This is a genomic window from Aliivibrio logei (assembly GCF_001691055.1).
GTDB classification, from domain to species: Bacteria; Pseudomonadota; Gammaproteobacteria; order Enterobacterales; family Vibrionaceae; genus Aliivibrio; species Aliivibrio salmonicida.
The window spans coordinates 113,784-171,454 of sequence record NZ_MAJU01000015.1; the positions used below are offsets into that span (position 1 = coordinate 113,784).

Below are 57,671 nucleotides of genomic sequence, written 5' to 3' on the forward strand. Positions count from 1 at the left end.
AAACGCGGTGAGAAATTAAGTTCAGAAGATCGTCAAAAATCATTCAATGATATGATGACAGTGGCACTAGAAACCGCCATTAAACTGTAGTCCTATCCTCAACGCCAGAACATTCTGGCGTTTTAAAAACATAAGGGGTGTCTAGTGCCAACTGAAAAACTGCCGTTGGCTGCTAAAGGGTTACAACTCAATTTTTGTAAAACATTGGCGTGTGACAATTTTGGTGATAGCGATGAACAACATTATTTAGTTCAACGCACGAACCCGAAGCGACCTGCATTAGTTTGTCGGAAATGTGGTGCTTTTCCTCCCTTAATCAATAACAATGAAGTATTGAACGAACTTGCACGTCAGCAAAAAGTGCAATGCCATTCTTTACCTGCTTGTAATAATTCCCATTGCTCTCATTTCGGTTTAGATGTTCTTACTCATCGTGAGCTTTATCATGCCTTCGGTTATAGTGGTGATCGTCAACGTTATCGTTGTAAATCTTGCGCTTCTACCTTTGTCGATAAATGGTCTGGTGAAAACCAAAAAAGCCCTATTCAACAAAAGATTTTAGGTTTTTTATTTACTGGGTACTCTGTACGCGAGATTTGCCGTCGTTTACATATAAATCCTAAAACCTTTTATGACCATATTAACCAAATAGCCAGTCGTTGCCGACGTCATATGTCTTTGTTTGATGTCCGTTTACAGCATGACAGAACCCAAATTCAATTAGCATCAAATGCCACCCCACTGCAGCCTCTAAGTAATAATGGGGTTTTCTGGTACTGTACCGCAGAAATGAGTTCAGGTTATCTCATCGCTCAACATATTAACTATTCAGAAAATGACCAACCTGGTAATCAGTTGGATCACGACCCGTTCTTACCCGAAGCACAATATTTATCGAATACCTTTATTGGTGAAGCCAATTCTCAATCAGCTATCGCCACAAACAGTATATTCAGCCGCGTAGACAGCAAATATCAAGAGATATTAGCCCGTGCAAATGTTGAAGATCCTTTAGGTAATTACGTCTCTTTAAATTACCCATCGAAAGGGGCGTTAATACGACCTCCTTATACGTCTTATGCTCATTATTTAGAAATCCAAGACGCTTTTTCACATTGTGATTCTATTGAGATTTATATGCCTCAAGAGCCTATGCTTCGATCGGCAGCAATGTCTGTTTTTCTTGAACGCATTAAAAACAACAATATTGATTTACTGTACGTCACTCAAGACGATGCTTTTCCTATTGAGCAAAGCGGCGAGAAAGTAGATATTCATCTTGTGGGTTGGTGGCGAGATCGCTGGGCTTTTACCGAAGTCTCAGGGCTACATAAAGGGATTTGCCATCTTAATGGCGCAGAGAACAATGAACAATATTGGTTAAAGCGTGCTTCTGCCACTTCAGCCGCTGATTATCAGCAACGTTTTTATAATCAATTTACAAGTTTAGTGAATGAACCGAGACGAAAACTTCGTCCGGCTAGCCTACTTCCTTTATTAGATATCTTTAGAGCATGGCATAATCTGTGTCATCAAGATAAACTAGGTACAACACCAGCACAAAAGTTAGGGTTAATTTCAAAACCCATTACACTTGCTGAATTATTAAGTTAGGAATAACAATGAGCTCGTCACCTTCTCAAGATCACACTGAAAACACCGATATGTTGACAGAAATCGCCATCCTTTATTATCAAGAAGGAGCGACTCAAGAAGAGATCTCGAAAAAATTTGGCTTATCTCGCGCTAAAGTCGGACGCATGCTTAGAAAAGCACGAGAAGAAGGTATTGTCGAAATTACCGTAAAATTTCATCCCGTTTATAGCGCACAGCTAGAACAAAAGTTGGTTGAAAAATTCAACTTAAAACGCGCATTGATTTCATTAGATCAACCCAATACCAGTGAACAACGCAAGCAAGTTGCCGCTCTCGTTAGCTCTTATTTAAACAATAACTTGCAAGATGATATGGCGGTTGCCGTTGGTCAAGGTCAAAACGTTGCTGCTGTCGCTGATCACGCTGGGATTGTCTCCCATCGTAATGCTCGATTCGTATCCGCTATCGGTGGTACACACCGCAGTGGTGATATTATTAACGCTGACCATATTTGTCGACGTTTAGCAAAAAAATACGGCGGAAGCAGTGAAACGCTTTACGCACCTGCGTATGTGAATGACCCGAGCCTTCGTTCTGCTTTTATGGAGCACGCAACAATTAAGGAAACACTGAACCAAGCCAGAAAAGCAGAGTTTGCATTGGTTGGGATCGGTGATATGGATGAAAACAGCCACATGGTTAAACTTGGCTTTTTTACGCCTAAAGAATTTGTAGAAGCGCGTTTAAATGATGGCATTGTGGGTGATATTGGCGGATTTGATTTCTTTAAATTAGATGGCAGTGATGCGGATACGTTAATGCGAGGAAGAGTTATTGGCTTAGAAATGGAAGATCTTCGTCAAATTCCTAACGTAGTCGCAATGGCAAGTGAAAGTCGCAAAGCATTGTCAATCATGGGGGCATTAAGAACAGGTGTTATTGATGTTCTTGCCACAAGCGTTAGTTGCGCGATGGCCCTGCTTAATCTCGCAGAAAATGAACGCTAACTTATACAATATTCTATATGACAAGAGCACCTTAACAACAGTTTATACTTGACTCGCATATCCTTAATATACTTCGTGACATCAATGTAACGAGAGTATTATATTGGTAGTACCAATAAGGAAGGATATTTGTGATTAACTCTAAAGATAAGATAATTACACGGCTTACTGCATTAGAGTTGACCGTAGAAAATGAATCAGAAGCGGCAAAATCAGAAGCTGAACAATTATTAACACTTTGCGAAGACATCAACTTCAAGTACGGCATCGCCTACTCTAAACTCATAATTTCAAATACTTACTGGCATTTAGTCCTTTATTCACAAGGACTAAAAATTGCTAAAGAAGTCCTACAGCTTCATCAAGAATTAGAAGATGATGACCTATTGCCCTCAATATTACACACACTCGCTTTGCATTCTTGGGGAGAAGCCAAACTCTATACAGCTCAGAACTATTGGATTCAAGCGTTAGAGCAAGCCTCTTTATTAGGAAACTATCAAATTGAAATTGAGGCATTAATTGGTCTTGGCAACGTTTGGCGTATGACAAACAATTTAGCACAAGCAAACTCTACCCATTATATTGCTGCTCAACGGGCTAATTTTTATCGTATTCCTCATCTAGAGGCAAAAGCTTATATATTACAGGCATGGGATAACTACTTACTTCACCACCATCAAGAAATGCTGCCCATTCTTCTAAAAGCGGAAGAATTATTAAAAGACAATACGAATCTAACATGGAAAGCGGAAATCTATGACTTTAGAGGGCTGGCATTTTTAGGCCTCAATGATCTAACCTCAGCTCAGCAATGCTGTCTCTATTCAAACCAGCTGGCTAAGCAACATAATTTAATATGGATGAAGGCACATTCAGCAATCTGTTTAGCTCGAATAGAAACGGCAAAAGGTAACTTTACGACGGCGTATGAATTATTAACCAAAGCCGAAATATTATCAGAACAATTCGATAAAGGTGAGTTACGCTCGCAAATATGCCTTGAGCAGTCACGCGTTGCTGAGTTAACCAATGACGATGAGCAAGCACTCTATTCTTATAAACGCTATCGCCAATATGAAATAACACTTTTACAAGAACAATCCAATAATCTCGGACGTGATAAATCCAATACCTCTAAAAAACAGTTAGACATCCGAGCCATAAGATTAATCAATCGAATTAAAGACCAACTTGAATATAATAGTCTTTCTTCACTCACCTACCTAATTCCTGTAGATAAATGGCACCAGAGGCTTCATGACATTAATTCATCACTAATGAGCACTCAATATCATGTTGTTGTGATTACTGATCCATCAAAAGAAAAAATAAGGAATATCACGTTATTAAGTCATCATTATTGTAAATATGGCGATGTTCTAACACGTTTAAATGACACCGAAATTGGGTTATTACTTCACGCAGAAACCAACGTGTGTTTAGAAATAATCCATTCTTTATCTATCAGTTTATCAACCTATCCATGGCATCGATATTCAAACAGCACTTCGGTCCCCGAAGTGAGCTATTTTAATATTATCGAGTATTTATCAGAATCGATGGCACAAGAAGTATTATAATTAAGGGTTCGTATGGATACATTCTTAGATCGTATACAAGAGCAAGGAATTGATCTTTCTGTGCTCTCCCATTCTCAATCATTGGTTCTTTGGTATCACATACTAGAACACATGGCAGAGAGCAATGAGGAAAAAGCCTACGCATTATTTATGTGTTCAGAATATGAAGTAAAAGCGGATCTTACAGAAAAAAGTATCTGCCATTTACAACGAGCATTAACATTATTAGTTCTACCTACTCATATTGATCTTATTTTACAAATTTACTCTTCATTGAGCTATCGTCACATTGATTTTGGTAACTATCAAAACGCCTTATCGACTTTAGATAACCTCTCTAAAATTGCTGTTGAGCATGGGAAAAGCGAATTTTACATCCAATCAATTCTGGGGATTGGTAATCTTTGCTCCATTTACGGCGACCACTTAAAAGCGCTCCGTTACTACCAAAAACTAGAATCTCTCAGTCACATAATAGAAAGCCATAATTTAGCTTTGCGTTATCGCTTATACATGATTGCTTGTCTCCTTGAACTCAACCGACTCTCCAAAGCGAATAAACTGCTTAAAGAGTGCCTCGTCATACAATACCTCGTTGATGATCCTCAATTAGCCCCTCAAGTGGCTTTATATTCAGCAAAATTATTGCGCCTAAAAAATAAGCCTCAACTCGCTTTAGATCAGCTAATCTCTTTTAAAAAAGAATGCAAGTACGCCAAAATCTCTTTTCCTTGGCTAAATAAATTGTTTGCTATCGAAGCCGCTAACTGCCTTATCCAGCTGCAACGAGGGGAAATGGCAGAAGTGATTATCAATCATCAAATTCGAAGAACATCAAAATATTCTAATGGTTATTACATTCGCCAATTGTTAGATATAAAAAGTAACGCCTTGGCTTCATACGGCAATTTTTCTGATGCACTCGCGTGTGAAAAAAAAGCGCAAAAATTAGCCGTCGATATTATTCACTCTTTTCCGATCAATAAACTTGGAGGACATGCTCTCAGACGTTTATTTCATTTAGAATTGCAGCTACGTCTTAGTATTTCAGAATCAGAAAACATTGAATTGAAAAAAGTGTCTGTTCAACAAAAAAATAAGGTCGAGAAATTACAAAAAGACGTACAGCACGATAGCCTCACAAAACTCTATAATCGTCGCTGGTTTGAATCTACGTTTATAAAAAAAATCATTCCGACAATCAAAAATTATCAACTGCTTATTATTGATATTGATGACTTTAAATCCATCAATGATGAATACTCACACCTAACCGGGGATGTCGTATTAAAAAGATTGGGGCGAGTTTTACAGAAAAACTTAGATAATTCACATTATGCTCTTCGATACGGTGGTGAAGAGTTTCTATTGATTATCCCATCAAATGACCTAGAGGTAGGCCGACACATTGCAGAGCAGTGTAGAGAGCTTATCGCCAACGTTAATTGGAAACATATTCTCAATGATAGAAGTATTACGGTAAGTATTGGCCTTGCTATAAATACAAATAGCGAACCTTGTAAATCTACGTTTCTGCGTGCAGATAAGGCATTGTACAAAGCAAAACGTTCAGGTAAAAACAAGGTATGTATTTACTAAAGTAACGACACTCTTTTGCTAATGTAAAAAAACCAGCTCATGGCTGGTTTTTTCTAATAGAGCATTTATTAAAAAGAAACTAACGGCGTAAGCCCATGTCTCTCTGTAAATGCTCAGATAATTCTGATGTATAATGCACTGATGTTACTTGGCCTTTACCAAATAATACATCAATACAATGAGCAATCAGTCCTTTGAAACTTACTGAATAGGCCTTCTTTTCCAAAGAAGAAGTAGCGATGTTATTAACGTTCATTGCTGCTTGTGCCATGATTGCCTCACTTAAAAATAAAAGTCATTTAAATTTTGATGTGGCAATAATAGAACTATATTCTTTGCTCAAAAAATGACATTTTCTTCAAAGTAATATTAGTTTTACTAATGCAAACATTACATTAATACCTATTCACATTAAACGCTTAAAATAAGAACTAAAATCAAATAAAGTGAATAAAAATCAAAATAAAAGCCAATTTAAGACTCCGTTTATTCAAAAATTAATTTACCGACATAGTTTGGTTTAAAAGAGTTAAATAAGTAAAATTAATGTTAACAAAAAGCCTTCTACAGAATAGAAGGCTTTTTTATTGTTACTTACCAACCAGAAAATGGCACAAAGTAAACCAGTACTGACCACGCAACAACCCAACCGACTACTAGTAATCTATCAGACCAATTACTATCCATAATATTCCTTTGCTTAAATCTATGAATTAATTCCATATTTATAAAAGCAAATTTTATGCCATTACATCATCGCTTTGTCATTTCTATGGTATTTATTTAAATATTCTTTTGGTTTAGTCAAACTTGAGTAATGTTGCAAATAATCAATAAAACAATCAGCCATAGAATGTTCGGTAATATGCACACCCTTTTCTTTATTTAATAAAGGTTCGTACCCCTCTTTACCCTTTATGGTGTAAGCGGTTGACGTGCCAAAATAAATTTGTTCATCCAATACTGGTTGCCATCCATTCACTTCATGATAAATACTCAATTCAGTAATACGCTTTCCACTAGGCTTACTTGCGTTATAACTGTACTTTAGCTGTGAAACGTAAGGATAACTCCCAGAGCCCGTACCAATAACCCCGTTATCCGTAGCATTATCAATTGCACCCTCAATTGCCGCTTTCAAGTACTTTCCTTTCACACTGTAAATGGCAATCGGTATGGCAAAAGGCAATACATTTCCGGCGATATCCGCGTAAGTAATTGCCCCTTGGTTAAGACCGGCACGAACTCCCCCAGCATTATGCATTGCAAATTGAACTCGGTGATCCACTTGATGCGCTTTAGAGTAGAAAGATTCGACCACCCATGGTGCTATATCACTTTGACCTAGTTCATTAGGTACACGACGGTGAGTTAAATCATCTAGACACTGCCCTATCACTTGGCTAGAAAGACGCTCAACTTCTCCACGATATTTTTCAATTAACAGTGATTCAATACTTTCATCTTTTTGACAAAATTGAGCATGTGAGAAACCTGACAGTGATTGCTTTACATCAGTTAACGCTCTTAACGGTAAGGGGGTCTCGCACGCTTTATCTTGATAGGCGACATCATCTAATAACAGTAGATTATTACCATTGAAATGGATCAATTCCCCACAGTTAGAATACTCAAGGTCACAATAGCCCAACGCTAACGCATGACACCCAGCTTGAACAATATACGTACCATTCACTTTCTCACCATATTGATCTCGAGTCTCGAGCCCAATACTTTCATAGTCACCTTGTAATACATGACTGTGTCCACCAATAATGAGATCAATACCGGATATTATCTCCGCCAATGCTTTATCGGCTTCATACCCTAAGTGACTCACTATCACCACGTTAGTTATGTTCTTACTTGCCAAATAATCAATCGTATTTTTAGCGACTTCCACAGCATTAACAAACGGAGTGTCTGGATCTGGACTAGCAAGCAGAGACATACGATCTATCGTTAAACCAAAGATGGCAATTGACGTTAAACCCACATGTTTTATCATGTATTCTGCGATTTTTAGTTCCGGATTATATTTTAATATACGCTCACAATACTTTACTCCATGCCCTTTGGTCTCATCTTCTTGGCTAAGATCCCAGTTCCCCATCAGAATAGGGAAATCAGTGTTCGCAATAAATTCACTGACGGGCTGGTTGCCGAGATCAAACTCGTGATTACCTAAAACCATTCCATCAAGCGGTAATTGATTTAATAAATCGGCATTGGCTACCCCTTTATATAAAGAGAAATATAAAGTGCCTTGAAAGCAATCACCAGCATGAAAGAAAGCCGTAGCTGCGCCACATTCTGTTGCTTCTTTTATCAAATGCGATGCTTGATATGATATCCGAGAGAAACCACCACATTTAATATAATACTTTCCATGGTCGGCTGAATTTAATGCAATGACAGACTCATCAAAATAGGAGTGAGTATCATTAATATGCAGTATTCTGATTGTTTGATTGTTTATTGCGCACATTAACTTGATTCCCTAATAATAACGATGTGTTTCAAAAGCATGATACCCCTTAGGCTCTAAACAATTCAATAAGTGTGACTGTCATAGTGCTTTGTTTTTATTACTTGCTATATAGTTATTTATGACAACTCTCTTTAATGAGGAAGGTTATATGCTTTTAGAACGTATTGAAGTTTCAGGATTTCGTGGCATAAAACGCCTATCTCTTTCTTTTGAACAACTCACCACTCTGATAGGTGAAAATACATGGGGCAAATCATCATTACTTGATGCCCTATCTATCGCTCTGCCTATTTCAGGAGAGCTGCATCAATTTTCATTAACTGACTTCCATCAAGACCATTCCATCTCTTACACTCAAGATCAGCACATTCAAATCATCATTACTTTTCAGACCACAGAAAAAAATGAGTACAGAGCTGGCCGCTATAGAAAACTCGCTTCATTATGGCAACCAGATGAAAACAGCCACGCACAACGTATTTATTACCGTATTAGTGCAACAAATAATGACGGAAAAATAACGGCATCCCATTCTTTTTTAGATAATAAAGGCCGTATTCTTCGTTATCATAAAATTCATATGCTTGTGTATGAGCTTATTCGCTTACACCCTGTCATTCGTATACGCGACGCCAGACGGCTTCACCCAGATGGAGACACGGCGCCTTTACCTGATGATCGCATTGAGCGACGTATCAATAATACCTGCCGCCGTCTACTTACCTCTCCTGGTCAAGTTAGCAGTGGTGAAATAAAAAGTGCTCTCCATTCAATGCAAGCGTTAGTCGAGCACTACTTTGCATTTAAAAATCATAATCGACATACACAACATCGAATTCATGATGATCTCTTCTTTGGCCAAAAAACCGAAGGTATCTCATTAACCCAATTTATTAATCAAAACAAAAGCAAACAAACCAAACTATTACTGCTTGGTTTACTTAATACGTATTTAAGAGCAAAAGGACCGAATGTCCTCAAACCATCAGCTCGACCTCTAATGATAGTGGAAGATCCCGAGGGGCGATTACACCCAACCCAACTAATACAAGCATGGACATTGCTTAATCATATTCCCATGCAAAAAATATTAACAACAAACAGCAGCGAGCTACTGAGTACCGTTCCCCTTTGTTCGATACGTCGTTTGGTTCGAGAATCTGACTCCACCTCTTGCTATTCAGTCTCTCCGACCTGTCTTTCTAAAGACGATTTACGTCGAATTACTTTCCATGTCCGATTCCAACGATCAAATGCCTTATTCGCTCGTTGTTGGTTACTGGTTGAAGGGGAAACTGAAGTTTGGTTGTTTAATGAAATGGCACGAATTTTAGGTTATAACTTGGCAGCAGAAGGCATTCAAATCATCGAATTTGCACAATCAGGATTAAAATCACTCATAAAAATCGCAAAAACCTTACACATTGAATGGCATGTAGTGACCGATGGTGATCCCGCAGGGAAAAAATACGCGTTTGCGGTAAAAAGTCAGTTAGATAATGAACACCAACGCCACCGTTTAACGGAGCTTCCACATAAAGACATTGAGCATTATTTATATCACCATGGTTTTGAGCCCTTATTTAGAGAGCTTTCAAATACATCGGTAGATCAACCTGTACCGCCTAAAAAAATCATTATAAAAACACTAAAAAAATACGCTAAGCCTGATTTAGCCTTAGCGATAGTGCAATACTGTGAAGATAATGGACCCGAAAGTATTCCACTTCTTCTACGTTGGACACTAAAACGAACATTAACCATGGCAAAAGGCCAAGGCTAATGTCCGTTTTATAAGAAACAAATAAACGCCAACAACTTCTCAGTTATTGGCGTTTATTTATTGATAAGATGTCGTGTTATTTATTACGACGAGCAGTGACTGCATTCGCAAGTTGATGAAGAACTGTTTCCGTATCATCCCAACCAATACAAGCATCAGTAATAGATTGGCCGTAAGTTGCAACTTTGCCATTAACAAGATCTTGACGACCTTCCACTAGGTGACTTTCAATCATCACACCAAAAACAGCGTCTTCACCGCCAGAGATTTGGCCACAAACATCATCCGAAACAATCATCTGACGCTTAAAGTCTTTTGAGCTATTAGCATGACTGAAATCAATCATCACTTTCTCAGGTAAACCAGATGCCGCAAGTTGCTCTTTAACTGGTTTTACATGTGCAGCGCTGTAATTTGGCTCTTTACCACCACGTAAGATGATATGGCAATCAGGGTTACCCGCGGTTTCAATAATCGCAGAATGACCGTATTTAGTTACTGATAAGAAATGGTGAGAAGACCCAGCAGAGCGAATCGCATCTGTTGCTATCTTGATATTACCATCAGTGCCATTTTTAAAACCAACAGGGCAAGACAGGCCAGAAGACAATTCACGGTGAACTTGTGATTCTGTTGTACGAGCACCAATCGCTCCCCAACTGATTAAATCAGCCATGTACTGTGGAGTGATCATATCAAGAAACTCACCCGCGGTTGGCAGTCCCATATCAGTAAGATCGAGTAAGAGCTTACGTCCCATACGAAGGCCATCATTCAGTTTAAATGAATCATCCATGTATGGGTCGTTAATTAGACCTTTCCAACCAACGGTTGTACGAGGTTTTTCAAAATAAACACGCATAACAATTTCAAGGCGATCGCCTAATTCATCACGCAATGTTTTTAACTTAGCGCCATATTCTAGTGCGGCTTCAGTATCATGAATTGAACACGGACCAATAATAACAAGTAGACGGTCATCGTCACCTTGTAGAATATTATGAATTGATTGACGAGATTCAAACACCGTCTTAGCAGCCGTATCTGTCGCAGGAAATTTTTCTAAAATCGCAACAGGGGGTAAAAGTTCTTTTACTTTGTTAATTCGTACATCATCAGTTTGATACATTATTATGCTTCCGTCTATTTATGCAGCATATACTCTGTATACTGCATGTTTATTCTCCATCCTGTTAACGTAACGTGTCTTCTTCTGTTGTGCAATGGTTAATTTAATATAAATAAGTCTCTCAGTTAAGATTTAACCTCAAGTGTACATAACACCCAATATTGTTTAAAATTCATCCACCAAAAAAGATTCACTTCTTTAGCCTTATGAATATGTTAGAGTAAGTTTAAGAACTAAGAAAAAGGATGTATTGTGAGCCGTCAAAATACACAGACTAACTCCGTGATTACTTTTAAACACGTAGAAAAGTATTATGATCAATTCCATGCTTTAAAAAACATTAACCTCTCTATCGCTCAAGGTGAAAAAGTGGTTATATGCGGCCCCTCTGGTTCTGGTAAATCCACTCTGATCCGCTGTATTAATACGCTAGAATCCATTGAATCTGGAGAGTTATCTGTTTTTGGTCAACCCGTGTCAACAAAGCAGCAGTCTAAAGGTCAAATTGGCATGGTGTTTCAACATTTCAATTTATTCCCACATTTAACGGTATTAGAAAATCTGACACTAGCACCCATCAAAACCTTAAAACTCTCTAAAGCTGAAGCCAATAAACGTGCCTTGCATTATTTAGAGCGCGTTAACATTGCAGAGCAGGCGAATAAATTCCCCTCTCAGCTCTCGGGTGGTCAGCAGCAACGTGTCGCCATTGCTCGCTCATTGTGCATGGAACCGAAAATTCTGTTATTTGATGAACCAACTTCCGCGTTAGATCCTGAAATGATCAGTGAAGTCTTGGATGTTATGTCAAATCTAGCAAAAGACGGCATGACCATGGTCTGCGTTACTCATGAAATGGGATTTGCTAAAAAAGTGGCTGATCGTGTTGTTTTTATGGATGAAGGTGAGATTATTGAAATCGCCGAACCAAATGAATTTTTTGAACACCCAAAACATCATCGTACTCAAACTTTTTTAAACCAAATCTTGAGCTACTAATATGCGCAACTTTCTCAACATATTGCAGCCCGTATTTTCCGCTTTACTCCAAATCGCCTTTATTACTCTTGGATTATTCTGGGTATTAAATAGCGGAGCTGAAGCCATGAATTATCAGTGGCAATGGGACCGAGTACCTGATTTCCTCTTTTTTTACGAAGACGGTGAATGGTTTCCAGCTGAATTAATCGAAGGCTTATTGGTTACGTTACAAATCTCAGGGTTAAGCGCAATAGCAACCTTCGTGATTGCCCTTATTACGGCCTTATTACGCTTATCTGATTCTGTCGTTGGCCGCTCATTGGCCAAAGGTTATATTGAGTTAATTCGAAATACGCCCTTATTGGTGCAAATCTATTTACTTTATTTTGTATTTGGCCCTTATTTAGGATTAGAACGATTCTCTACGGCTATCCTTGCTTTAGCTCTATTTCAAGGGGCTTATACCGCAGAGATTTTACGCTCAGGTTTGGTCAATTTACCTAAAGGGCAATTTGAAGCCTGCCGCTCGCTTGGTTTATCTTCTTTTAATAGCTATCGATACATTATTCTTCCTCAAGTAATTCAAAAAACCTTACCTTCACTCACTAATGAATTAGTTTCTTTAGTAAAAAACTCTTCTATAGTCAGTGTGATGGCGATTTTTGATTTAACAACGGAAGGACGAAACATTGTCGCAGATACCGCAATGCCATTCGAAATTTGGTTCAGTGTCGCCGCTATCTATTTATTAGTTACACTCAGTCTCTCAGGGTTATCTGCCTGGTTAGAGCATAAAATGCATAATTCACATTAATGGAGAACACACAGCATGAAGCGAATATTATTATCTTTTGTTAGCCTATGCCTACTTTTTAGTAGCTCGGCCTTTTCAGAATCAATGACACCCAATGTAGATAAGATAAAAGAACGTGGCACACTTAAAGTAGGTCTCAGTACTTTTGTCCCTTGGGCTATGCGTGATACGCAGGGTAATTTGATCGGTTTTGAAGTCGATGTTGCGAAACGCCTTGCTAAAGACTCTGGCTTAGATATTGTTTTCATACCTACAGCATGGGATGGCATTATTCCTTCTCTGATCTCAGGGAAATTCGATGTGATCATTGGTGGATTAACCATTACTGATGAACGAGCAAAAAGTGTTTTATTTACGACCCCTTATTCACACTCTGGTGTACAAGTTGCTGCAAATAAAAAATTAACGGAAGGCTTTACTCGTGAGCAATTCAATTCTCGCCGTGTAAAAATTGCCGTTCGTCGTGGTGCCGTTACCGTTGCCGCCGTTAGAGAAAGCTTCCCTAAAGCAAAAGTTCTTCAATTTGATGATGATGCTCAAGCGTTTCAAGAAGTATTAAATGGCAATGCTCATGCGGTTGCAGCTTCAACACCAAAACCAGAGTTTGATGCTATCAAATATTCTGATGTGCTTTACCTTCCTTTCAAAGAGCGCCTTTCTGAAGGAAATGAAGCTTTTGCTGTACGTTTAGGCGAAGATGATAAAAAAGCATTTTTTGACCAATGGATTAAAGACCGAACTGAAGATGGTTGGTTAAAAGAACGCTACGATTATTGGTTTACTAGCCTAGATTGGCAGTCACAAATAGCGAACTAATGCCAATGCAGCAAAGTAAACATTTTTCACTAAATCGATTAGATTGGATACTACTGGCCATTGTTGCTGGTAGTATCTCATGGTTATTTCTCAAAGACAGTGGATCATTGACCTACCATTGGCAATGGTCCAAAGCCATCTCTTTACTCTTTACCAGTAAATCTGATGGCTCTCTGCCTTATTTTTTTGATGGGATAATTTCTACATTACGTTTAACGTTTTGGGGAATGATCTTTGCTGTGTTGTTTGGTACTTTATTGGGATTGGGCCGTCGCTCTAACATCACATTTATTCGTGCTCTTTCGAACAGTTATATACAACTGATTCGAAATATTCCTCCCCTTGTTTTTATTTTCATCTTTTACTTTTTTATTGCTAATCAACTTGTGCCTTTATTTGGTTTAGAGCATCTATTACGAGAGCACAGTGGCAATATTAACCCACTTCAGTCCATTCTATTCGGCCCTGCATCTTTATGGGAAAATCTAATCTCAGGGGTACTTTGTATTGGAATGATCTCTGCTGCTTATATCGGCGAAGTGGTTCGTTCAGGATTAGACGCAATACCAAAAGGACAGCATGAGGCAGCAAGAAGTTTAGGCTTATCAACGTGGCATCGTTATCGCTATATTATTGCACCCCAAGTGTTTAAAGTGATCATCCCTCCTCTTGCAGGTCAGTGTATTTCGTTAGTGAAAGACTCTTCTATTATATCCCTAATATCGATACAAGAATTAACCTTTGTTGGTACTGAAATTGCAAACTCAAGCGGAATGATCTTTGAAATTTGGATCGTGGTTGCTCTCTGTTATTTCATTCTTTGCTTTAGCTTATCTCGCCTGTTCTCGTATTGGGAATCAACAACAGAAAAAGCTCAGGGCTAACCTGAGCTTTTATCTACACCATAATCAACATTTATTGTTATACCGTAAATTTATCCATGATTTTTTCTTGCCTGTTTACAAGTTCTACCTGTTCATTAATCGCTGTTCCTGCGTTTTTAGAAGCGTCATGCACAACAATAGAGAGATCTTTAATGTTCACCGTTTTACCATTAATCTCTTCTGCAACATGGCTTTGCTCTTCTGCTGCGGATGCGATGTGAATATTCATGTCATTGATCAGTTGTATTGTTTCTCTGATCTTTCCTAATGCATTTGCTGTCTGCTTCGCAGTTTCAACAGTTGACTCTGCACTATCTTGACTGCTCGACATCGCAGAAGACACTCTAGACGCCCCTGATTGTAATTGTTCAATCATTGTCGCTATTTCAGTGGTTGATTGCTGTGTGCGCTTTGCAAGCGTTCTGACTTCATCTGCCACAACCGCAAAACCACGCCCTGCCTCACCCGCTCGTGCTGATTCTATCGCCGCATTCAATGCTAATAGATTGGTTTGTTCCGCAATATCATTAATCACTCGTAAGATAGTACCAATGCTATCCGTTGCTTTCTCTAAGCTCTCAACCTCAACTACCGCTTGATTGATATTCGTTGATAGCCCATGAATGGCTTCAGTAGTTTGTCCAACGACACTCATGCCATGCTCTGTCGCGATATCAGCCTGTTTAGCAAATTCGGCAGCACTCTGTACATTATTGGCGACATCAACCGACGTTGCCGCCATTTCATTCATTGCCGTAGCCAGTTGCTCAAGCTCCATCATCTGTGTATTCATCGCATTAGACGACTCTTGCGCCCCTGCTGAAATTTGCTCTGTACTTCGCATTAACTGATGGCTTAATTGTTTTGTTTCTGTCACCTGAGTTTGTAAATTAATAACAAATTGATTAAACCCTTCCGCTAAAGGCGCAAATTCTGCATCTATCTTTGTATCAAGACGCTGAGTCAAATCCGCGTCACCTGAACTGACATTTTCAATCGCTTTATTTAAATCCTGAATAGGACGAATCAATTTGGTTATAAATACAAGCATCAACATAATAGATAAAATAATCGCAATCACAGAGTAAATCACCGAACTATTTCGTAATTCATTCACGTATTCAAATACTTTATTTTGGTTCAGAACAACACCAACAGACCAATTTTGCCCTTGAATTGGCGTAAAATCGATGTTGTAAGGAATTCCCTCTATTTCTATTTTTTGTATTCCTTCACGAAGACTCACTTTTGGTAAGAACGATGACATGCCTTTGCCATTAAATTTACGGTTAGGATGCGCAATGACCGTTCCATCGTTATCAACAATAAATAAATAACCAGCATCAAACAAGGTCACCTGATTAACTAACTCAGCTAACGAACCTAAACTTAAATCAAAGAATATTGCACCAGAAAAAACGCCATTTTCTTTCACTGGCGTTCCAACTGAAACCAATATTTGCCCCGTTGCCGCGTCTTCATAAGGAGCCGTGATAATAGTTTTTCCTTGCTGCTTTGCCGCTTTATACCAACTACGCGTCTTAGGATCATAATTCACAGGTTTCCACGATGGATCATTACTCATAAAGTCACGGCCATCTTCAAATCCAATTCCTGCTAAAATAAACGCTTGTTTCATTTGCGGCTGATTTAATACCTTCTCAATACCTGTCTCACTCGAATCACTCTCTATCATACGAGTGGCATACTCTGCTAGTAATGTCTTACCTGAAAGTTCAGAACTAACCGTATTGCGCACCCCATTTACAATTTCTAAAATACTTGATTCAACCTGACTCTCTACTTCTTGTTTCATATTGATGTATTGAACGGTACTTAAAACAGCGAGGGTTCCTGTCATTATTAGCGAAAATGCCGCGATTATTTTATGTCTAAACTTCATTAATATTTCCTATATACAGCAATTAAATAGTAGGTATAAAAAATATCATCGCATTACCTTATTTATGCGGTCAAAGTTACATTAACAATTTTGCAACAGCTGTCTCACTATTTAAAACACATAAAAAAACAGCCACTCGATTAAAGTGACTGTTTTAAATGGTTCTTTATTGACATTACTATTTATTATTCAATGGCTTGGATTTCATCGAGTTTCTTTGTATTAACAGTAAATACTCTAAAGATAAAAATAGTATTCATCATTGATAAGACGACTTCACATACAGAAAAAACGAAAGAGAGCGCTGTCGATTTCAAACCAATTAATGCAAAACCATATTCAACCGCCCACATTAAGCCTGTTGTAAAACCAAAGATAATCACCAACCCTTTAAACAGAATCCAATAGTTGTCTTTTGTCTCATGCCAACCGAGCTTAATCGAATCGATGGCCGTTTCTTTATACAATACACAATAAATTTCAGTGAATGAAAAACGTGCCATTAAATACAGTCCAGGCAAGATTAATGCGATAAAGCCCATTAATACTGCAGCGCCTAAAATCATATTCATGAGAACAAAAGAGAACCATGTTTTCGCTGGTATCTGATACAACTGTGAGAACGGTACTCGACGACCATCAAACGAATACGCAATATAAGCCAATATTGCCCCTTTATAGAAAGGATAAATAGTCAGAATAAATAGCATATAAAGTAAAAATTTACCTGATCCATCGTCTTCATTAAAACTTAAAGCGATGCCATTCGTCAGTAATGCAAAAGGCAAAACGAGAATACAAAAGGCAACAAAATGCGTTTTGAAGTAGTTAAAGCTATCCATCAATAAAACTGATAACGCTGGCATCTCTTTCTATCCCTAAATATATGTGTAAATAATAATGGTTTATTACATGAGGATAGCAAATAAAAAACAAACTAAGAAGTCGATTTTAGCTAATCACCGCTAACCTACCGCATTATGATTATTAATAGTTCGAATACACTCCCAATAAAGAATCCGACTTACTGGATTTTGAGGTGTCCTCATAGGAAAAGTAAGAGGTAATATGAGGTCTATACTTAAGTCATCGACGATATCGTTTATTCATAACGAAGAAGAGTAAACCATTGCTACTATTACTTGTGGGTTTATTGTCAGCCAACCAAAAGAGCAATAACAATTAAACGCCAATAAAATCAATAATAACGTAATGAGTACTTATTTATTGTCGATAAAAGCCGAAAATGAACTTCGGCTTATTTCATTATTTATCGCGATTTGATAAATAGAATTCTTGAAGAATATACATACGCTTAACATCGCAATATTCTCCATTAACAAAGATTTCTTTGATTAAATGACCTTCTTTAAGAAAACCACATTTTTCATATAAATGAATCGCTTTCTCATTATTAACAGCAACATGCAAATACACTTTATGAAGATTTAGAATCGTAAATGCATAATTAAGCGCTTTATGAATCAAAGCTCTCGCATAACCACAACCTTGAAAATCCGGAGCGATAATAATTTGGAACTCAGCATTACGGTGTATTGAATTGATCTCAACCAACTCTACAAGTCCAATCGATTGTTGATCTTTATTTTCAGCAATGAAGCGACGTTCGTTACTGTCATGAATATGCTTACGAAATAAATCTTCAAGTTCATAATAAGATTCATAAGGCTCTTCGAACCAATAGGACATAATCGACCTGTTGTTATTTAACTGATGAATAAATCGAAGATCAGTTTGTTCAAGAGCGCGCAGTCGGATTTCATTATCCATTTTATTTTCCATTCACTAATAAAAATAGTACTCGCAGTGGTGATAATGTTCAGCACGGCTATTTCCAAGAAAATACCACTATTAAGTAAAAACGAAAACATATAAATAAAAATCTATCGATAGAACCACATAAAAACCTAAATTTTATTAGGTCGCTTACCTAGTGCATAAAATTATATTTACGATTAATGAATTCAAGAAGGGAGTTTATAAATAGGTTCTTCAACAATCAAAGTTACAGGCATAAAAAAACCGAGCTACATGAGCTCGGTTTTTATTATTAAATCTTATTAATTAGTCTTCACGAGGTGTGCGTGGAGCACGGCTTGCGCCTGGAGCTCGTTCGCCACGGTGACTACCACGGTGATCGCCACCTTTGTTGCGGTCAAAACGACGTTCGCCACCACGAGCTGCACCAGCACCGCCTTCGCGATTGCCACGGTAACCACCACGGCCTGCACCAGCACCAGCGTTATCACCAGCGCCACCGCCAGTACGAGGACGACGATCAATTGTTAGGTCAACGCCTTCAACAACAACCGCTTTCACTTCGTTTTGACGAATACGTAATTGCTTAAGCTTGCTTGCAACGTCAGAAGACATTTTCTTAGGAAGCTGTACGTATGTGTGACCCGGAGCAAGTTTGATTGCACCGATAGCACCTTTAGTGAAACCAAGTTCGTTAGCTAAAGCACCTACGATGTCTTTAACTTGAACGCCTTGATCACGACCAACTTCTAATTGGTACGTATCGAAATCGTCATTGTTGTATTGACGACGTTCGCCACGGTCAGGACGGTCACCACGATCATTGCGGTCACGACGCTCACCACGTTCAGGACGGTCACCACGATCACCGCGCTCAGGACGACGATTTTTCGAACGTTCTACTGCTGCGATCATTGGATCTGGACCTTTATAGAATAAAGGACGCTTACCTTGTTGACGCTTAAGAAGCATTGCTGCAATTGTTGATGCATCAACTTCTAGAGTTTCCTGAAGCTTAATGATTAAGTCAGAGAATGCTTCTAGTGCAACGAATTCTTTATCTGCTGCTAATTCAGCACCAAGAACCGCTAGACGAGCTTCTGCAACTTGATCGCGATGTGGAAGTTCGATTTCTACCATTGAAGATTTAGTTACACGTTCAATAGTACGAAGCATACGAATTTGGTTTGTGCGAACTAAAAGAATCGCTTTACCTTTACGTCCAGCACGACCAGTACGGCCGATACGGTGGATGTAAGACTCAACATCGAATGGGATGTCGTAGTTAAATACGTGTGTAATACGAGGAACATCAAGACCACGAGCAACAACATCTGTTGCAACTAGGATATCGATAACGCCACGTTTGATATGGTCAACAGTACGCTCACGTAGAGACTGAGGAATATCACCGTGCAATGCAGCAGCTTTAAAGCCACGAGCAGATAACCAATCAGCTAGACGCTCTGTATCTTGACGAGTACGAACGAATACGATTGATGCATCAGTTTCTTCAGTTTCAAGTAGACGAGACATTGCTTCGTCTTTTTCTACGCCTTTAACAATCCAGAAGTTTTGCGTTACTTGTTCAACAGTATTGTTAGTACCAGCAACATCAACACGAGCAGGATCACGTAGGTAACGGTCAACAATTGTCTTAACCATTGGTGGCATAGTTGCAGAGAACAGGATACGTTGAGCTGTTTCTGGCGCTTTTTCAAGAATCCAAGTTACATCATCAACAAAACCCATTTTTAGCATTTCATCGGCTTCATCAAGGATGAACGTATGAACTTCGCCAAGGTTTAGACGGTCACGGTTAAGTAAATCTTTAACACGACCAGGAGTACCAACAACAATGTGTGCGCCACGGCTTAGGGCACGCATTTGATCAACGATAGAAGCACCACCGTAGATTTCTAAAACTTTAAGACCCTTGATGTTACGACCAAGATTCTTAACTTCAGCAGCAACCTGAATAGCAAGTTCACGCGTTGGAGCCATGATGATTGCTTGTGGGTTATGTTGCTTAAGGTTGATTTTGTTTAAAAGAGGCAAAGAGAAAGCAGCTGTTTTACCAGTACCTGTCTGTGCTTTACCAAGTGCATCACGACCAGCTAATAATAGAGGAATTGATTCTGCTTGGATTGGTGTTGGAGCAACAAAGCCCATTTCATCAAGAGCAGATAATAAAGTTTCTTCTAAAGCCAGTTGGCGAAATTCAGTAATAGTTTCTGACATTGGGATCCCAATAATTAATCATATAAAAACGGTCCCATTTGCTCAGCAAGTTCCATTACACACACAAGCACTCGGGACAGGACGGGTTAATCTCTTAATACAAAAGTGTATGTAAGATGATTAACTCAGGGCGCGGATAATGCCCTAATACTGCAAGAATTACCAGAAAAAATTGAGCAAGTTCACAAATTTAACTCTCTTTTCTTAGTTTAGGCAGTTTTTTGTACGCTAAACACTCTTTTTTATACATTTCAACCAAGTTTTCTAGTAATCAATTAAGTGCGATAGTAAAGTTAGCTCGTTATTTCTCTAACTATATTATGAAGGCTCATGTTTCAAGATAACCCATTACTTGCGCAATTGAAGCAGCAAATACAAGAAAAATTGCCTAAAAAAGAAGGCACAATTAAAGCAACCGACCGTGGTTTTGGCTTCTTAGAATCAGATGACAAGAAAAAAAGCGTCTTTATTCCACCAGCACAAATGAAAAAAGTGATGCATGGTGACAGAGTCATTGCTCTTATTCGTACTGAAAATGACAAAGACCAAGCAGAACCAGATCAACTTGTTGAACAATCAGTTACTCGATTTATTGGCCGCATTCAGATGTTTAAAAAACGTCTACAGGTAATGCCTGATCACCCTAGCCTAAAAAATGCAATAAAAGCAAAAACACGTAAAGGTGTAAATCCAGAAACCTTAAACGAAGGTGATTGGGTTGTTGCTGAGTTAACACAGCACCCATTAAAAGGAGATGACGGCTTTCTATGTGACATCACTCATAAGATCACTGACACCGATGACAAAATCGCGCCTTGGTGGGTAACTCTTGCTCAAAATGATTTACCAAATTCAGAACCTAAAGGCATTGAACATTGGGAAATTAAAGACGACGCTGATTTAGTTCGTGTCGATATGACCGAAACACCATTTGTAACCATTGATGGTTCATCAACCAAAGACATGGATGATGCCCTTTATATTAAAAAGCAAGACAACGGTTCTTTTGAACTGACTATTGCGATTGCCGATCCTACCGCTTATATCACTCCAGATGATGAGATGGATAAAGTGGCACGTCAGCGTGGTTACACTATTTATCTTCCTGGTCGCAATATACCAATGCTACCAAGAGATCTAAGTGATGAGTTATGTTCACTAATCGAAAATGAACAACGCCCTGCGATTTGTTGTACCGTGATTGTTGATGCAGAAGGCACTATTCAAGAAGACACCATTAACTTCTACGCCGCGACGATTAAATCTCACGCACGCTTGTCTTACGATAATGTGTCTGATTTCCTTGAAACAGGCCATTGTGAAACTTGGGCACCAAGTGAGATCATCGCTCAAGTAGTTACTGAACTGCATGAATTTGCACAAGCTCGTACTACATGGCGTCAAACGCATGCTGTTATCTTTCCTGATCGCCCAGATTATCGCTTTGAATTAAGTGAAGACAATGATGTTGTTGCGATTCATGCCGATACGCGTCGCTGCGCGAATAAGCTAGTAGAAGAAGCAATGGTTACTGCGAACATCTGTGCAGGTAAAACATTACGTAATACCTTTAACATGGGCGTATTTAACTCACATGCTGGTATTAAACTCGATAAGTTTAAAGACGTTGTTGAGATTGTAAACCAATTAGAAGGCGTTGAATTTACTGAAGAGCAAATAGCAACACTGGAAGGTTTCAGTGAACTACGCCGTCTTTTAGGTAGCCAACCGACGTCTTACCTTGATGCACGTATTCGTAAATACCAAACTTACAGCGAGACAGGTAACGAACCCCTTCCTCATTATGCAATGGGTCTTGATATCTACGCGACGTGGACATCACCAATTCGTAAATACAGCGATATGATTAACCATCGCATGCTTAAAGCTCATATTTTAGGAAAAGAACCAGTACAGCGCCCTGATGATATCGTCGGTGAAGAATTGGCCCTAAGCCGTCGTTACCATCGAATGGCTGAACGTAATGTGAGTGATTGGCTATATTGCCGAACATTGGCATGTGAAGTTGAAAAAGAGACGCAGTATACGGCTGAAATTTTTGATATTAATCGTGCAGGTATGCGTGTTCGTTTAATTGAAAATGGTGCCGCCGCTTTCATTCCTGGTTCGTTAATTGTTGATAACAAAGAACGCATTGAATGTAATGGCGATCAAGGAACGGTTTCAATCGATAAACATGAAACCTTTAAGCTTGGTGATCAACTTCAAGTTACCTTAGCTGAAGTAAAAGAAGAGACTCGTAATATAGTTGCAAAACCAGTGCAAGCCTTCCCAGCTCCTGTTGTTGAAGAAACAGAAACAGAAAATCCTAGCGCTTAATTACCATTAAATAACAAAAGGCTCATACAATACAGTTCATGTAACTGTTTACCCATTGTATGAGCTTTTTTATTACTCTATTTTCAACGAACCAGAAAATGGAACTTCTTCATCTTCTAAATCAAAACGATCTTTTGCTGTATAAACCGCAATATTATCAATTTCATCCTGACGCTCTCGCCTATCCTCTGCTACCATCTTCTCTGCATTTTCAACAGCAGCGACAACCATACGGTAATATTGTCCTAATTTTTTCTCAGGTGTGGCCGCTAACATATCTAAGCTATAACGAATATAAAGTGTTGGCAGTTGATTTAGCGCAATACATTTCATGTCTGTTATTTGATCAAGCGTATAAGAGTGGTAGAAATCGAGTTCAATGAAACGTTTTCCAACCAGTACTTCCATATAATTATGAATGTTTGATTCCATACGAATACCTTATTGTTATTAAATACGTAATGTTACGTAGTAAGCGTATTAATAAAGTCTTGTTATTGATAGAATAGGCAAATTGTCCTACCAATTCAGTGACATGCCTTTACTTTTTTAGATTTATTAGGAACAGATAAAAACAATGTCTTCTAGCCTTCTGAGTCACCCTTTGTTTAAGTTACTTTTACCTATAATTTTGGTCGTTTCTGCGATTACAGGAATGAGCGGTATCATTCAACTTTCAGCTGAAAACAAAGGCTTCTCATACATATTGCCATACATTGTATTATCAATTGTATTGCTTTTAAGCCAACCATTTAACCAAGGTCGAATTGGAATGATTGCCATCAGTATGGCGATTGCTTATTGGATCATCCAAGAAAGACTGCAAGTACCTTTATCTTTTGGTACGACTCGTATTGAATTTACGCTAACCGCCTTTCTTTTACCGATTACAATGATGGCGACTTTCATTTTTCCTGAGCGTAGAATTTTCTCAAAATATGGTGCAGGTTACCTCTCTGTTCTTTTATTCATGTTCATTTGGTGTTGGATCATCGTGACGCATTTCTCAGAAAATGACATGACGGAGATTTGGGAAACCTACCTACTCAACATCCCTGAAATATCACCACTTCCTATTATCATCGTACTTTATAGCTTAGTGATGTGTGGTCTTTCTGCTATTTTTGTTTTAACTCGCAGTAACAATACCGATCTCGCGTCATACACTTGCTTACTTTACTCTTCGTTAACTTTTTCACTATTTAGCGTTGAATTTATTTCTAGCACTATGTTCTCTATCGCTGGTCTACTTCTTCTTTTATACATTATTTCAGCGAGCCACGAGCTTGCCTTTATTGATCAACTCACCAGCATTCCTGGGCGACGTGCATTGGAATCTGAAATGAAGCATCTTGGCCGACGTTATACCATTGCAATGCTAGATGTTGATCATTTTAAAAAATTCAATGACAGTTACGGCCATGACACCGGTGATGATGTACTTAAACTGGTTGCGAGCATTATGGCGCAAACCGGAGGTAATGCTAAAGTATATCGTTATGGTGGTGAAGAGTTTACGGTGCTGTTTAAAGGCAAAACCGCAGAAGAAAGCCTCGAATACCTTGAAGAACTGCGTGAAGACATTGCCGATTACGATTTAATTATTCGAGACACATCAACTCGACCTAAAGATAAAAAAGAAGGTCAGGCGAAGCGTGGGAAGGCCAATAAAACCAAAGTAGTCAACGTGACGATTAGTATTGGTGTTGCCGACAATACCGAATATAAAAAACCACAAGACGTAATAAAAGCATCAGATAAAGCCCTTTATCGTGCCAAAGATGGTGGACGAAACTGCGTTAGTTTATAGAGCTATCATTCTCCCCCTCATCGGTACAAAACGTAACCGATAGCTATTTAGTTATCGGTTTTTTTTGTTTCTATCTCTCTTTAATCTACTTAGTTTACGATTCTACCTTGCGTATTTAATCAAGCAATGCGACACTCAAGTTATTAAAAAGTAACTATTTTGTTACCCATTGGATTGTAAATAACGACAAGGATAAGTTTATGTTTTTAGATTATTTTGCCCTCGGCTTACTCGTATTTGTAGCGCTAGTTATCTTCTATGGAATTATTGTTATCCATGATATTCCTTATGAAATAGCACATAAGCGTGACCATCCTCATTCAGATGCTATCCATATTGCCGGATGGGTCAGTTTATTTACTCTTCACGTTCTATGGCCATTCCTTTGGATCTGGGCAACGCTATGGAGAGAAGATCGTGGTTGGGGGTTTCATAAGATTGAAAATAATCAGTTAGAACTGCAAACACGCGTTAATCATTTAAACGATCAAGTTGAGTTACTGACAGAGAAACTGTCTCAAATAGAAATCAACCAAGTGAATCAACCGCCTCAAACACCCTCTAAAGAGGAGCAAATATAATGGATTTATTGCTGATTCTTACGTATACCGCCTTATGTATCGCGGTTTTTAAAATATTTAATATCCCTTTAAATAAATGGACTGTACCAACGGCAGGCTTAGGTGGCGTGGTTCTTGTTGGTACACTTGTTCTTTTAATGAACTATAACCACCCATTCACTCAATTTGGTGGACAGTTTTATGTCACTACTCCAATAGTGCCAAGTGTGAAAGGCAAAGTTATTGAAGTTAATGTAGAGGCAAACCAAGCTCTAAAAGAAGGTGATGTTCTTTTCAAAATAGATCCAATCCCGTTTAAAGCAGAAGTTGTCCGTAAACAAGCCGCATTAAATGAAGCACAACAAGGGGCTTTACAACTAGAGTCCATTTATAAATCAGCTCAAGCGAATACAATCAAAGCAACTGCTGACAAAGATAAAGCCTATCGTGAATTTAAACGTTATGAAAAAGGCTATAAAAAAGGCGCATTTACAGCTCAACAACTGGATACTCGCAAGCAGAACTATAAAGCCGCGCAAGCAACCGTTGAGTCAGTTCAAGCACAAGAACAACAAGCAAAATTAGCGTTAGAGTCTCAAATTAATGGTGAAAATACGACAGTTGCTCGTATGCGAGCAGAACTAGAACAAGCGCAATTCAATCTTGATGAAACAATAGTAAAAGCGCCTACTGATGGTTACGTAACTCAAATGGCATTACGTCCTGGTATGATGGCCGTTCCCCTACCTTTGCGCCCAGTAATGACCTTTATTCATACTGAAGCTCAATATTATGTCGGTGCATTCCGTCAAAATTCTTTACAGCGCTTACAAGCAGGCTTTAAAGCTGAATTTTTATTCCGAGCAATCCCGGGTAGAGTATTCCAAGGAGAAGTCGTCGAAGTTATTCCAGCCATTGGCGAAGGACAAATCCAAGCGTCTGGCTCATTACTTGGTACGAATGCAATTCAAACAAATGGACGCGCCTTAGTTAAATTAAAATTAACGGAAGACGTGTCAGAATTCCACCTTCCTGTCGGTGCTAATGCAGAAATATCTGTTTATTCCGATAGTTTTGAACATGTGTCTATTATGCGTAAGGTATTAATCCGTATGAAGTCTTGGCAAAATTTCTTATACCTTGATCATTAAACAACCAGAAGCCAACCATCATTTCATAACGCCTTAAGATACTGTTTTAAGGCGTTTTTTTAAATGTCAAACCCAATAAATAAATATATGTTTTTTTTCTTAACTCTGATATTATTCCTCGCGAAAAAAGCTGTTACTTAAATGTTAACAGCGCTTAGGTAGCCTCCGATTGGAGCTATCATATATATTATGTGAGGACACATGAGTACTACGGATAAGTACAGCATTGACAGTACTGATTATGAAGTTGGCCAAGACAATATTCAAAAATGGGGTTTTGATATTCATAACCAAGTTTTTGGTATTAGTGCTGGTGCCATTATTTTATTTCTTACTGTTCTTCTGGTTATGGACCCAACAGAAGCCAAATCTATTCTTGACGGCGTAAAATTAAGCATCATCAATAACTTTGATGGTCTATTTATGTGGTCTAGTAATATCTTCCTTGTTTTCAGTTTACTTCTAATTATCTCTCCTTTTGGTAAGATCCGTCTTGGTGGCGATAACGCAAAACCAGAACATTCCACTATTTCATGGATGGCAATGCTATTTGCTGCTGGCATGGGTATTGGGTTAATGTTTTATGGTGTTGCTGAGCCTGTTGCTTATTTTACCGATTGGTATGGTACACCGTTAGCGGTTGAACCATTTACCGATGAAGCAAAGAAAATGGCGCTAGGCGGTACAATGTATCACTGGGGTATTCACCCTTGGGCTATTTACGGTATTGTTGCTCTTTCTTTAGCTTTCTTTACGTTTAACAAAGGCTTACCACTATCTATGCGTTCTGTTTTTTATCCTATTTTAGGTGACAGAACATGGGGTTGGTTTGGTCATATCATTGATATTTTAACCGTATTGGCAACATTATTTGGCCTTGCAACCTCTCTTGGTTTGGGTGCACAACAAGCCGCTGGTGGTATCAACCATGTATTTGGCACCAACGGTGGTGTCAATATGCAAATTGGTGTCATCATCTTTGTTACCATGCTAGCAATGATCTCGGTTATTCGTGGGATTGATGGTGGTGTAAAACTGCTTAGTAATGTAAATATGCTTGTTGCTCTTGCCTTACTTATTTTCATCATCATCATCGGATTTTCTGATGTAATGGCAGCAATACCACTAACGGTTATGGGTTACATTGAGAACATCATTCCGTTAAGTAATCCACACGGTCGCCCTGATGAAGGTTGGATGCACGGCTGGACCGTATTCTACTGGGCATGGTGGATTTCATGGTCTCCGTTTGTAGGTATGTTCATTGCACGTGTTTCTAAAGGTCGTACTGTTCGTCAATTCTTGATTTCAGTAATGCTAATTCCAACAGCCGCAACCGCATTATGGATGTCTGCTTTTGGTGGTATAGCAATGGAACAAGTCACAAATAAAGTCGGTGAGCTTGGTGAAAATGGTCTACAAGACATAACCATGGCATTGTTTAATATGTATGATGCATTGCCAATGAGTACAGCTCTTTCTGTGATTTCAATCATCCTAATCATGGTGTTCTTTGTAACATCATCAGATTCAGGTTCATTGGTTATCGACAGCATTACCGCGGGTGGTAAAGTTGATGCGCCAGTACCACAACGCATTTTCTGGGCAATCGTTCAAGGTTCTATCGCTGCCGTATTATTATGGGTTGGCGGCACTGAAGCGATGCAAGCACTGCAAGCCGGTACTGTTTCTACGGCACTGCCATTCACCTTTATCTTACTTCTAATGTGTGTAAGTTTAGTGAAAGGGTTTAGTACTGAGAAATACGGTACGGTTCCAAAGACAAGTAAAGCTTAATATCTTTTAAGACAAAAAAAGCCCCGATACGCATTAGCTATCGGGGCTTTTTTATTCAAGTAATAGAAAGATTACGGGTTTGTAGAGAGCTCTTTATCGTCTTTTTCTTTAGCAAAATCAGCAATACGTTGAAAATCACTCGGTGTCCAATAAGATTTACTTTGTAATGATTTAGGTAATGCTACGAACGCATTATCATTTTGATTCGGCATAAGCTTAAACGTTACAAGTCCTTCGTGTTCGGTTGCTAAGCTTTCTTCCATTCCATTTTTAAACCCATTAGGACGAAGATCCGTGCCTAAATGATATTCTCTATGAATAACTACCCATTTATTTGGCAGACGTTTATCGCTATCCCACCATACACCATCCATACTTTCAATTTCTGCTTTTGACTCTTCTTTCGACCCGACTTTCAATTCAATAAACTTGTCATGAATCGCTTGTGTCATCGCTTTTGAAAAATCATTTTTATCTAGATTTGGATTATTAGAAATGACCGCACTCGCTAATTTTGCCCCAAGCATATTTGAATACAAATCTTCTGGCGAAAAAGCGGATGCGTATTCTTTAAAACCACCAACCGATTCCATACCAAACCATTGAGCAATTTCATGCCATTGCGCTAAACGATAAGCGGTTAATGCGGCGACTTCAATACTAATAGATTTTCGTTGTGCTTGCGAATACGATTCCGTTGAAGCGTTCATTTGTACTATTCGATCTTTTAATTCAGGAGAGAGAGCAATACTGTAGTTTTCACCTAAATGCGCACTGATTTCGGTATAGAGAAAATAGGTAAAATCGGCAGTATCACGAATATGAGCTGAATCTAAAAAACCGCCTTTTTCTGAATAAAAAATTCCGTTACTTTCGTCCCCGAATCCCATTAAGCTACTCGCAACGCTTTGGCTTCCATCATTATAAATATGATCTCCTAACTCGCTGATGTTCAGTACGTTTTCAACAGAAACAAAAGGAACGGGGATCCCTCCTACTTCGGTTTGTAAATTAGTACCAAACGCACAGCAAGGCCTAACGCCGACAGGAGCTTCAGCAAAGACTGAAAATGAACTCCCCAAAAAAAGGAAACTCGCTATCATAGCGACTGTTTTACTATTCATAGGATTACTCTCTAAAATGCTTCATTAATTTGAAAATAAATGGCTTGGCTGTTTTTCCCTAGACCATAATCCAACCGGACATTAACTCGAGGCTTAAACGCAAATCGATACCCTACCCCATAAGTAGGTAACCATTTAGAATCAAACAACGTATTAAAAGAATCGCCGACATTACCACCACCGATCCACGCAACCATTCCGTGTCTTTGTGTCAATTGATGACGAAATTCGATCTGTCCAGACAATTGCGTATTATCGCGATATTGGCCAGAATAATAACCACGCATACGCTTATCGCTGCCTAAGCTAGAAAGCGCAAACCAAGGTGCATCCCCTTCAACATCTTCACCAAAAACTTCCCAAGCAATAATAGTTGCATCTGATAACGCATAATACTGCCGATAGTTAATCGTTATTTTATCGAAATTAAAATCAGATCCAAACTCTTCTCGATACGCATTCCAATTGACACTAAATAGCATGCCTTTTTGAGCATTTAGTTCAAAATCTCGGCTATCATATTCAAGACTGAGTGTTGAGGCGCTTAAAAAACGATCAGCAAGATCATCACTTGGCAATAAGTCTGTATCAGACGATTGTTTACGATGACTTTCCATATCAAGGCCAATTAATACATAAGTATTCGGTAAAAATTGATACGCTATTTTCGGTGAAAACCCTAAAATCTGAGCTTCTACTAACGTTTTATTACTGTCGGTTTCTGCGGCAGTTCTACCAACACCCCAGTAGTACTCAGGGGTATGGCTTGCTTTCGCTTCCACAAGTAATCGCAAATCATCATTATCAAAATACGTACGATTATTCACACCAACACCATAAGAGCCAGAGCTAGACCCATAGCCGGTAATATTAATGGTTGATAATGGCGTCCCTTCTGTAGGTGCTGTCGGAGAATAAAGACCAACCGCCGCGATACCGATACCAAAGCCTTGCTCAGGATTTGCAAAAGGACCGGGTAATACAGCCCAATCAATCCCTTTACTGACATCGATGGTCTCAGATGATCCTAATTCTTCAAGAAAAGTATCGACCCAGCCTTCTGGTTTTTCTTTTGCTGAGATCGTAAAAGTACATGCGCTAAAAATAACGACAGTGAGGAATCCTATCAATCTCATGATTTAAAATCGCATATCAACAGTTAAGAAAAGGCTTTTTCGTTTACCTAAACCAGCTTCACCTAATAGGTATAATCCATCGTCCAATTTATATTGCATACCTAATAACGTATTCCATGGGGTCACTAAATGCTGCTCAACATTAAAGCGGCCATTATCGACTTTACCCACAAGATTACCCAAACTGCCCGTTAATCCAATGTCAGTTAAGTTACCTGATAATGATTGTTCAACCTCTTGATACATCGCACCAACCCAAAAACGCAATGGCGTCCCCATGCGAGTAAAGTCATATCCTATACGAGGAGAAATAACGACAGAAGTGATAGAGCCATCAATAACGTTTAGTGCGGTTTCTGTATAACTCGCATCAACTAACGTAAAAATATCTTTATATCCACCAGCAAGAACAAAACCAGCACCATAAAGCGTGCCGTTCAAATCCAGACGAAATGGCATATTTCCTGACAATTTCTCAGACCCAAGCGCTTTTACATGAATCGTCGTCTCAGAATAACCTTTAAGTTGTCCAACAATGGCGTATAGATTAAGAAAAGGGAAAAGCCAAACATCACCACGTAATGTTAATACTTCACTCTCTTGCTTGCCATTTCCTACGGCGTCTATATCAACCAAATTACTTAGCGCATGCGGCGGCTTCCACGGCAAAAGAGCCGGAATAGTCCCCTCAAAACCAACACTGTCTACTGAGATGTCTTGAGTTTGTTTCATGTAACTAACGTTCAGCCCAAAAGCTTCAGGTAAAGTGTACCCACGAGCTTCCGCCTCCTCTTTCCAAATAGGTAAAGTAAAAGACTCTGCAAATAAATGAGAGGATATAAATAAAGATGATAAGCAAAGTGCTTTTGCAACTCTTTGCAGCATAACGACTCCAACAAAACTGAAGAAAAATGGTCCACAAATGGTTTCAGTTTTCGAGAAATCATACGCTCAGTTTTTTCTCAATCAATACAATTTTACACTGTTTTACATACAGAATTAATGTGCTTCATACTTAAGAATTAATGACTTATATTTGAACATAATCACACTATTAAAGATCAAGTAAAACAAATAAGATAAAAATAAACCACATATAACATTCAAATATAAAACAACCACATTACAAACAAAAAAAATACCCAACATCATTTCATTCATGAATATTGGGTATTTGATTTATATATTATGTTTTCTTATTTCTTGAACTTACCGCGATTAGCATGAACGTTTGTTTTTGCTTTCATTTTTCTTTTATCTGAAGAACGACCACGGCTTTGTCTCGGTTGATTCTCTTTTTTCGGTGCATTAGGATCTGGTTCGTAACCCTTTAACCATTCTTGAGGTAAACGCGTATCTAATAATGTTTCAATCGCTTTTAATAAGTAATCTTCATCCGCACTCATTAATGAAACGGCTTTACCAGTGTGCCCAGCTCTGCCTGTACGACCAATTCGATGAACATAATCTTCTGCTTTAAATGGTAATTCGTAGTTAATTACGCATTCAAGTTGTTCAATATCTAAGCCTCGAGCAGCTACGTCAGTCGCAATTAATGCACGAATTTTACCCGTTTTAAACTCTTCTAATGCTCGAATACGAGCACCTTGGCTTTTATCACCATTAATAGAAGCCGCTTTAATGCCATCCAACTTAAGCTCTTTTACTAAATCATCAGAACCTTGCTTGGTTTTTGTAAAGACTAAAACTTGCTTCCAATTACGAGAGCCTATCAAATACGCAAGCAATTCGCTTTTACGATGCTTATCGACAGGATAAACCATTTGCTCAACAGTATCTGCAGTACTATTTGAAGGGGTAACTTGAACCACTTTTGGATTATCAAGAATACGGTAAGCAATCTCTTTAATCTTATCGCCAAACGTAGCAGAGAAAAATAACGTCTGATGCTTGCTTGCCATTTTTCGTAAGATACGTTGAATGTCAGGCATAAAGCCCATATCAAGCATTCTATCTGCTTCATCTAAAACAAGGTATTCAGCTTGATTTAACGTTATATTGTTTAAGTGTAAGTGATCAAGTAATCGCCCTGGTGTAGCAACTAAGATGTCTGCACCACCAATAAGGTTTTCTGTTTGTATTTTGACACTTGTGCCGCCATACGCTACAACACACTTAAGGTCGGTATTTTTAGTATACGTCACCAAGCTATCGAACACTTGTTGAGCCAACTCTCTTGTTGGCGTCAAGATTAACGTACGAATAACTTTAGAATTAGCAATTCGTGGACTTGGGCTTTCAATCAACCGTTGAATTAGTGGTAAACCAAAGGCCGCCGTTTTACCTGTACCCGTTTGTGCCCCTGCAAGTACATCATGTCCTTTTAATACGAGTGGGATAGCTTGCTGTTGTACAGGAGTTGCCTCTGTAAAACCCAATTCTGAAACGATGTTAACGAGCTCGGTAGTTAACCCTAATGAAGCAAATGACATGATGAACCTTTACATAGACAATAATTTGGGCTGATTGTAACAAAACTAATATCAATCATACTAATTAAATCATTAGCTATAGATACTTAGTAATATCGACAGTATCTAACTGCGCTTCTGGTAGGTATGTTTTCGCATACTCAATATAAAGACCACTTTCAATAAAGAGCTTAAATACATCTTCATCAATATATTCATCGACAACCATCTGATACATGATCTCAATAGCAACACTCACTGGTTTTGCTTTTTTATAAGGCCTATCAGATGCGGTAAGGGCTTCAAAAATATCAGCCAATACTAATATTCGCTCTGGAACAGACAAGTCTTTAGCACTTAATTTTCTAGGGTAACCCGTTCCTTTTAGCGTTTCATGATGAGTTGAAGCATATCTTGGAACTCGAGCTAGTTTAGGTGGGAATGGTAAGCTCTCTAGCATCTTGATTGTACTTATCATATGTTCATTAATTTTAAAACGATCTTCTGTCGTTAACGTTCCACGCTCAATGCATAAATTATATATTTCCCCCAAATTGTACTGTAATTCAGGGACCTCCATTTTTATTCCAAATTCTGGGTTTATTTCAAACGAACGGACACGGGTAATTTGATGATATGGTTTATCACTAAGTAATTGCTCTTTTATGGGCAGTGTTACCGTGCTTTTATCTATTGCTAGCTCTTCGGCTGGTGATAAGCCTAGGGTGTCATCAAAAAAACGTAACCATTCTTTTTTCGAAATTAGATGGATCTTATCTTGAGCCTCTTCACTCATGAATTCCTGACCAACATTACAAGTGGCAACAAATTCAAATTCTTGTCTTAATTCTTTCTGTGTTAACTCTTTTTGTTTTCTTAGTTCTGATTCATTATTTGGCATTTCTTGAACTGCCTTATAATATTCAATTTCAGCATCACGCCATAACACTTCAAATCTCATGCGAATTTCATGAATTCGATTATAATTGGCTTCTAGTTTTGTTCCTTTATCAATAATATGTTCTGGTGTGGTTATCTTCCCACAATCATGAAGCCAAGCCGCAATTCTGAACTCTCTACGTTCATCCTCATTGAGAAATACAAAGTCTTTTAAGATGCCTCGTTTCGACGTTTCAGCCGCTTTTGCTAACATCATTCCTAATATTGGCACTCGATTACAATGCCCTGCCGTATATGGCGATTTATCATCTATCGCTTGAGCAATCAATTGAATAAAAGACTCTACGAACTCTTCTTGATTTTTTTCATGTTGGATAAGCTCTTTAACCATATCATCGACTGAGACGGATAAATCCCATACTTCTTTTATATAGCTATCCACTTTTAGTACCTGATCATAATTACCATTTTTTATTTGTATGGTTTCTTTTTGCAATAATCGAATCGGTTTAACAACAGGTCCACTTAAAAACCACGCAAAGGGAATAAATAGCACCATCACAATCATCGTTAGTAAAATTGAGGCATAAAGTTTTTCGTTCACTTCTGAATAAATAAGTTCATTAGGAATAACGACCCCAAAATATTCATTTTCATTAATGGCGCTGACATAGAAATATTTCATCACGCCATTGACGTCTTTTTGTATCAACTGGCCTTGCAACCCTTCACTGTTCGCTAACGTAACTAATTCGGGGTAAGGCACCAGAAGATCTCTTTCTTGATCTTTCACCGTCAAATGGTAACTGCCATTCCATTTGTCTTCTAACATTGAACGCTGAGCTAAAGAAATATTTTGGATAGCACGATTAATTAAATTTATAACCGCTTGATCTTCTTTCTTCATTGTAAAAAAGAATTTCAAGTTGCCATTCCAACCTAAAATACTCACATTCTGATGAAAAGTTAAATCACTAAATACATATTGTTCACTGGCGGCACCCAAGGTAAGCGTCGTACCAATAACAGCATCGGTTCGACCCGATACGACGGAACTCAACGCCTCTTTAATCGTGTCAAATATCACGATATCAACTCTCGGGTAACCTTGTTTTAATTTAGGGATCACTGACCAATCTTTAACAACCGCGAGTGCTTTATCATTTAACTGATCAAGTCTCTCTATTTTTATGTCCGTTTGCTTAGTCACAATACTAACCGGCAGTTGGTACATAGGTTCACTGTAACGTTCAAATTTTAAATTATTGTCTATTTTTAATATCGAATGTAATAAGTCTATCTCTCCCTTTTGATATTCTTCAACTAATTCATTCCAAGAAAAACCATTAATAAATTTGAATTTCAGCCCTGTCATTTCAGAAACAATTTCTAATAACTCGATGGCATAACCTTCAGGTTTACCTGCGACAGCATAGTCAATTGGAAGCCAATCCATTTGGTTTGATACTTTCAATTTACCGCGTTTTTGAACTAATGCTTTCTCTTCTTCCGTTAACTTTAAGGGAACCGACTCAATGTCTGCTTTTTTGAATGAATGATTCCAATTTGAAGCGATTACTTCACCCGAGTCTTTATAGATAAACCCTTCTTGATTACTCTCAAGAGCACTACCAAGAGAAGATGAGACTAAAGCGTCCGACATCGATGAAAGAACAATATCAATGCCAATCACTTTGTCGGTATTTTCCACCTTAATTGAATACGTTTGCCCAGTGATTTGAAGATATTGAAAGAAATAAGGGTTAGTTTTATAAGATACATTTTCTTGAGATTGTAAAAACCAAGGCCTTTGTGAAGGGTAATAAGTAGTGGCTGCTGTTGTTTTGTCTCTTAATACAAAATCGTCAGAGTAATAAGAAAATGTTTTAATCCGTTGCGATCCCTCCCCTTTGGCCTGAACGAATACCCATCGATCATTTTTATCCGCATTCAATTTTTCTCTAATAATTAATGACGCATCCAAATTAATCACTTGAAAAAAATCATCGTTATCAGAAGCAATATAAATACTATAAAAGATAGGATTATTTGATAATACTTCAGTAAATATTTTTTTAATGTCCTCTTCTCTTCTTTGATAATGAGGAGAGCTGCCAATTTTTGCTAGAATTTTACCTACGTTTGAAGCCCCGGTATCCAGAAAACGGATGTGCGTATTTACCATCGTAGACATTGATGAATAGGTTGTTAATGCATTCTCTGTGGCGAGTTGCTTACTAAAATAATACTGAAACCCAATCGCTATTGATGCCGTAAATAAAGTAGCAAATACAAACAACCCCCCAAGTGCCAGTTTGATTGATATTTTTCTGTGTGTGAAACATCCTTTTCTCACCACCATTTCTAATCCTCTTTACCTACTGCACAAATAAAAACACTCACTTAATCTTAGTATAGTTAAAATAAAAAAATCCAACGTACTTTGAAATACGCTGGATCTAAGATTCTAGAATAATAGTGTGCTAACCATTATAGGTAGTAACGAGCACCTAACATCCACTTGTTGTCTTCTGTGTCATTATAATCATTACCAAGATCTAATTGATAACCAGTAAAGCCTACAAATTTATCAGTAAAGTTGTATTCCGCTTGAATAGCCGTAGTGCTATATACTGTTTTACTTGCGTCATTATCAACGACTGATTCATAATTTAAGCTAAGGTTTAAACTGTTATCTAAAGCGTAAGCAACCAAAGCTTCGTATGCTGAACCATCTTCAATCAAGATACCATTAGCATCACTGTTCATATTCTCATTCATTGCATATACACCAGCAACATATAAGCCTGAACCATATTGACCATAAGTTGCACTCAATATATGAGACTCAGATGTTTCTGATTTCAGACCGTAATCTACATCGCCTGTGTTGTATGCATAGTTTGCAGAGAAACCAGCAACATTATAATTCAATGCGATTTGAGCACGGTTACCGTAATCGTTCTCAATAATTGAATTGTCAGGCGTATCTGTTTTACGTCCCTGCCAACCAGCAGCCAATGCTAGTTTACCTGCATCACCCAATTCAAACGCTTTCCCATAGCTCAACATTTTGTCTGCACGAGCCGTACCTAAGTTACCTTGATCTTCGTAAAGAAATTCGTTGGCAAATGCAATTGGTAAATCAGCAACACCACCGACACTGTAATAAGGTGACCATTGCGTACCCGCAACAGCTCGGCCAAATTCTTCATGCGTCAAACCGATGTAACCTAAACGAGTCGTGAATGCATTTTCACCACCATCTAAATAGTTAAGAGCCCATTCGCCTTTTGCATCAGCAACAAAACCATTACCAAGATCATGCGTTGCATTAAAATTAATACGTGGAGAGACAGAAGTTACATCAGTATTACCTTCATCAGAACCTTCTAAAGCAACAGATACGTGACCACCAATATCAAAGGTTGTGCCTTCTTCATTATAAAGTTCAACAGCCACTGCGTTAGATGATGCAGCGATAATAGCTAATGCCAATAATTTTTTATTCATTCTCAATTTCCATTTAATTATGCCCTTTGAAGACTCTCTTCATAGGGAACCGTATGACCAACAATTAAGTCACACGATAAATGCAAAGTTCAAACAATCAGAGTAAAACGTTAACAAAACACAAAAAAAATTAAAAATTTAGAACAGTTAGTTGTTATTAATCAATAAGAAAAGCACACCTAACAAATGTAGCAATATGTTTCATTTATGTTTTTTTAGCGTTTCCTTTCATGAAAAATAAAAATAACGTGGAGAATAAATGCGCTAAATGTATAAAAAAAACACGAACACTTCTTTATTTTAATTTAAGACTTTACAAGATTTACTCATCGCCGTATTATGCGCTCAACAACGGAGGGATGGCTGAGTGGTCGAAAGCACCGGTCTTGAAAACCGGCAACCGTTAATAGCGGTTCTAGGGTTCAAATCCCTATCCCTCCACCAATTTTCAAAATTCAGATAGAGTCTGGGTTTTAAAAAATTGGAGCGGTAGTTCAGTTGGTTAGAATACCGGCCTGTCACGCCGGGGGTCGCGGGTTCGAGTCCCGTCCGCTCCGCCAATACAACCAAGGCATTGTCGAAAGACGATGCCTTTTTTGTATCTATCACATCTACATTTATAAACGGACAGCAAGATAAACCCCCTCCTCAATTATTTACCACATATAATACGTTTATTTTTTGTTCATAAAACGCTAGTATAAAAAGTATTATTTAATGACCGAGATAATATATGAAATCCATAGTTATCGATTCAACTTATGGCATTGTTATACATCGTAATTTTATTCCTTTGTTTGCAGATGAAAAATATGCACAGACATTTGGATTTGAATCCGTTAACGATGTTATGAATCTCAGTTCATTATTTGAAATTATTGATCCTAAGTTCCATGAACTCGCGCAACAATCTTACAGCAATGTCATGTCAGGAAAAGACCAACCAAAGGTTCGTTCATACGTCAACCAAGATGCTAATGGTCGAATTTTCTCAGTTCTAACTGTCGATCATATTGTGGAATGGGAAGGAGAACCTGCACTACAAATTACGGTTATTGATATGTCAGCCATTGATGAAACCAACCATAAGATTTTAGAACAAGAACAAAAATACAAAGACTTAATATGGAATTCCTTACAGGGTATTGTTGTTCATCGCCACTTCAAACCGCTTATGGTTAATCCCGCATTTGTCCGTATTATTGGTGCTGAATCGGTTGCCGAAGTCATGGCGATGGAGTCTTTTAAATTCATTATTCCTGAATATAATCATGAACATGCATCTAATTTATACTATCAATTGATTTCTGGTGAAATTGAAAATACAAACTCAGTTGTTGAAAACATACGCCTTGATGGTGAATCTCGATTTTTTCAGTTATTTGAAAGTGTTATTGATTGGAATGGCGAACTTGCCGTTCAGAGTTCTATTATCGACGTTACTGAAAAATACCATTTAGAACGTAAAATTGAATTTCAAGCCAAACACGATGACTTAACTGGATTATTAAATCGCAGAGCAATAACTGAATTTTTATTAAAAGAACAAGAAGAGCATTTACGCCCCTCTCAGACTTGTTTATTAATTGATATCGATAACTTTAAATTTATTAATGACCAATTTGGCCACAGTGCTGGCGACAGTGTTATCCAACAATTTGCAAAGCTGTGTTCAACGTTCGTCAAAGATAACGGTGTTATCGGCCGATGGGGAGGTGAAGAGTTTATTATTTTCTTCCCGCAACTCAATGTAGAGCAGGCGAATAATATTGCAGAAAAAATCAGATATGCCTGCGAAGAAGTGCATTTTATATTTAATGGCATTCAACATTCAATTACGGTAAGTATTGGTATCAGCACCTGCCTTTCAACTTCATGCAGTATTGAAGCTTTAGTTCAAAACGCTGATAACAATATGTATCAAGCTAAACAACAGGGAAAAAACCAAATTGTCTTACCAAAACGATTAAGCTAATAACGCTCAATCGCAATGCCTATTTCTTGAGAGAGGTGTTGCAGCTGTTGTTCATCATCTAATAATACGGACCATTTTAATCCACTTCCTACTGCGCTAATTACATTTGCCCCACCAATCAACGTAATGGCATCAACTTCTGCTTGTAACATTGTTTTAGATTTATTATTTAATCGCACAACCAACTCATGCTGGTTAGCAATAATGTCCCCTTCTGAAAATGACATTTTCATTTACTACAACTCATACGAAATTTATTTGTACCAAATTATAGCAAACTTGTTCCCTCCTTCTTACTTCTTTTATCTACCTCTCATTTGTTTAAATTAGTTACCTATTGCTACCGCACTTATCTTGACTAAAATATCCACACGAACTATTCTAGCGCACAACTGTACGCTTAAATGGAACTGTTATTATGAATAAAGGATCTAAACCACCAATTATTTGGTTGAATGTATTTATTTTTACATCAAGTCTGTTACTTGCTTTAGTTGCAACCCCTATTTATGCCTATTATAACGGCCTAGGTACTGAACACTGGATATGGCTGCTGCTAACTTTTAGCTTTTGTAATCTTTCTATAACAGCTGGCTATCATCGTTTATGGTCTCATAAAGCTTATAATGCTCATCCTGCATTACGTTTTATTTTTGCTTTAGGGGGCGCCTTTGCCCTACAAAATAGTGCCTTACATTGGTCATCTGATCATAGAATTCATCATCGTCACGTAGATGATAATGATAAAGACCCTTATTCAGCAAAACGCGGATTTTGGTTTTCACATATAGGCTGGATGCTACGTCACTATAAGCCAGCTAAATTTGATGATTATTCAAACTGCCGTGATTTACAAAAAGACAAAATAGTCATGTGGCAACATAATCATTATGTTCCCCTTGCTTTAGTCATGAATCTAGGTGTACCACTGCTTCTGGGTGTTATTTATGGTGACATCCTTGGCATGCTTTTAATGATAGGTGCAGTACGTTTAGTATTAAACCACCACACGACTTTTTTCATTAATTCACTCGCTCATATCTGGGGTAGCCAACCTTATACAGAGAAAAATACCGCTCGTGATAATGGTATTTTAGCGGTCCTGACTTTTGGGGAGGGTTATCATAACTACCACCACATATTCGAAAATGACTATAGAAATGGCATTTATTGGTGGCAATATGATCCAACTAAATGGTTAATTAAAAGCTGCTCTTGGTTAGGGTTAACAAGCAAACTTCGCATTAGCCCTCAAGCTAAAGTAGAAAAAGCGCAAGCGTTAATGTTACGAAAAAAAGCAGAAGATAAAATTGCAAAGCTTCATAACTATCATGCCGTAAAAGAGCATTTAGAGGCCGAGTACGAAGCCCTGATTGATCGCATGTCTGAATACTATGATTCAAAAAAGCAATTACTTGAAAATAAGAAGAATGCATTATCAAAACAATATGAAATCGCGATTCTAAATGTTCAACATAAACAAATAAAAATGCAGTTTGAACAACAGAAAAAAGCATGGAACCGCTTAGTGCTTCAATATGTTTAATTGATAGAAACAAAAAAGGGACATGACTTCATCGCCATGTCCCTTTTTATTGTCAAAAATACTGAGTCATGACGCTCTACTCTTTCGGTAGTATCCAAATAATGATAACCCAAGCAATCCAAACAATGAAATTGGGCCACCAGAGCTACTGCTACTCGTTGTTGCTGTAATCGTTGATGTAACTTCGCCCCTTTGAGCTTTTAGGATCCAGTCTTTATATTGACTGACATCGGTAAAAACAGACTGAGCAGGTAACGTACCCGTTGCTACGATCGTTTGACCACATACTGATGGACCAAAACTAACGATACCAATTTGAGTTCCATTCCAAACAAGTGGACCGCCAGAATCCCCTTGGCACGTTGCGGTCACTAAATTTGAAGAATCAAAAGAATACCCGGACGAGCACACTTGCTTATCTGACGTAGTGAAGTTAGCCCACACATTACAATCCGTTGGATTAACATATTTCACCTGAGCTTCCATAAAATCAACGTTTGTATTTGCTTGAGTCGAAGATAGTCGCCCATAACCAATAATGGTAAAAATAGAGTCTACCACTCTGTAACCTTGATCTGATAAATCTCCTAGCGGTACCGCATGGCCCAGAGTGTAATTAGGTAACGCTTCTGATAACTCTAAGACCGCCACATCATTAATTAAGGTCGTATTATCATAATTACTTGGGTAATAGATATTCTTCACGGCAATGCGCTGTGCAGCAAGCATACTTTGACCATTATTTGCTTCTATTGCCACTTTCATATTTGAAACTTGTGAAGATGCAGTATCATAAACACAGTGTGCTGCCGTTAAAATATGAGTACTGTCTAAAATTGAACCACCACAAAATGGATAAATTACGCCAGGTTGACTTGCATATTCAAACATTAATGAAGCCATAAAAGGGTAACCCGCGACATTCGCGTCATTACCACCCACAATATACGGAGTAACTGAAAACTCTTCGGTTGCCAATACCACTGGTGACAACAAAGATAGCGAGACAAGTGCTCCTACAACAATTTTCATTTTCACTCCTTGATAATGTTAAGTGTTAATTAAATTGCATTAACTTGTTATGATTTTAGTGTATTATTTTTATTTAGTCTTTAATTTAAATGTTTTAATTTTAATAAACATATTTCAATACATTTACATTATTCAGACATCGTCGAATGGATTTTACGTTACAAACTATACTAATAACGTTATTACTTGATAAACCAACACTAAAAAAAATAGGAAAGTACGATGGGAAGAGTCTTCTTTTTTGATTTACTAAGGTGCATTGCAGCTATTGCGGTAGTCGCGATTCATGTGCTTGCCCCTTATAGAAACGAGCTTAACGTGATTCCATTTGACCAATGGGCAACGGCGGTATCAGTAAACAGCTTAAGTCGCTGGGCTGTCCCTGTTTTTATTATGATCACGGGTGCATTAATGCTCAGTGACAAACGAGAATTTAACGCCCCTTATTATGCAAAAAAACGCCTAGGGAAGGTGTTAGTTCCTTTTCTGTTTTGGTCTGTATTTTATGCCTTACTCTCAGGACTAACCGCACAAGGTTATGATTTTGAATCGGCGAAAAGCGTCCTTATCGATCTTCCTTTTGAGTATACCTATTACCATTTAGGTTTCTTTTATTACTTCATTCCACTCTATTTTGTGATCCCTTTCTTTCGAGTCATGGTGCAAAAACTGGATAACACCGCTCTATTTTCAATTATTGGGATCTGGTTACTAACCACTTGCTTCTTCCTCGCCAAATTTGAAGGATTGTGGAGCACTGAAATCTGGCTGTACAGTGGCTACTTATTACTAGGTTATGCGCTATATCAACGAGTAGAATTGACCAAGCAGAATACCATAATCGCTCTCGTTATCGGACTCACCGCATTAGCGACAACCGTTTACATGGTAATAAGCCAAAGTGTGCTATTAGATGAATACACCGTCGGAAGATGGTTGTCGTATAAAACCATTAATACCGTTGCGGCGGCTGGAATGCTATTTTTTGTGTGTCGTTACTATGGCGAATCGTTGTCTAATAAATCACGAACCATCGTCGGTTTCATTAGTACCTACAGCTTAGGTATTTACTTACTCCACCCATTGTTCTTATGGCCGATGAAAAATTTCCAATGGTATAACGGCCATAATCCTATGTGGGTGATCCCTGTGTGGGTTGTGATCAGTGGTGCTGGCGCATTAGGGTTAAGTTGGTTACTTTCAAAATCCAAAAAGACGGCATGGCTTGTCCCTTAAAATAAACTAACTCTTCTCGGCTGCGATAATTAACTGTCGCAGCCATTGATTCGCCTTATTATTTTCAAATTTAGTCGGCCAAATCATATGCGTTTTAATTGGCTTTGTTGAAAATGGAGCCACTAATTTCTGCAATTTAAAACTGTGTTGGTATTGAGAAACCAACCGAACAGAATTGATACCAATGAGATCAGATTGAGCAATACAAGCCATCATCCCCAGCATAGACGTATGCTCACTGCCCATTTTCCTATTCGGTAATACTTCTTCAGATAAATAATCGGTCATCGTTTGCTTAAAACGGCGCATATTCAAAAAAGCATGCTCCTCCTTAAAAAACATATCTGCATCAAGTGATTTATCAACTCGTGGATGCCCTACTCTCGCAATACAACAAATTTTATCTTCAGAGACAATCATACTTTGCAAAGAGGCTTGCCTTGGTTTTACTACATCTAATACTAAATCCACTCTTTCTAGCATTAATGCGTCAATGATTTCTATATCGCTGCTTGGTAGTTCTTTTAGCGTAACTTTAATCGTCGTATTTTTTAGTAATTCACGCAGTCTAATTTGTAGCTGGGGTAATACCGATTCTAAGGCATAGATAACAAAAGTACGCTTAGTGGACTGCGGGGCAAATCTATCGCCGTCATCCACCGCATTGACAAGCGCCATGACTGATGGCTCTACTTGTTTAAATAGATTCTCCCCATACGCCGTCACCTCTATTCCTCGCCCTGAGCGAATAAATAACTCATTTCCTAACGCGCTTTTTAACCGACGAATCGCATTACTCACAGAAGATTGAGTTAACTCTAATTCTTCCGCCGCCTTAGTGAACGATCCTGTCTGGCATACAGAAACAAACACCCGCAATAAATTCATATCAAAATCTTTCTGCTTTGACATTGCAATCTCCTATGTCGACACATCAACGATTTACCACAGCGTAAATCAATACATTTATATTATAAATAATAAGTATATCTTTTTCTCTATTTTTAAAATGAATAGAGATCACTAATATTGATTTCAGCACTGAGGCATAAAACAAAAAACGCCTCATACATATTTTATATTCAAACTAATTTACTGAATTATTTAAACAGGTGGATTTATGAAAAAAACTATTTTAGCGGTTGTTATCTCTTCAATATCTTTAGGTGCAATCGCAGCAGAGCACGACCATGAACACTTTAGTGAAATAGGTAAACAAGGCGGAAAATCAGCAAGCGAAACAACCATTGCAAAAAACAAAGCGTTTGCCAAAACATTAAACTTTTCTGATACACGCGCATTTGATAACAATAATCGTGGGCTTATCGCTTCATTTGATCAAAAAACTGGTGACATTATCCGTAATAGCTTTAATTTCATTGATCCATCAGTGGCTAACGCCGATAACGCGCCAGATTCAGTTAACCCATCATTATGGCGCCAAGCGGTATTAAACCAAGCGGCTGAAGGTCTATATGAGGTTGTTCCTGGTAAAATTTACCAAGTTCGCGGAACAGATTTAGCTTCTATCTCTTTTATCCGCAGTGATAATGGTTGGATCGCTTATGACGTCTTACTAACCCAAGAATCTGCTGGGCAATCACTGAAGTTCTTCCAAGAAAATGTGCCTGAAGGGGGTAACTTACCTGTTGTTGCAATGATCTATTCTCACTCTCATGCCGATCATTTTGGTGGATCTCGCGCGATTAAAGAAGCCTTCCCTGATGTTAAAGTGTACGGCTCTAAGCATATTACCAAAGAAATCGTTGATGAAAATGTCTTGGCGGGTAACGCCATGTCTCGCCGTACCGCTTACCAATACGGCGCAACACTTAACCGTCACGAACATGGCATTGTTGATGCTGCATTAGCAAAAGGGCTTTCTAAAGGTGCAATTACGTATGTACTACCTGATTACGAACTGAACCATAAAGAAGAAATTGAAACACTGAACATTGATGGTTTAGAAATGCAATTTATGGATGCCTCAGGTACAGAAGCGGCGTCAGAAATGGTGACTTACATTCCAAGCATGAAAGCATTATGGACAGGTGAATTAACGTATCAAGGTATGCACAATCTTTATACACTCCGCGGTGCGAAAGTGCGCGATGGTTTAAAGTGGTCTAAAAAAATCAATGAAATGCTAATGACGTGGGGCTCAACAACAGACGTTCTTTTTGCCTCTCACTCAGCGCCAGTGTGGGGAACAGAAAAGATCTCTGATTACCTAAAAATGCAACGTGATGCTTATGGCTTTACTCACAACCAAACACTTCGCTTGGCAAACGACGGCGTAGTTCTACAAGACATGGGCGATGAAATTTATACCGTGATGCCAGATAGTATTCAAAAAACATGGCACACCAATGGTTATCATGGAACTTACTCACATAATGCTCGTGCTGTTTACAATATGTATTTAGGTTACTTTGACATGAACCCTGCGAACTTAAACCCACTGCCAGTAAAACCTGAATCAGCAAAATTTGTTGAATACATGGGTGGCAGTGAGTTAATTCTAGAAAAAGCAGAAGCTGATTTTGAAAAAGGCGAATACCGCTTCATTGCAACGGCGTTAAATAAAGTGATTCAAGTTGAACCTAAAAACGTAGAAGCGCGTAAATTACTGGCTGATACTTATGAGCAACTAGGTTATCAAGCAGAAGGCGCCGGTTGGAGAAATATTTATCTTACAGGCGCTCAAGAATTGCGTGTAGGTACATTACCTGGTGCTCCTAAAACCGCATCACCTGATGTACTTGCAAATATGACCATTGAAAACTTACTTGATTATTTAGCTGTACGTGTCGACGCACTAAAAGCTCAACACACTCCGTTCACATTAAATGTTGTCATTCCTGATGAGAAAGAAACGTATTTTGTAGAAATGTCTAACGGCAACTTAAGCAACATTTTAGTTGATAAAGAAATGAAAGCTGATGCGACATTATTAATCAATCGTTCTGATGTGTCTAAAATCCTACTTCAACAAGTAACGCTAGCAACCTTATTAGAAAACGGAAGTGCTGGGATCAAAGGTGACAAATCAGTCCTACAAAAACTGACTGACTCACTAACTAATGCCGATGCTAAGTTTGAAATCGTCCCTCGCCCAGAAAAAGGCGAAGAAGTCGATGCAGAGTTATACGAAACAGCACATAAACATTAACCTATCTACCCTTTTATAAATAAAACGATTAGCAGCCAATGGTAAATAGCATCGGCTGCTTCTTTTCTACTTTCAAAATAACTTAAAAAACATCACCTATACTTAACACATTGATAAGTGATATCACTCCATTATTAGAGGTCTGTTTATGAACCAATTTCTTATTAAAATCGTCGTTATCGTTTCAACCTTATTATTTGTAGGCTGTGCAAAAACAACAACCGTCACGAATCAAAGCGAGGTGACTTCTCATTCTGTTGAGGTATTTTATAGCCCTCCAACAGAAAGAACCTATACAGAGCTAGGAATGATAAACACTCAAACAGGACAAACTATCTTTCATGACAGAAGTAATGAAGGCATGGTGAAGAAACTGCAAGATGAAGCTGAAAAACTAGGCGCAGATGCGATTATTGTTAGAGCATCAAAAGAAGGAACATGGGGAGTTAAAGGAGGAGGAACAACTGGCTTCGAACGCGGTAACGCCGAAGCCATTGCAATCAAGTTTACTGATAACAAGTAAAATTATTGAGATTTAATTTTCTGGTAAGTGCTAATCACACCAAGAAGAATAAAACCACTCAGTAAACCGATAATCCCATTACCAATGGTTAAATAGGTTGCAGCAACATAAGGAATACTAGGAAGTAAGCTAACAACGCTTTCTAGTGCATGATGAACAAATGGAATACTGTGGACAACAATACCACCACCCACTAAAAACATAGCGATGGTACCAACGACCGTTAAGAACTTCATTAACTTTGGTGCCATTGCAACAAGTCCATTCCCAATAGAGCCCAAAATGCCCTTTCCATCACTTTTACGCTGTAGATAAAAGCCTAAGTCATCCATTTTCACGATACCAGCAACAAGGCCATACACGCCAATGGTCATCAATACTGCGATTAAGCTCATTACCAATACTTGAGTAATAAACGGGTGCCCTTGAACGGTTCCAAGCGCAATAACAATGATCTCAGCAGACAAAATAAAATCGGTACGAATCGCCCCTTTTATCTTCTTCTGCTCATAATCTTCAATGTCCTCTGGATTCGTTTGCGTTTCTTTTTCATGATCTTCTTTTACATCATGATGATGAAAGAATTTCTCATGAATTTTCTCTGCGCCTTCAAAACAAAGGAACAAACCACCAATCAATAATAATGGCGTAATTAACCAAGGTGCAATCGAGCTAATCAACAAAGCTGCCGGAACCAAAATTAACTTATTCTTAAATGAGCCTTTAGCAACACCCCATACCACTGGGATCTCTCGTTCCGCTCTAACACCAGACACTTGTTGTGCGTTAAGCGCTAAATCATCACCCAATACACCCGCCGTTTTCTTTGCTGCCACTTTCGACATCAGAGCAACATCATCAAGTACTGATGCAATATCATCTAATAGTGTTAATAAACTTAACCCTGCCATTTTGTTTCCTTATTTCATCATTCTTAACTAAATAGTAATCCTAATTTGATTCTTGTCATGATTTATTTTTTAGATCATGCACAAGAAACAAAAAAACCACTGACTCAGTTAGAGTCAGTGGTTCGTTTTTAATACATAATGTCTTTAATCAAATTCGATTTCAGAGGCTTGTAATTTACCCGCGTTATTAATCAAATCAACATCCACTTTTTTACCTATTGCCAAGTCTGATTTGATTCCATCTTCAAAACGAGTATTTTCAGTAATCGCAACCACTGTTTTACCGTTTAATGTCATTAATGTTTTTTCATCATTAAGAGTAGTTACATAACCTTCCACTTCAGCATTGGCTAAATCAAGCTCATTCTCAACGTCAACATCGTTAGCTTTGAATGAATTTGATGCTGAATCATACTGACCCTCAAGCTCCACCCAAACACCTTGTTTTAATTCAGCAAGATCATCATGATCCATAGCGACGTTAGAATAATCGACGTTCATTGCTCCAATATTAAAAGAACCCATACCTGGAACGGTCGTAATTTTACCTTCATATAAATCATCAATAACCAAAGAATTCACTTTATAAGCAGCGTTGATTACCCAAGCATCATTTTGATCCACATAACCAAACAACATCACTCTTTCATTTTCAAAATTATTCGATGTAAAGTCTTTTGTCGTTCTCAACGATTGACCATTTACTGTAATCGTATCTACTGTTACATCTGTAACTATACCTACAATTTCAGGATCAATATCAACTTCATAAGCGACACCATTATCATATTCCACATCAACCTGCATACCTGCTGCAAGTTCATTTGAATTAACATAATGTCCATTCAATTCAATATGAGTACTAGCTAAACTTAATGGCATAGAATTGATTGTCATCGTATCAGCATTCGCATCAACCGCTTCAATCGCACCAATGTATGAGCTTGATGCACGGCTATCACCTGAATCATCAGAGCCACAACCCGTTAAAACAGCACTTCCTAACAATAAAATAGCGACTTTCTTCATTTTTTAACCTAATTCTTATAATTAATTCAATTTCTAAGGGTACTATAGTGGTAAGAGTGTGAAGGATTCGTGAAGAGATAAATGAAAGTATTAATTGTTGAAGATAACCACCATGTGGCAGAAACCATTGCCGATTATTTAGAGCTTGTCGGTATTGATATCGATTGTGCTTATCATGGTGTTGCTGCGATTGAAATTCTAAAAAATCAAAGTTTTGATGCTATCGTTATGGATATAATGATGCCAAAATTAGACGGTATAAGTACCGTTCAAGCTTTGAGAAACGATTATGCTTGCAGTACTCCCATTATTTTTTTAACGGCAAAAGACACGTTAGAAGATAAAATCCATGCGTTTGAAGCTGGTGGCGACGATTACCTCGTTAAACCTTTCGCGATGGAAGAGCTACACATACGTTTATTGGCATTATCAAAACGTGGAAAACGCACAGATGTAGGGAAACTAACCTTTGAGGACATGGAAATGGATATCAAAGCAGGTACCCTATCTCGCCAACAACAATCAATAAAACTGGCCCCTATTCAATTAAAAATTATTGCATTATTAATGAAAAAAGCGCCTGATATAGTCAGTAAAAATGAACTTACCGAGCATATTTGGGGTGATGAACTGCCCTCAAGTGATGCATTACGAAGCCATTTATACACAATAAGAAACGCCATTGATAAAGGCTTTGATACCCCAAGACTAGAGACGATTCATGGAAAAGGTTACCGACTTAAATAACACAATAAAGCACCCTAGCTTCTTCAAAAAAATACGTTGGACGTTTGGTATACTCACGTTTTTAATGTTCGCTTTATTTTGGTCTGTTATTTATATCGCAGAAGATCAATTAGAAGTAATTAGTCTTCATCATTGGCTTGATACCGAAGCCAATCAATACATCAAAAAATACCCTCAATTAGGCGAAGAGACTCCTTTGCCTAATGAAGAAGAGTTCTCTACTTATTGGAGCGAACAAGAACACCCTCTTTGGTTAAATACTTATAATAAACCGGGGCTATACGAGCAACAACTCGGTATTGAAGATAAGCATTTTATTGTGAAACCTCATCCATCAGGATCCGGGTTATTATATGTTCTCTTTCAAGATGATTCTGATGATTATTTAGATGAATATGAAGCAAACTTACACATATTGACCTTAGCTCTTGGTGGGATATCTACTATTTTAATGATCTTATACGGCATTTATTTTGTTCGTAGTATTTCCTTACCGCTTCGCCACATTCAACATAAAGTGGAGCTCATGTCTCCAGAGTATGATGACTTCACGGTTGATACTAAATACCAAGAAACACGAGATATTGAGCAGACTCTTTTAGAAAATAAACATCATATTGCTCAGTTTTTTACTCGAGAAAAAGAGTTTAGTCGCTTTGCATCACATGAATTAAGAACCCCTATCATGGTCATCCAAGGTTCTGCCGATTTACTTGCAAAAGTACCTAATCAACCAAATGTCGCTTTAAAAGCCATCAATCGCTTACATCAAGCCAGTGAAGAAATGACCCTCCTTACTGAAACTTTCTTATTGTTAGGTAAACAAGAAATTGAATTCCATCATTTTCATTACTATCAAATTGAAGTGATTTTAAAAGCACAGTTAGAACACCTAAAACCCTTATTTGCAAAACAGGAAATGGGTGCTCAACTCTCCATTGTGACCGGCGAACCAAGCTTAGCACCTAGCAGTTTTATTACCGTTGTGATTAATAATTTAATTAAAAACGCTTTCAGCTATAGCGTGGGAGACATTCAAATATCATTAGAAAGTAATCTGCTCTGTATAACTAACTGCCACGATGGAAATGACACGTATAACGCAGGATATGGTTGTGGACTTGTTATTGTAGAACGAATCTGTGAGCGCATGAATTGGCCGTTTACCATAGAAAAAACATCCACAGACTTTATTACGACAGTTTTATTTGAATCACAAATAAATAATTCTCCAGAATAATCCATGAATTCCTTAGATCCCATTATGTAAATTTTGGTAGAATAATTACATAAGAATGTAATTAAAATGGATGTTATTGTGAACCAAGTAAATACCAACTCAAATCTAACCCAAATAAATGTCTTCCCTGTAAAATCAGTTGCAGGGGTTTCACTGCCCTCAGCTCAGGTCGAAAAACAAGGTTTACAATGTGATCGTCGTTTCATGGTCGCAACACTTGATGGGGCAATGATCACCGCTCGAACACATCCAAACATGGTTAAAGTCAAAGCAATCATAGAACCTGATGGGTTAATACTTTGCTACCCGGGTTTACTTGATTTACACCTAATTTTTGATAATTTTGAAATGAAAAACGTTAATACTACCGTCTGGAGTGATTCATTTTCTGCCTACAGTACCACTCAAGAGGCAAACCAGTGGTTCTCTGCAATTTTAGGCCTTAAAACACAACTGCTTTATTCTGGTAAGCAATCTAATCGTGTTCGTGAAAAAATAAGAACTAACGTCAGTTTTGCCGATGGTTATCCATTACTCGTGATCAGCGAAGCCTCTCTGGCTGAACTAAACAAACGCAGTACTGGCCACCAAACGATGGCACAATTTAGAACAAATCTTGTGGTATCAGGAACAGAAGCATTCATAGAAGATTCTTGGAAACGAATCCGTATTGGTGAGGTTGAATTTGAAATAGTGAAACCTTGTCAACGTTGTATCTTAACGACAGTTAATCCACATACCGCTCAATATCACCCAAATAAAGAGCCATTAAAAACATTCTCGACTTTCCGCGCTGATGACTCTGGAAAGGTCTATTTTGGTCAAAACCTAATCGCAAAAAACGAAGGTACAATTAACGTCGGTGATGCGATTGAAGTATTAGAAACCAAAGAGAAAGAATATTATGCCGACTCAGGTACTATTACTACGAGCAAGCCCGCTGCATCTGGCACCGTGAAAACAGAAAACGAAGATAAACTAAAAGAGATCACCATTAGCTTAAACGGCAATTTATTCACCGGTAATACAGAAGATCCTTTACTTCAGCAAGTAGAAGCGGCCGGTCTAAGTATTAACAATAGCTGTCGTGCCGGTTTATGTGGTGCATGTCGAGTGACTTTAGAATCTGGCAACGTTGAGCAAGAAGATTCTCCAGCACTAAATCAACGTCTCAAGGATGCAGGGATGATCTTAGCGTGCTGTGCTATTCCAAAATCAGACATTGAAGTCGTTGACTAATTTATTAGAAACCCAAAGAGAGAAAGGCATAGGACGATGTCCTTCTCTCAGTTACAATAGCGCCAATTCGTAATTAAAGAGATCCTCATGTCAGATCAAGAAGAATTTGAAGTAGAAGCGATTGGTGTTGAAGTTAACATGCAACCAATTGAACTATACAAAGTATTAAAAATTGCCAATGTTGTGAATGGCGGCGGTGAAGCTAAACACATGATTGGTGAAGGCTATGTGGGTGTTAATGGCGAATTAGAACAACGTAAACGTCGTAAAATTTACGATGGTGATGTAATTGAATTCAATGAAGAATATTACGTTGTGATCTGTGATACGCCAGTTGGTGAGCTTCCAGAAATCATAGAAAAACCAGAACCAATGGTTATCCAACCAGCGCCTTCTGAGCCAAAACCTAAAAAAGAAAAAAAGAAAAAACAGAAGCCAGAGATCCCAACAACGATTGACCCAAACAGTGGTCGTAAATCGATAAACTTCTTCTAAATTTCGACATTTATGTCAACCAAACAATCAAAGCCCTCAAGTTTATACTTGGGGGCTTTTCTTTACTCACTTCTTCTCATTAATATTATTACCTATTTGTAAAAGTAATTTTTTATTTAAGCTATTATTATTAAAAATGAAATAGATATACTGCGATCATTATAAAGAATTGATTACTTAGGAATTTTAAAATGGGATGGCTTTTTCTTCTTCTCGCAGTAGCCTCTGAGGCTGTTTCACATGTCGCACTTAAAGCAACTGATGGATTATCACTCCTTATCCCTAATGTCATTGTAATTACCGGTCACCTTGGCGCTTTCTATTTTTTAAGCCAAGCAATGAAAACCCTACCTGTTGGTGTTGCTCATGCATCGTGGGCAGGTCTTGCAATTGTTGCTGTAACCCTTATTTCTAATGTGTTTTATCATCAACATTTAGACAGTAAAATATGGATAGGCATTGGCTTTATTAGTATCGGAATTGCGATCATAAATCTTTCATCAGTTCCCCATACCCATTAAGGGAATTTTATTGTTATGATAGCAATATGAGCACAGCTCACCGACATTAACTCTATAAAAAGGCAGAGGTTTATGACCAAACAACCTAAAAAAGTGCTGATCTTATTTGCACATCCTTCTCAACACCGTTCAGAAGTCAATGTACCACTGCTTAACACCGCAAAAAAAATAGAGAACGTCACCGTGGTCGATCTCTATCATGACTACCCAAAATTCAATATTGATATTGATAAAGAACAAAAACGACTGCTCGAACATGACGTTATTATTTTCCAATTCCCACTTTACTGGTATTCCACCCCTGCCATTTTAAAAGAATGGCAAGATATGGTTTTAGAGTACGGCTTTGCCTATGGTACTGAAGGGCTTTCTTTGAAAAATAAAGTCTTTTTCTGTGCCATGACTGCCGGTGCAAAAGAAGATGCCTATAAAAATGAAGGATACAACCATTTCTCAATCAGAACATTAATGTCTCCGTTAGAGCAAATGGCGTCACTTTGTAGCATGCGATACATCGCCCCTTTTATTTTATTTGGTGCCCGAACCGCATTCGAAGATGATCAAATCAAGATACACACTGAACGCTGGGAAACGCTTCTAACCGCATTAGTGGATGATAGAGTTGACATCAAAGAAGCCAATTCAGTACCAAAATTAAATCACTATTTTGATCGTTTTATTAAGGATGAATCATAATGACCGGATATTTTCTACAAGCCTTCATTTATCTTGTTGCCGCAGTGATTGCCGTTCCAATAGCAAAGCGTTTAGGACTTGGTTCCGTTCTCGGTTACTTAATCGCAGGTGTCGTTATTGGCCCGATCATCGGTCTTGTAGGTGAAGAAACCACAACCATCCAACACTTTGCTGAATTTGGTGTGGTCATGATGTTATTTTTGGTGGGTCTTGAACTAGAGCCGAAAATGCTCTGGGCAATGCGCAACCGTTTAATGGGATTAGGGGGGCTTCAAGTTGGAGGAACCACCGCCATTGTGATGGCTATTGCGATGTTCTTTGGCCAATCTTGGACTATCGCCCTCACTATTGGTCTTATTTTTGCTCTTTCATCTACCGCTATCGTTCTGCAAACCTTTAATGAAAAAGGCTTAGCAAAAACAGAAGGCGGCAAAAATGCATTCTCTGTTCTGCTTTTCCAAGATATTGCCGTCATTCCAATGCTGGCTTTCATCCCACTCTTAGCCTTACCAGAATTGGTTGAGAAAGCACAACTTGCCGCGGCAAATGCCGCGGAGCACCATGAAGAAATTAGCTTAGTCGTAGAGCTACCTGGCTGGGCTTACGGTATCGTAATTACGGCTTCTATTGCCATCGTTGTGGTTGGTGGACATTACTTAAGTCGTCCTCTTTTTCGCTTTGTGGCGAGTTCTGGGTTACGCGAAATATTTACTGCAACCGCACTAATGTTAGTCATCGGTATTGCCGCATTAATGAGTTTAGTGGGGCTATCTCCTGCGCTTGGTACATTCTTAGCAGGTGTCGTTTTAGCCAACTCAGAGTTCAGGCACGAATTAGAATCAAACATAGATCCCTTCAAAGGGCTTTTATTAGGCCTCTTCTTTATTACTGTTGGCGCAGGAATTGATTTTGGCATTTTGTTTGATGATTTCTTTACCATTATTGGTCTTACGATTGGCGTTATGGCATTAAAAGCACTTGTGTTGTTTGCCTTAGCGGTCATCTTTAAAATCAAAAACAGTGACCGTTGGTTATTTGCGTTAAGTCTCGCCCAAGCCGGTGAATTTGGCTTTGTACTGTTAAGCTTTACAGTACAAAATAACGTATTACCACCAGAAGTTGCTCAACCATTATCTTTAGTGGTCGCACTGTCTATGTTCTTAACGCCTGGTTTATTCATTTTATTTGATAAAGTGATCTTGCCTCGCTATGAGCAAAAATCAAATGATCGCGAAGCCGACCTCATTGAAGAAAAAGGCACTGTGATTATTGCCGGTGGCGGTCGCTTTGGTCAGGTTATTAACCGTTTCTTGGTCTCAAACCATGTTAAAACCGTCGTACTTGATCATCAAGCAAGCCAAGTAGATGCCCTACGTGAAGTCAACACAAAAAGCTACTATGGTGATGCTACTCGTCCTGAATTACTTCATACCGCAGGAATAGAACACGCCGCCATGCTTGTTGTTGCCATCGATAATCAAGAAAGTAGCGTAGAAATCGTTAAGTACGTAAAACACATGTACCCCAACGTAAAAATCTTAGCTCGAGCATTTGATAGAGGGCATTCCTACATGTTACGTTGCGCTGGCGCTGATTTTATTGAATCAGAAACCATGCGTTCAGCGTTAGAAATGGGCGCAGAGGCAATGCGTTCTCTTGGCCAACATCCTTTCCATGTTGAACAGCAAAAGATTGCCTATAAGAATGTTGAGAATCAAAGTTCTGACACCTTATATCAAGCCTGGGTCGATGATTCAGAAGGAGAGCGTTACGATAATAACTACCGTAAACTCTTCATTGAATTAGAAGGCACAATCAAACAAGCGATGAGTAAAGACCGCTCTGATAAACACAATCAATCAGAACGCGCATGGACACCGCCACCAAAAGGCTATGCCGATAAAATAGAAGACTAACGTCTGTCGCTAAAAAGTGAATGCCCTACCTAGCTTAAATCTAGATTAGGGCATTTTTTATTCTTTACACTCTGAGTAACAACTTGGTTTTCTTGGGCACACAGCGCCACGAGAACAAATAACGCGAGCGTCAGTTTCAAGTCCTCTTTCTATCCAATTAATATTCAATATTTTAGCCACGCTAATCAATTCTCTTTTGATATTTTTAGATATAGGACTTTCACCGCCATTTTTAACGCATAACTTTTGCAAATCCCGAGCTAACGAAACCGCATCTTTACCTTGAGCTTCAATCGCAGGGTTCAAATCAATACCCGCACATAACACGCGATCATTGCCAGCAGGATCGGTCATATTAACTGATTCACAACAATAAATTCTCGGTTCATTATCCACATTCAAGATTGATATTTGAGCAGAACTTCCCGCTTTCGATTCTGATAACCGACGGAACACCGCCCAATGATGACAAGGATCATTCACTTGAGTCATGTTTCCCCAAGGCAATGGAATTCCGTTGCCTCGGTACACGGCTTTTAATTTACCGGGAGCATACGCATCAAAGTAATGCCAATGAGGATAAGGAGAAACTACCGTCATTCTTCGCATCGCGACGGACGGAGAAACTCCGGCAATTTTATGCGCCTCAATCTCATAGCCGTGCCTATCTAACAATTGTCTAAATGGCACTCTTGGGCACAATAATGCCCCCGCAAAAAAACTGGATTCAAAATCACGCCACGCATGCAAAATATCCTGCGCATTCAATGCACTGTCAGTATGGTGGACCTCATTATCAAACACACGATGGCTTCCTACCGACAGCGAACTCTTTAACCCTTCTTTATTGTGTAATACACAGTGCCCAATATAAACAGCAAGATCATATTTCAATCGTGTTGGGTACTGCTTCAATATCTCATTTAAGTAAACGGTGCAAGGTGGTTCAAAAAATGAAGTGAGTAATTCTTTTCCATTCACACCAAATTCGTCAACAACAGACGTCGGTGTTTCTTGAACCCATTTAAGCGTTAAACCATGAAAAGCCGCCATGTCCATCATTTGTTCAACACTCAAAGGTAGTTGTTTTAGTCCAACCTCTTCAGCTGCTCGTTCTAAATCAGGAAAGTGATTTTGATTGTTCTCTTGATGAGCTCGGATCAGAAGATGAGCAAACTGTCGCCCAGTGACACCGGTTTGATTTAGCATTTCAGGGATCGCGATTTGAAGAATATCACTAGAGAATAAAAAACTTGGTTCTAACACCATGCCACTTATTCCCCCTTTCCTTCCCTTATCTGGCGTAATGGCTTGAGCTTCTGGCTCATTGTCTAAAAACCATGAAGATTCTTTTTGAAAAACAGTAGCAATAACTTCCAGCATATCTGCACTGGGAACACGCTTTCCTCTCTCTATCATTGAAAGATAAGACACTGATGGGGAGTTCTCAGGATCAACTCTTACGCAACGAGTTGAAAGATCTTCCATCGTTAAATGATTGCGTTTTCTCAGATTACGAATTTTAGTTCCAAGAAAATGACTTTGTCGAATTAAGCTTTTTGACTGGCGCATCTTGTAAAATTCACACTGTAAAGTTTTTGTTGTGAAATTGTAATCAAAAGTAAGCTAAGCTTCAATACAAGTAAGCAAACAACTCTGACCAGTGTGACTTACTTAAACTTTTAAAGGAATATATGAGGGAAAGACTATGGCTATCACAACAATAAACACGACGAATAATGAACAAAAAGAAACTCCGTTTATGGCTGAAGCCGTCTTTGCCGTAGAGGAAATGAACTCAAACACAAATAAAGATAAGCAGCATGAAATAAAACAATTACTCGATACGTTGTTTCCATTAGCGAAAGGATCACACCAAGATGTGACAAATTACTTATTAGACTATCATCACCTTGTTGTGTTTTTTAAAGATGGGGGATGCAGCGGATTACTTAACCCAGGGAAATTTGTTGCATTTACCGGCCACCGCTCATCGCCTGATAGAATTCTATTAAAAGACAACA

48 protein-coding genes and 2 tRNA genes (2 of these 50 cut by a window edge) are annotated in these 57,671 nt (G+C 38.4%); 30 read left to right on the forward strand and 20 right to left on the reverse strand.

Features of this window, described 5'->3' with window-relative positions:
* The 5 genes from deoD to A6E04_RS14715 form a co-directional block, all read left to right on the forward strand.
* A protein-coding gene (deoD, locus tag A6E04_RS14695; RefSeq protein WP_017020879.1) for a purine-nucleoside phosphorylase crosses the window boundary here: on the forward strand, positions 1-90 show its end. The gene continues 621 nt to the left of window position 1, outside the view; only the last 90 of its 711 coding nucleotides appear in the window; the start codon falls outside the window, past its left edge; the stop codon is at positions 88-90.
* Positions 91-144: 54 nt separating this feature from the next.
* On the forward strand, positions 145-1,614 hold the full coding sequence (locus A6E04_RS14700) for a hypothetical protein (protein ID WP_012551794.1): 1,470 nt from the start codon (positions 145-147) through the stop codon (positions 1,612-1,614).
* 8 nt (positions 1,615-1,622) lie between these two features.
* Positions 1,623-2,603 carry a sugar-binding transcriptional regulator gene (locus A6E04_RS14705; protein ID WP_012551793.1) on the forward strand — a complete coding sequence of 327 codons (981 nt, stop codon included), beginning with the start codon at positions 1,623-1,625 and terminating at the stop codon, positions 2,601-2,603.
* A gap of 131 nt (positions 2,604-2,734) precedes the next feature.
* The gene (locus tag A6E04_RS14710; RefSeq protein WP_065611705.1) at positions 2,735-4,186 is read left to right on the forward strand and encodes a tetratricopeptide repeat protein; all 1,452 of its coding nucleotides are present in this window, start codon (positions 2,735-2,737) and stop codon (positions 4,184-4,186) included.
* A gap of 12 nt (positions 4,187-4,198) precedes the next feature.
* The gene (locus tag A6E04_RS14715) at positions 4,199-5,785 is read left to right on the forward strand and encodes a GGDEF domain-containing protein (protein ID WP_065611706.1); all 1,587 of its coding nucleotides are present in this window, start codon (positions 4,199-4,201) and stop codon (positions 5,783-5,785) included.
* 79 nt (positions 5,786-5,864) lie between these two features.
* Here A6E04_RS14715 and A6E04_RS14720 read toward each other — a convergent pair whose 3' ends face one another.
* Positions 5,865-6,056, reverse strand: a complete 192-nt coding sequence (locus tag A6E04_RS14720) for a hypothetical protein (protein WP_012551791.1) — start codon at positions 6,054-6,056, stop codon at positions 5,865-5,867.
* 477 nt (positions 6,057-6,533) lie between these two features.
* Positions 6,534-8,273, reverse strand: a complete 1,740-nt coding sequence (locus A6E04_RS14725; RefSeq protein ID WP_065611707.1) for a bifunctional metallophosphatase/5'-nucleotidase — start codon at positions 8,271-8,273, stop codon at positions 6,534-6,536.
* Positions 8,274-8,424: 151 nt separating this feature from the next.
* On the opposite strand from A6E04_RS14725, the gene A6E04_RS14730 reads away from it, so the two are divergent.
* Positions 8,425-10,059: an ATP-dependent endonuclease gene (locus A6E04_RS14730; protein ID WP_026025325.1), complete on the forward strand. Its 1,635-nt coding sequence runs from the start codon at positions 8,425-8,427 to the stop codon at positions 10,057-10,059.
* A gap of 76 nt (positions 10,060-10,135) precedes the next feature.
* Here A6E04_RS14730 and aroG read toward each other — a convergent pair whose 3' ends face one another.
* Entirely contained in the window at positions 10,136-11,188 is a 1,053-nt protein-coding gene (gene aroG, locus A6E04_RS14735) for a 3-deoxy-7-phosphoheptulonate synthase AroG (protein ID WP_065611708.1), read from the reverse strand.
* Between the two features lie 252 nt (positions 11,189-11,440).
* On the opposite strand from aroG, the gene A6E04_RS14740 reads away from it, so the two are divergent.
* The 4 genes from A6E04_RS14740 to A6E04_RS14755 all read left to right on the forward strand — a co-directional run bounded on the left by A6E04_RS14740 (position 11,441) and on the right by A6E04_RS14755 (position 14,683).
* Complete coding sequence (locus A6E04_RS14740; RefSeq protein WP_017020886.1) at positions 11,441-12,187, forward strand: amino acid ABC transporter ATP-binding protein; 747 nt, start codon at positions 11,441-11,443, stop codon at positions 12,185-12,187.
* Between the two features lies 1 nt (position 12,188).
* On the forward strand, positions 12,189-12,983 hold the full coding sequence (locus A6E04_RS14745) for an amino acid ABC transporter permease (RefSeq protein WP_017020887.1): 795 nt from the start codon (positions 12,189-12,191) through the stop codon (positions 12,981-12,983).
* An 84-nt stretch (positions 12,984-13,067) separates the two neighbouring features.
* Entirely contained in the window at positions 13,068-13,799 is a 732-nt protein-coding gene (locus A6E04_RS14750; RefSeq protein WP_231850981.1) for a transporter substrate-binding domain-containing protein, read from the forward strand.
* On the forward strand, positions 13,799-14,683 hold the full coding sequence (locus A6E04_RS14755; RefSeq protein ID WP_175365436.1) for an amino acid ABC transporter permease: 885 nt from the start codon (positions 13,799-13,801) through the stop codon (positions 14,681-14,683). Before A6E04_RS14750 ends, A6E04_RS14755 begins: the two co-directional genes overlap by 1 nt.
* A gap of 37 nt (positions 14,684-14,720) precedes the next feature.
* On the opposite strand, the gene A6E04_RS14760 is transcribed toward A6E04_RS14755, so the two are convergent.
* From A6E04_RS14760 to A6E04_RS14775, 4 genes are all read right to left on the reverse strand, one after another.
* A complete protein-coding gene (locus A6E04_RS14760; RefSeq protein WP_065611709.1) occupies positions 14,721-16,586 on the reverse strand; it encodes a methyl-accepting chemotaxis protein in 1,866 nt (621 codons plus the stop codon).
* 185 nt (positions 16,587-16,771) lie between these two features.
* Positions 16,772-17,452 carry a hypothetical protein gene (locus A6E04_RS14765; RefSeq protein WP_017020891.1) on the reverse strand — a complete coding sequence of 227 codons (681 nt, stop codon included), beginning with the start codon at positions 17,450-17,452 and terminating at the stop codon, positions 16,772-16,774.
* Between the two features lie 400 nt (positions 17,453-17,852).
* Positions 17,853-18,377 carry a spermidine N1-acetyltransferase gene (gene speG, locus A6E04_RS14770; RefSeq protein ID WP_023604368.1) on the reverse strand — a complete coding sequence of 175 codons (525 nt, stop codon included), beginning with the start codon at positions 18,375-18,377 and terminating at the stop codon, positions 17,853-17,855.
* A gap of 294 nt (positions 18,378-18,671) precedes the next feature.
* Positions 18,672-20,606, reverse strand: coding sequence for a DEAD/DEAH box helicase (locus tag A6E04_RS14775; RefSeq protein WP_065611710.1), 1,935 nt, complete (start codon positions 20,604-20,606; stop codon positions 18,672-18,674).
* Between the two features lie 330 nt (positions 20,607-20,936).
* Here A6E04_RS14775 and A6E04_RS14780 point away from each other — a divergent pair, with 330 nt between their 5' ends.
* Positions 20,937-22,946 (forward strand): exoribonuclease II, encoded by a 2,010-nt coding sequence (locus tag A6E04_RS14780; protein ID WP_017020894.1) that lies wholly within the window; start codon positions 20,937-20,939, stop codon positions 22,944-22,946.
* A gap of 72 nt (positions 22,947-23,018) precedes the next feature.
* On the opposite strand, the gene A6E04_RS14785 is transcribed toward A6E04_RS14780, so the two are convergent.
* A complete protein-coding gene (locus tag A6E04_RS14785; protein WP_023604370.1) occupies positions 23,019-23,378 on the reverse strand; it encodes a late competence development ComFB family protein in 360 nt (119 codons plus the stop codon).
* 145 nt (positions 23,379-23,523) lie between these two features.
* Between A6E04_RS14785 and A6E04_RS14790 the strand changes: the two genes are divergently transcribed.
* The 4 genes from A6E04_RS14790 to A6E04_RS14805 all read left to right on the forward strand — a co-directional run bounded on the left by A6E04_RS14790 (position 23,524) and on the right by A6E04_RS14805 (position 28,264).
* Positions 23,524-24,756, forward strand: a complete 1,233-nt coding sequence (locus tag A6E04_RS14790; protein WP_017020896.1) for a GGDEF domain-containing protein — start codon at positions 23,524-23,526, stop codon at positions 24,754-24,756.
* A 200-nt stretch (positions 24,757-24,956) separates the two neighbouring features.
* A complete protein-coding gene (locus A6E04_RS14795) occupies positions 24,957-25,337 on the forward strand; it encodes a DUF3302 domain-containing protein (RefSeq protein WP_012551777.1) in 381 nt (126 codons plus the stop codon).
* Positions 25,337-26,467 (forward strand): HlyD family secretion protein, encoded by a 1,131-nt coding sequence (locus A6E04_RS14800; RefSeq protein ID WP_065611711.1) that lies wholly within the window; start codon positions 25,337-25,339, stop codon positions 26,465-26,467. The genes A6E04_RS14795 and A6E04_RS14800 overlap by 1 nt, the downstream gene beginning before the upstream one ends.
* 201 nt (positions 26,468-26,668) lie before the next feature.
* A complete protein-coding gene (locus A6E04_RS14805) occupies positions 26,669-28,264 on the forward strand; it encodes a BCCT family transporter (protein ID WP_017020897.1) in 1,596 nt (531 codons plus the stop codon).
* A 71-nt stretch (positions 28,265-28,335) separates the two neighbouring features.
* Here the strand turns inward: A6E04_RS14805 and A6E04_RS14810 are convergent, their stop codons facing one another.
* The 6 genes from A6E04_RS14810 to A6E04_RS14835 form a co-directional block, all read right to left on the reverse strand.
* Positions 28,336-29,388: a DUF4056 domain-containing protein gene (locus tag A6E04_RS14810; protein ID WP_065611712.1), complete on the reverse strand. Its 1,053-nt coding sequence runs from the start codon at positions 29,386-29,388 to the stop codon at positions 28,336-28,338.
* Between the two features lie 11 nt (positions 29,389-29,399).
* Positions 29,400-30,524 carry a BamA/TamA family outer membrane protein gene (locus tag A6E04_RS14815; protein WP_017020899.1) on the reverse strand — a complete coding sequence of 375 codons (1,125 nt, stop codon included), beginning with the start codon at positions 30,522-30,524 and terminating at the stop codon, positions 29,400-29,402.
* A 3-nt stretch (positions 30,525-30,527) separates the two neighbouring features.
* Positions 30,528-31,409, reverse strand: coding sequence for a hypothetical protein (locus A6E04_RS14820; protein WP_017020900.1), 882 nt, complete (start codon positions 31,407-31,409; stop codon positions 30,528-30,530).
* Positions 31,410-31,720: 311 nt separating this feature from the next.
* Positions 31,721-32,977, reverse strand: coding sequence for a DEAD/DEAH box helicase (locus A6E04_RS14825; protein WP_012551772.1), 1,257 nt, complete (start codon positions 32,975-32,977; stop codon positions 31,721-31,723).
* A gap of 76 nt (positions 32,978-33,053) precedes the next feature.
* Entirely contained in the window at positions 33,054-36,218 is a 3,165-nt protein-coding gene (locus tag A6E04_RS14830; protein WP_065611713.1) for an HD domain-containing phosphohydrolase, read from the reverse strand.
* A gap of 128 nt (positions 36,219-36,346) precedes the next feature.
* On the reverse strand, positions 36,347-37,369 hold the full coding sequence (locus A6E04_RS14835) for a porin (RefSeq protein WP_017020903.1): 1,023 nt from the start codon (positions 37,367-37,369) through the stop codon (positions 36,347-36,349).
* A gap of 353 nt (positions 37,370-37,722) precedes the next feature.
* Between A6E04_RS14835 and A6E04_RS14840 the strand changes: the two genes are divergently transcribed.
* The 3 genes from A6E04_RS14840 (at position 37,723) to A6E04_RS14850 (ending at position 39,344) form a co-directional block, all read left to right on the forward strand.
* A tRNA-Ser gene (locus tag A6E04_RS14840) sits at positions 37,723-37,813 on the forward strand.
* Between the two features lie 39 nt (positions 37,814-37,852).
* A tRNA-Asp gene (locus A6E04_RS14845) sits at positions 37,853-37,929 on the forward strand.
* 173 nt (positions 37,930-38,102) lie between these two features.
* Positions 38,103-39,344, forward strand: coding sequence for a sensor domain-containing diguanylate cyclase (locus tag A6E04_RS14850; RefSeq protein WP_065611714.1), 1,242 nt, complete (start codon positions 38,103-38,105; stop codon positions 39,342-39,344).
* Here the strand turns inward: A6E04_RS14850 and A6E04_RS14855 are convergent.
* Positions 39,341-39,577: a DUF3389 domain-containing protein gene (locus A6E04_RS14855; protein ID WP_012551768.1), complete on the reverse strand. Its 237-nt coding sequence runs from the start codon at positions 39,575-39,577 to the stop codon at positions 39,341-39,343. The two genes, A6E04_RS14850 and A6E04_RS14855, sit on opposite strands and share 4 nt — an antisense overlap.
* A gap of 185 nt (positions 39,578-39,762) precedes the next feature.
* On the opposite strand from A6E04_RS14855, the gene A6E04_RS14860 reads away from it, so the two are divergent.
* Positions 39,763-40,890, forward strand: a complete 1,128-nt coding sequence (locus tag A6E04_RS14860; protein WP_065611715.1) for an acyl-CoA desaturase — start codon at positions 39,763-39,765, stop codon at positions 40,888-40,890.
* Between the two features lie 66 nt (positions 40,891-40,956).
* Here A6E04_RS14860 and A6E04_RS14865 read toward each other — a convergent pair whose 3' ends face one another.
* Entirely contained in the window at positions 40,957-41,922 is a 966-nt protein-coding gene (locus A6E04_RS14865) for a S1 family peptidase (protein ID WP_065611716.1), read from the reverse strand.
* A gap of 222 nt (positions 41,923-42,144) precedes the next feature.
* Here A6E04_RS14865 and A6E04_RS14870 point away from each other — a divergent pair, with 222 nt between their 5' ends.
* Positions 42,145-43,158, forward strand: coding sequence for an acyltransferase (locus A6E04_RS14870; RefSeq protein WP_065611717.1), 1,014 nt, complete (start codon positions 42,145-42,147; stop codon positions 43,156-43,158).
* A gap of 6 nt (positions 43,159-43,164) precedes the next feature.
* Here A6E04_RS14870 and A6E04_RS14875 read toward each other — a convergent pair whose 3' ends face one another.
* Positions 43,165-44,070, reverse strand: a complete 906-nt coding sequence (locus A6E04_RS14875; protein WP_065611718.1) for a LysR family transcriptional regulator — start codon at positions 44,068-44,070, stop codon at positions 43,165-43,167.
* Positions 44,071-44,278: 208 nt separating this feature from the next.
* On the opposite strand from A6E04_RS14875, the gene A6E04_RS14880 reads away from it, so the two are divergent.
* Positions 44,279-46,330 (forward strand): alkyl/aryl-sulfatase, encoded by a 2,052-nt coding sequence (locus A6E04_RS14880; protein WP_065611719.1) that lies wholly within the window; start codon positions 44,279-44,281, stop codon positions 46,328-46,330.
* 148 nt (positions 46,331-46,478) lie between these two features.
* A complete protein-coding gene (locus tag A6E04_RS14885; protein ID WP_017023288.1) occupies positions 46,479-46,853 on the forward strand; it encodes a hypothetical protein in 375 nt (124 codons plus the stop codon).
* Positions 46,854-46,855: 2 nt separating this feature from the next.
* Here A6E04_RS14885 and A6E04_RS14890 read toward each other — a convergent pair whose 3' ends face one another.
* Together A6E04_RS14890 and A6E04_RS14895 are read right to left on the reverse strand one after the other, a co-directional pair.
* A complete protein-coding gene (locus A6E04_RS14890; RefSeq protein ID WP_065611720.1) occupies positions 46,856-47,764 on the reverse strand; it encodes a DUF808 domain-containing protein in 909 nt (302 codons plus the stop codon).
* Positions 47,765-47,908: 144 nt separating this feature from the next.
* Positions 47,909-48,793: a DUF5666 domain-containing protein gene (locus tag A6E04_RS14895; protein WP_065611721.1), complete on the reverse strand. Its 885-nt coding sequence runs from the start codon at positions 48,791-48,793 to the stop codon at positions 47,909-47,911.
* An 81-nt stretch (positions 48,794-48,874) separates the two neighbouring features.
* Here A6E04_RS14895 and A6E04_RS14900 point away from each other — a divergent pair, with 81 nt between their 5' ends.
* The 7 genes from A6E04_RS14900 to A6E04_RS14930 all read left to right on the forward strand — a co-directional run bounded on the left by A6E04_RS14900 (position 48,875) and on the right by A6E04_RS14930 (position 55,647).
* Positions 48,875-49,540 (forward strand): response regulator transcription factor, encoded by a 666-nt coding sequence (locus A6E04_RS14900; protein WP_065611722.1) that lies wholly within the window; start codon positions 48,875-48,877, stop codon positions 49,538-49,540.
* Complete coding sequence (locus tag A6E04_RS14905) at positions 49,515-50,780, forward strand: sensor histidine kinase (RefSeq protein WP_017023292.1); 1,266 nt, start codon at positions 49,515-49,517, stop codon at positions 50,778-50,780. The genes A6E04_RS14900 and A6E04_RS14905 overlap by 26 nt, the downstream gene beginning before the upstream one ends.
* Before the next feature lie 66 nt (positions 50,781-50,846).
* The gene (locus A6E04_RS14910; RefSeq protein WP_065611723.1) at positions 50,847-52,019 is read left to right on the forward strand and encodes a YcbX family protein; all 1,173 of its coding nucleotides are present in this window, start codon (positions 50,847-50,849) and stop codon (positions 52,017-52,019) included.
* An 87-nt stretch (positions 52,020-52,106) separates the two neighbouring features.
* The gene (locus A6E04_RS14915; RefSeq protein ID WP_065611724.1) at positions 52,107-52,514 is read left to right on the forward strand and encodes an RNA-binding S4 domain-containing protein; all 408 of its coding nucleotides are present in this window, start codon (positions 52,107-52,109) and stop codon (positions 52,512-52,514) included.
* 191 nt (positions 52,515-52,705) lie between these two features.
* Positions 52,706-53,035, forward strand: a complete 330-nt coding sequence (locus A6E04_RS14920; RefSeq protein WP_065611725.1) for a DMT family transporter — start codon at positions 52,706-52,708, stop codon at positions 53,033-53,035.
* 72 nt (positions 53,036-53,107) lie between these two features.
* Positions 53,108-53,731 carry an NAD(P)H-dependent oxidoreductase gene (locus A6E04_RS14925; protein WP_065611726.1) on the forward strand — a complete coding sequence of 208 codons (624 nt, stop codon included), beginning with the start codon at positions 53,108-53,110 and terminating at the stop codon, positions 53,729-53,731.
* Complete coding sequence (locus A6E04_RS14930) at positions 53,731-55,647, forward strand: monovalent cation:proton antiporter-2 (CPA2) family protein (RefSeq protein WP_065611727.1); 1,917 nt, start codon at positions 53,731-53,733, stop codon at positions 55,645-55,647. The genes A6E04_RS14925 and A6E04_RS14930 overlap by 1 nt, the downstream gene beginning before the upstream one ends.
* A gap of 57 nt (positions 55,648-55,704) precedes the next feature.
* Here A6E04_RS14930 and A6E04_RS14935 read toward each other — a convergent pair whose 3' ends face one another.
* On the reverse strand, positions 55,705-57,219 hold the full coding sequence (locus A6E04_RS14935; RefSeq protein ID WP_017023296.1) for a DUF3612 domain-containing protein: 1,515 nt from the start codon (positions 57,217-57,219) through the stop codon (positions 55,705-55,707).
* A 136-nt stretch (positions 57,220-57,355) separates the two neighbouring features.
* Between A6E04_RS14935 and A6E04_RS14940 the strand changes: the two genes are divergently transcribed.
* Positions 57,356-57,671: the 5' portion of an aldolase/citrate lyase/malate synthase family protein gene (locus A6E04_RS14940; protein WP_017023297.1), read on the forward strand. It continues 248 nt past the right edge of the window; only the first 316 of its 564 coding nucleotides appear in the window; the start codon lies at positions 57,356-57,358; the stop codon falls past the right edge of the window.

Bases quoted from the DNA above. Each gene is read 5' to 3' on its own strand.
- A6E04_RS14885 (WP_017023288.1), top strand. From the start codon at position 46,479: ATGAACCAATTTCTTATTAAAATCGTCGTTATCGTTTCAACCTTATTA.
- A6E04_RS14865 (WP_065611716.1), bottom strand. From the start codon at position 41,922: ATGAAAATTGTTGTAGGAGCACTTGTCTCGCTATCTTTGTTGTCACCA.
- A6E04_RS14755 (WP_175365436.1), top strand. From the start codon at position 13,799: ATGCCAATGCAGCAAAGTAAACATTTTTCACTAAATCGATTAGATTGG.
- A6E04_RS14730 (WP_026025325.1), top strand. From the start codon at position 8,425: ATGCTTTTAGAACGTATTGAAGTTTCAGGATTTCGTGGCATAAAACGC.
- A6E04_RS14795 (WP_012551777.1), top strand. From the start codon at position 24,957: ATGTTTTTAGATTATTTTGCCCTCGGCTTACTCGTATTTGTAGCGCTA.
- A6E04_RS14810 (WP_065611712.1), bottom strand. From the start codon at position 29,388: ATGAATAGTAAAACAGTCGCTATGATAGCGAGTTTCCTTTTTTTGGGG.
- A6E04_RS14825 (WP_012551772.1), bottom strand. From the start codon at position 32,977: ATGTCATTTGCTTCATTAGGGTTAACTACCGAGCTCGTTAACATCGTT.
- A6E04_RS14895 (WP_065611721.1), bottom strand. From the start codon at position 48,793: ATGAAGAAAGTCGCTATTTTATTGTTAGGAAGTGCTGTTTTAACGGGT.
- A6E04_RS14830 (WP_065611713.1), bottom strand. From the start codon at position 36,218: ATGGTGGTGAGAAAAGGATGTTTCACACACAGAAAAATATCAATCAAA.
- A6E04_RS14790 (WP_017020896.1), top strand. From the start codon at position 23,524: ATGTCTTCTAGCCTTCTGAGTCACCCTTTGTTTAAGTTACTTTTACCT.
- A6E04_RS14765 (WP_017020891.1), bottom strand. From the start codon at position 17,452: ATGCCAGCGTTATCAGTTTTATTGATGGATAGCTTTAACTACTTCAAA.
- A6E04_RS14820 (WP_017020900.1), bottom strand. From the start codon at position 31,409: ATGCTGCAAAGAGTTGCAAAAGCACTTTGCTTATCATCTTTATTTATA.
- speG (WP_023604368.1), bottom strand. From the start codon at position 18,377: ATGGATAATGAAATCCGACTGCGCGCTCTTGAACAAACTGATCTTCGA.
- A6E04_RS14850 (WP_065611714.1), top strand. From the start codon at position 38,103: ATGAAATCCATAGTTATCGATTCAACTTATGGCATTGTTATACATCGT.
- aroG (WP_065611708.1), bottom strand. From the start codon at position 11,188: ATGTATCAAACTGATGATGTACGAATTAACAAAGTAAAAGAACTTTTA.
- A6E04_RS14815 (WP_017020899.1), bottom strand. From the start codon at position 30,524: ATGAGATTGATAGGATTCCTCACTGTCGTTATTTTTAGCGCATGTACT.
- A6E04_RS14890 (WP_065611720.1), bottom strand. From the start codon at position 47,764: ATGGCAGGGTTAAGTTTATTAACACTATTAGATGATATTGCATCAGTA.
- A6E04_RS14860 (WP_065611715.1), top strand. From the start codon at position 39,763: ATGAATAAAGGATCTAAACCACCAATTATTTGGTTGAATGTATTTATT.
- A6E04_RS14805 (WP_017020897.1), top strand. From the start codon at position 26,669: ATGAGTACTACGGATAAGTACAGCATTGACAGTACTGATTATGAAGTT.
- A6E04_RS14930 (WP_065611727.1), top strand. From the start codon at position 53,731: ATGACCGGATATTTTCTACAAGCCTTCATTTATCTTGTTGCCGCAGTG.
- A6E04_RS14715 (WP_065611706.1), top strand. From the start codon at position 4,199: ATGGATACATTCTTAGATCGTATACAAGAGCAAGGAATTGATCTTTCT.
- A6E04_RS14745 (WP_017020887.1), top strand. From the start codon at position 12,189: ATGCGCAACTTTCTCAACATATTGCAGCCCGTATTTTCCGCTTTACTC.
- A6E04_RS14835 (WP_017020903.1), bottom strand. From the start codon at position 37,369: ATGAATAAAAAATTATTGGCATTAGCTATTATCGCTGCATCATCTAAC.
- A6E04_RS14880 (WP_065611719.1), top strand. From the start codon at position 44,279: ATGAAAAAAACTATTTTAGCGGTTGTTATCTCTTCAATATCTTTAGGT.
- A6E04_RS14785 (WP_023604370.1), bottom strand. From the start codon at position 23,378: ATGGAATCAAACATTCATAATTATATGGAAGTACTGGTTGGAAAACGT.
- A6E04_RS14875 (WP_065611718.1), bottom strand. From the start codon at position 44,070: ATGTCAAAGCAGAAAGATTTTGATATGAATTTATTGCGGGTGTTTGTT.
- A6E04_RS14935 (WP_017023296.1), bottom strand. From the start codon at position 57,219: ATGCGCCAGTCAAAAAGCTTAATTCGACAAAGTCATTTTCTTGGAACT.
- A6E04_RS14705 (WP_012551793.1), top strand. From the start codon at position 1,623: ATGAGCTCGTCACCTTCTCAAGATCACACTGAAAACACCGATATGTTG.
- A6E04_RS14800 (WP_065611711.1), top strand. From the start codon at position 25,337: ATGGATTTATTGCTGATTCTTACGTATACCGCCTTATGTATCGCGGTT.
- A6E04_RS14910 (WP_065611723.1), top strand. From the start codon at position 50,847: ATGGATGTTATTGTGAACCAAGTAAATACCAACTCAAATCTAACCCAA.
- A6E04_RS14775 (WP_065611710.1), bottom strand. From the start codon at position 20,606: ATGTCAGAAACTATTACTGAATTTCGCCAACTGGCTTTAGAAGAAACT.
- A6E04_RS14720 (WP_012551791.1), bottom strand. From the start codon at position 6,056: ATGGCACAAGCAGCAATGAACGTTAATAACATCGCTACTTCTTCTTTG.
- A6E04_RS14915 (WP_065611724.1), top strand. From the start codon at position 52,107: ATGTCAGATCAAGAAGAATTTGAAGTAGAAGCGATTGGTGTTGAAGTT.
- A6E04_RS14760 (WP_065611709.1), bottom strand. From the start codon at position 16,586: ATGAAGTTTAGACATAAAATAATCGCGGCATTTTCGCTAATAATGACA.
- A6E04_RS14905 (WP_017023292.1), top strand. From the start codon at position 49,515: ATGGAAAAGGTTACCGACTTAAATAACACAATAAAGCACCCTAGCTTC.
- A6E04_RS14750 (WP_231850981.1), top strand. From the start codon at position 13,068: ATGACACCCAATGTAGATAAGATAAAAGAACGTGGCACACTTAAAGTA.
- A6E04_RS14900 (WP_065611722.1), top strand. From the start codon at position 48,875: ATGAAAGTATTAATTGTTGAAGATAACCACCATGTGGCAGAAACCATT.
- A6E04_RS14855 (WP_012551768.1), bottom strand. From the start codon at position 39,577: ATGAAAATGTCATTTTCAGAAGGGGACATTATTGCTAACCAGCATGAG.
- A6E04_RS14920 (WP_065611725.1), top strand. From the start codon at position 52,706: ATGGGATGGCTTTTTCTTCTTCTCGCAGTAGCCTCTGAGGCTGTTTCA.
- A6E04_RS14725 (WP_065611707.1), bottom strand. From the start codon at position 8,273: ATGTGCGCAATAAACAATCAAACAATCAGAATACTGCATATTAATGAT.
- A6E04_RS14870 (WP_065611717.1), top strand. From the start codon at position 42,145: ATGGGAAGAGTCTTCTTTTTTGATTTACTAAGGTGCATTGCAGCTATT.
- A6E04_RS14780 (WP_017020894.1), top strand. From the start codon at position 20,937: ATGTTTCAAGATAACCCATTACTTGCGCAATTGAAGCAGCAAATACAA.
- A6E04_RS14925 (WP_065611726.1), top strand. From the start codon at position 53,108: ATGACCAAACAACCTAAAAAAGTGCTGATCTTATTTGCACATCCTTCT.